This is a genomic window from Actinomycetota bacterium (assembly GCA_013152275.1).
Classification (GTDB): Bacteria; Actinomycetota; Acidimicrobiia; order Spongiisociales; family UBA4744; genus BMS3Bbin01.
Window position 1 is genome coordinate 44,029 of sequence record JAADGS010000026.1, and the last position, 56,987, is coordinate 101,015.

The following is a 56,987-nucleotide window of genomic DNA, read 5'->3' on the forward strand; positions in this document are numbered from 1 at the left end:
GGGTGTGGTCTCTGGTCCGGTGTCATCCGATATCGAACAGGGCTCTGCCGTTTCTGAGCTGGGCGACGGCAGCGGCGCTCGGCAGGTCGACTGGGCCGGCTCACCGTTCGTCGGACCTTCCGAGCAGCTCTCACCTGTCGCGTTCGCCTCTGTCACTTCCGCCTTGCCGTACGGTGCCGTCGATCCGGGTGCCATTCCTGGTCCGTATGTCATCTACCGGATGGGGGACCAGATAGCGTTCGTGGGTACCGACCCGATCGTGTGCGTCATCCAGTCCCCAACCGGCTCCGCAGCCACTCTTGGGTTGGATGCGTCCGACCCTACCTATCGTGACGCTGCCGGCCTCGGTACCGAGGTCTGGAACATCACGCATCCCGACGTCCACGTGTTCGACGACGAACTCACTATCACCATGCGAGGGCTCACCCCTGATGAAGACGTCTGAAGAAGCAAGCAAAACGTCATTTCCCAAAGGAGAGAATGAGATGGCTCGGGTTGGAGGACGGATGCGTCGTTTGACCGTCGTGATCGTGATGGCGGTGATCGCGACGAGCTGTGGCGGTTTCGGGTCGGGTCCCGGCACGTCTGCTCCGGCGGGTCCGTCGGCTGTTCGGGCCGTTTCGGATGCCGGTGGTGTGCCTCTCTGCGACCAGCTTGTTCGTAGCAGTGCGCCTGCCGGGTGGTATCGGGACGCGCCGATCTATGTGGCGAACGAGATGCCCGTCCAAGCAGTTCGGGCGTGGGCGGAGACCAAACCCGGGTTTGAGGCGATCTGGGTCGATCGGGAGCATCTGGGTTGGATCACGGTCGCGTTCAGTACCGACGCCGAGGCACGCCAACGTGAGCTGGAGCGGACGTTCCCCGATGTGGGGGCGGTCGTGGTTCCGGTCGGATGGACGATGGCGGGCTTGGAGGCGTTGCAGCGCAGAGTCATCGACGAGCTTGGCCCGCTGTTTCCTTCGTCTTCTTCGGGAATCTCGATCACCAAGGGTGTGGTCGATATCGGTGTCGGGGTGTTGACACAAGAGCGGCTCGATGCGATCGATGAGCGGTTCGCGGGGGAGCGGGTTTGTGTTTCCGGTGGCGATCCGGCCGACGCCCCGGTGGCCGGCCCTCAACCGTCTGGTGGGGACGGGTGGCGGCTGTTGGCCGACGAGGCCGGCGTCGGTGAGGTGTACCGGACGGGGATCGCTACCGACACGGAGTCCTACGAGCGGCTGTGGGATCAGGTCGGACTCTCCGGCGATGCCCCCACGGTCGACTTCACGTCCCAGGTCGTGATCTGGTTCGGGGCGGTGTTCGGTTCGAGCTGTCCGAACATCCGCCTCGATGATGTCGTCGTCGACCGCGACCGCGCGCTCGTCTACGCCAAGATCGTCCTGGTGGACTCGCCGGCGGCCTGCACCGCTGACGCCAACCCGCACGCCTACCTGGTGGCGGTCGACCGGTCGGTGCTGCCGGTGGGTCGCTTCGCGATCCAACTCGACGCGGACGGTCCACCGTCCGGGTTTCCTGGGGAGCGCACCATCGTCGATACCGACCTCTCGCAAGCGGGTGCGGTCGCTGCCCTCGGCCAGATCGGATCTGACCCTGCCCTCCCCGAACTGCGTTTCCTCGAGTCTGGGGGGATCATCGAACCGGGGATCGACACCGTGTACCGGTTCGACACCCGCTGCGGTGTGGCGTGGCTCGGTCGCCTCAACGACGTGTCCTGGCACACCGACAGCCCCGAAGCGGCCGGCGGTGTCATTCCCGCTGCGTGGCAAGACGCCATCGACGACGAGGGTTTCGTCGACGCGTCCGTCGTGTTGACCGTCACGCCGGAACCTAGGATCGCCGCCACCGTCAACGGCCAATCCGTCATCTACACGGCGACGGCCAAAGCCGTCCCGACCTGCCCATAGGGGACCCGGACCTTCGATCCGAGCGGGACCGCGAGAAGGCCCCCGAAGGGGCCCTCTCGATGGCGAGTCCGCCTGTAAGCCGGATTCTGTCCCGGGTCTCCCCGGGGACGGCCATCTATCTGGGACCGATGTTGCCACCGGCCTCGTGCGGCCTACCTGGAACATAACGGACGGGCAACCTCGTTCCTGCTTGGCCTTGCTCCGGGTGGGGTTTGCCGAGCCGCCCCGGTCACCCGGGACGCTGGTGGTCTCTTACACCACCGTTTCACCCTTACCTTTCGGCGGTCTGTTCTCTGTGGCACTTTCCGTCGGGTCACCCCGCCTGGGCGTTACCCAGCACCCTGCCCTGTGGAGTCCGGACTTTCCTCAGGTCGAAACCCGCGGCCGTCCGGCGAACTCACGACAAATCGTACCCGAGTGGAGGAGATTCCGCCGATCTGAAACCACCCAGGGGGAGTGTGAGTCAAAGCGTCCGAGAAACGAGCCATCAACATACGAGCGGTTCCTTCCTTCTCGTGGCCGTTGCTCGGTTGTGGGGAAGTCGTCGTCCCACAGCCCTCCAGAGACGTGGATGCCGGGATCATATCCCGGCATCCACGCGCGAAGAGGGGCCTCGTTGCATCCACGACAGGTGGGCCCGTTGTCGAACGAGGGGAGATGGCTTGGCTGCTGCATCGCCTGTTTCATGCCGAACGACCCGCAGCCCTGTGGTCGGGCGATCGAGGGCCGAAGTTCGTCACCGTCACTTCTTCAGAACAGCGGCTCCTCGACGTACTCTTCGAGGCCTGCGACCCAGCCCATCGGCAGCTTCCAGTACCGGCCACCGTCGACGACCAGGCGCATGTAATCACGGCACGGCGTGAGCTCACCGTTGGGGGCGCCCTTGTGAACATGGGTGACGACCGGATGACGATGCCCCTCGCGATCTACCGCCTTGAACGCCTCTGATCGCTCCCTCCCCTCGGACTTCTCCGATTCGTCGAGACTGGCGAGTGCCTCGACCGGGATCTCGAACACCGCGCCCCACACCGTGTTGCCGGGCTCGGGTTTCACCGATGGCAGACCGCCGTCCCACGTGCCGTTCTGGTGGGGGAAAACGAGGCGAGTTTCGGGAAGGTGGGCGATGAACCTGAACTGTGCTTCCGGGACGACGTCGAGGATGCGCCGTGGGGACAGAAGAGCGGCATAGGCAAAATACAGCGTTGTCTGCACTCGATCTCCTCACCGGTTACGGGGGTGTCAGCTTAGTGAATCGGAATCCCGCGGGTCTTTCCGAGGGGGAACTTCATCGCGTCTGAGGGCGTCAGAGGGATGAAGAAGACGGCCGAAGGCGTTATAAGTGATGAACATGCAGAATTGGATCGAAGACGAGAGACTTCCCTGGGAAAGCGAAGCGGCGTGCCGTGGCATGGAGCCGGCCCTGTTCTTCCCCACGGTAGAAGCGGAGGTCGCCGAGGCGCTGGCAGTGTGCCGGGTATGCCCGGTGCGACAAGAATGCCTCGAATGGGCGTTATCGACGCGAGAACGTCACGGGATCTGGGGAGGTACCACGGAACAGGAGCGCAGACGCCTCATGCGTCGCTCTGCGTGAACTGTGCCTGGTCGCCCTGGGCTCGTTAGGCTTTGCGCGTCTGCTGCACGATGCCGGCCGTGATATCTGCCGTGTGTTGCCCGGTGGACTCCTAACCCCCATAGGTCTTGGAGGAGACAGCATGAGCAGGGCCCCCGACCCACATGACTTCCTGGCAATCGATTCCCTCCTTTCGGATGAGGAGAGAATGATCAGGGACACAGTCCGGCAGTTTGTCGCCGATCAGGTGGTGACCGACGTCGCCGACTGGTTCGAAGCCGGGACGTTCCCGAGGGAGCTCGTGACCGGGATGGGAGAGCTTGGCCTGCTGGGCATGCATCTCGAAGGCTACGGGTGCGCGGGAACATCGGCAGTCGCATACGGCCTCGCCTGTCTCGAATTGGAGGCGGGCGATTCAGGCGTTCGTTCCTTCGTATCCGTCCAAGGATCTCTTGCCATGTTTCCCATCTGGAAGTATGGATCGGAGGAACAGAAACAGCAGTGGCTTCCCCGGATGGCTGCCGGCGAGGTCATCGGCTGCTTCGGCCTCACCGAACCCGACGCCGGAAGTGACCCGTCCGGCATGCGTACCAGAGCGCGAAGAGCCGGTAGCGACTGGGTGCTGAACGGAACCAAGATGTGGATCACGAACGGTGGCATCGCGGATGTGGCCATCGTGTGGGCCATGACCGACCAGGGAGTACGTGGGTTTATCGTCCCGACGGACACTCCCGGGTTCTCCACGAACAACATCCACAAGAAGCTGTCGCTACGAGCGTCCGTCACATCCGAACTGGTGCTCGACGATGTACGGCTACCCGCCGACGCGGTGCTCGCCGGGGTCACGGGTATGCGCGGGCCGCTGTCATGTCTGACCGAAGCCCGGTACGGGATTCTGTTCGGAGTCATGGGTGCCGCGCGTTCGTGCTACGAAGTGGCACTCGACTACTCGAAAGAGCGACACCAGTTCGGAGCGCCACTTGCCGCGTTTCAACTGACACAGAAGAAACTCGTGGACATGCTGGTGGCCGTCAACCGGGGAACGCTGCTCGCGCTGCACCTCGGCCGGCTCAAGGACGGCGGCGGACTCCGTCATGAGCAGGTTAGTTTCGGCAAGTTCGACAACGTTCGCAACGCGCTCGAAGTCGCCCGCACCGCCAGGGGGATCCTCGGTGCGAACGGCATCACGCTCGAATACCCCGTGATGCGCCACATGAACAATCTGGAGTCCGTCTATACATACGAGGGCACCAACGAGATCCAAATGCTGATCCTTGGCAGCACGATCACCGGTGTGTCGGCATTTCTGGCGCCCTGATGGAAGCCGAAGCACTGGTCCGTGACCTTCGTTCGGAGGGGCTGCGCATCACGGCGGCGCGCAGGGCGATGTGCGATGCACTGGCCGGGGGCCGAGGTGAGCATCTCAACGCCACCGAGATCCGTCAGCGGGCAGAGGAGGCGTCCGGTATCCGTATCGACCAGTCGACCGTGTATCGCACGATCGATGTTCTCGAACGGCTCGGTGTTCTGCATCACGTGCACCTTGGCCACGGCCCGGCCATCGTCCATCTGAGTGCAGAAACCGACCACCAGCATCTCGTCTGTGAACACTGTGGGAAGACGGTCGACATCCCGATCGACGAGGTCGTGGAGGCCTTCGAGACCGTCGCCCGGCGCCACTCGTTCACCAGCGTTCAAGGATCCCACTTCGCCATCGTCGGGACCTGTGAGGACTGCACAAACGGTTGACCCCCATTCGAGAGCCGCGGCGGGCCGTGTCTTTCGAGAGGTGAAGCCGATTCCGAGCGGGAGGAATGTACCGGCCGGCGTTGATCCTTTCGTGGATGCCGCTCAACCCGCAGCGCGGTTGCGGGGCGCGTATACTCGTTGTTGCAAGGCGCATGCAATAAGGACCCTTGGATGCACATTCCCGACGGTTTCATCAATGGGCCCACGTCCGTCGGTGCAGGTTTGGTCGCTGCCGGGGGCCTCGCAGCCGGGCTGAAGCAGGCAGGTCGTCGACTTGCCGATCGCCACGTACCCCTCGCCGGTCTTGCAGGCGCGTTCATCTTCGCCGCGCAGATGATCAACTTTCCTGTCGGAGTGGGGACATCCGGGCATCTGATCGGTGGTGGTCTCGCCGCGGTACTCCTCGGCCCGTGGCTCGCAACGGTCGTCCTGTCGGTGGTCCTCGGCGTGCAGGCCCTCATCTTTGCCGATGGGGGAGTCTCGGCACTCGGGCTGAACATCATCAACATGGCGATTCTCGCGCCGTGGTCCGCCTGGCTTCTCTTCAAGTTGATGCGTGCGTTCCTTCCGAGGACGCAGCGGGTGGTGGCCATATCGGCGGGCATCGCTGCGGCCTTGTCTGTGGTCGTCGCCTCCCTCGGATTCGTGGCGGAGTACGCCATCGGGGGGACCGGGGGGGCGCCTGTCACGACGGTCCTGATCGCAATGGGAGGCGTGCACGTCTTGATCGGCATCGGGGAGGGTCTGATCACGGCAGCGATCGTCGCTGCAGTCCTTGCCGCCAGACCGGACATCGTCGCGGGGGCGGACGATCTGCTGGACAGCTCACCGCCGGCCTCCCGCAAGATCGGACGGTTCGTCGCCGTAGGCCTCGGAGTGGCCCTGCTGGTCGCAGCGTTCCTCAGCCCCTTTGCGAGTAGCAGCCCGGACGGTCTGGAGCGGGTTGCCGCCGATCAGGGGTTCGCGGAAACGGCACTGCCCGGCGTCATCGGCGAACATTCTCCGTTCGCCGGATACGAGTTCGGATCCGAGGGTGGTCTCGCGACCGCGGCGGCCGGCGTTGTCGGCGTGGGGGTCACCTTCGGTGCCGGGTACCTGATCGTGCGTCTGAGGCGGCGAACCAAGGCATGAGCGGCTTCCACACCCATGCCCTGTACCGGCACGAGCACAGCGTGCTGCACGACCTCCCGGCACAGGTGAAGGTGACGGCGCTCGTGCTGTTCGTCGCCGCCGTCGTCGCAACGCCCCGCGAAGCCTTTTGGGCGTTTGGGTTCGAAGCGGCCTTGCTCGTGGGAGCGCTCGCCGTGGCACGCATTCCGTTCGGTTTCGTGGCGCGCCGTCTGCTCATCGAGGTTCCGTTCATGGTCTTCGCCATCCTCATGCCCTTCCTCGGTGTGGGCGACCGGACCTCCGTCCTCGGAGTATCCCTTTCGATCGCAGGCCTGTGGGGTGCCTGGACGATTCTGGCCAAGGGCACACTCGGGTTGGTGGCATCGGTCTTGATGGCCGCGACAACCGAAATCCCCGATATTCTCGATGGTCTCGAACGCCTGCGTGTGCCCCGGTTGGTGACCGCGATCGCGGGATTCATGGTTCGGTATCTCGACGTGATCGCCGGAGAACTTCGGCGGATGAGAGTGGCGATGATCGCACGAGGCTATGACCCGACCTGGGTCGGTCAGGCGGGTCCGATTGCAGCGTCGGCGGGCGCGTTGTTCGTGCGCTCCTACGAGCGGGGCGAGCGGGTTCACCAGGCCATGCTCGCAAGGGGCTATACGGGGGTCATGCCGCCTTCCGACACCACTGCGGCGACCCCGAAGGACTGGATGATCGGCTCCGCGATCCCGTTGCTCGCCTGGGTGTTCGCGATCACTGCGCTGATGGTGCGATGAGTACCCCTGCTCTGGAAGTTCGAGACCTCAGCTATTCCTATCCGGACGGACGCAGAGCGCTCGACAAAGCAGAGTTTCACATTCACCCGGGGGAACGTGTGGCCCTGTTGGGTCCGAACGGGGCAGGCAAGACCACGCTGGTGCTGCATCTCAACGGTATCTTGCGGCCGAGCTCCGGAACGGTCCGTGTCGCCGGACTCGAAGTGACCGAGGCGAATTTCATGGAGATCCGACGAAGGGTGGGTCTCGTCTTCCAAGACCCCGACGATCAGCTGTTCATGCCCACCGTTCGCAGAGACGTTGCGTTTGGACCTGCCAACTTCGGGGTGTCCGGAGAAGACCTGGATCGGCGCGTGCTCACCGCTTTGGCGTCGGTGGGTATGGAAGCGGAGATCGACCGCGTACCGCATCATCTGAGCCTGGGAGAACGGCGGCGCGTGGCGGTTGCGACCGTTCTCGCCATGAAGCCCGAGATTCTCGTCCTGGATGAGCCTTCGTCGAACCTCGACCCTGCCGGCCGCAAGGAGCTCGGCGTCATCCTGACGGATCTGGACGTCACCATGCTCATGGTTACGCACGATCTTCCGTATGCCCTCGAGTTGTGCGAACGAGCGCTTGTGATGAACGAGGGCAGGATCGTTGCAGACGGGCCGACGAGCCAAGTCCTCGCAGACCACGACCTCCTCTCGACACATCGCCTCGAGATGCCGTAGCGCCTCGACGGACAACGTTCGTGGCACTCTGCCCGGCACGGGGGGCTGCCAAGACGCTAGTGCCTCGGCCGGCAACCTTTGCGGCGTTCTGCCGGTCAGGAACACCGCTTGCTGCGTTCTCCACCTCGACGCACCTGTGCCGATGCGCCTTCGTTGTGCGGCCTTGCCATCGGCGTTCCTGCCTCGGCATCGACACCCCGAACGTTACTGGCCAAGACGCTAGAAGCGGTTGTGTCCCTCGACTCGGGATGACAAGAAATCAGCCGCCGGATTGCTTCTGGGTCTGACCCTCATTGAGATCTCCCGGCGTTCCACCCGCCAGCAGCGTGTCGATCGTGCTGCTGATCTCGAACGGCGAGAGGGGACCAGTCTTCTTGGCCATGATCGTCCCGTCGGGTGAGATGAAGAACGTTTCAGGGACGCCGAATACGCCGAAGTCGATCGCAACTCGCGATTCCGGGTCGATGACGTAGGCCGTCTTCTCCGCTCTGCCGAACTGGTCGAGAAACGCGATCGCCCGGCGTGGCTCATCTTGGTAGACGACTCCAACGAAACGCACGGGTTCGTCGGCGTATGCGGCGGCCGCCGCCTCCAGAACCGGATGTTCCTGCCGGCAGGGAAAGCACCAGGAGGCCCAGAAGTTCACCACGACGACGTTTCCTCGCAGGTCCGCGAGGCTGAGCACGCCATCCTGCTCGAGGTACGCCAACGAGTCCTCAGGGGCGGGCTTGCCGATGAGGGGGGAGGCGATCAGGCTCGGGTCCTTCCCGAACCCACTGCTGAACACAACGACCATCGCGATCACGATCGCGAGAATCGCAGCGAGACTCAGCCACATACCGATCCTTGGTCGCGTGGTCTCGCTCATGCCGGCTGTCCGGTCGTCGTCAGTTCTTCACGAGCGGGCTTACGCACCAGCCACGCCCACAGGCCGCCGACACTGACCAGGAACCCGCCGGCCCAGACCATCCAGAGCACGGGGAACCAGAACAGGTCGAGCGTGACCTGCCTCTCATCGATCGCCCGCAGTGACAGGTAGAGGTCGCCGGCCAGAGACCCGCGAACGTCGGGAGACGCCACGGACTCGCGACCGTTGGCGTACTGGTTGAGGCGTGGCTGCAACTCTGCGACGACGCGTCCGTTCTTGACGACTTGTATGAGTGCTCCGGTCACGAACCGGTTCGATTCGACCCTGTCGAACGTGTTCACATAGGTGAGGTCGAATCCGGCGAACCGAGTCGTGTCTCCAGGAGTGAGTTGTACCTGGTTGCGAAGTGAGAGGTTCGCGGAGAGTGCGATTCCGATCACCAGGATTGCCACCGCGACATGTGCGATCTGTCCGCCCCAGTATCCGGGATCGGAACGCATCGTGTACAGCGACGCCGCGGCGAGATTCTCCTGGCGACTCTCGGCGCGTCTGCGGCTCGTGTCCCAGAGTTGGCGGGCGACGACGGCGATGACGAACGTGCCGAGCAGAATCGCCAGGACGACCGAGAGGCTGCGTCTGCCGAACACGATTCCGACGGCGGTGACCGCGAGGGCAAACCGCAAGGGATTTCGGATACGGGCCCACACGACCGCTCCTCGCGCGGAGCGCCAAGGAGTGATCGGGCCGACCGCCATCGTCAGCAGCAAGAGGAAGCCGATGGGCACGGCGAGTCTATCGAAGAAGGGACGACCGACCCCGACTTCGGACCCGGTGATGGCGTCGATGATGAGTGGATACAACGTCCCGGTCAGGACGACGAAGGTGAACACTGCCAGGATGAGGTTGTTGGCGAGCATCATTCCTTCGCGGCTGGCGAGGGAATCGAGCCGAGGCGCGGAAGCCACCATGTGCGAGCGTGTGGCGAACAGTCCGAACGACAAGACAAGCGTCACCGCGAGGAACCACAACAATGCGGGACCGATCGGTGACTGCGTGAAGCTGTGCACCGAGTTGATGATCCCCGAACGTGTGATGAACGTTCCGAGGATGGTCAGTGAGAACGTCGAGATGACGAGGACGAAGTTCCAGCTCTGCAACATGCCGCGCCGCGACTGCACGGCGGCAGAATGCAGGAACGCGGTGGCGGCCAGCCACGGCATGAACGAGGCGTTCTCCACCGGGTCCCACGCCCAGAAGCCGCCCCAGCCGAGCACCTCATACGACCAGAGACCGCCGAGTACGATGCCGGCGGTCAGGAACACCCAGGCGACGAGGGTCCATGATCGGGTCCGCCTGAGCCAGTCCGTCCCGCCGGAACCGATCATGAGTGCGGACATGGCGAAGGCGAACGGTACCGACATTCCCACGTAGCCGATGTAGAGCATCGGCGGGTGGATTGCCATGAGCGGATGGTTCTGCAGCAGTGGGTTCGGTCCGAAACCTTCGAGGGCCGCTTGCGCGTGGACCCATGGGAATGGGCTTGTCGCCATGCAGCCCACTTGCGCCGCCTGCGTGCAGACCTCGAACGGATTCGAGATTGTCAACATCATTCCGAAGAAGAACGTCGAGATGATCCCCATGATCGCCAGCGCCCCCGCTCCGAGAGCATCAGGTTTGTGAAGGCGTTGTGACGCGAAGTACACGGTGGCGACAAAGACGGCCAGGATGAATCCCCACAGGACGATACTGCCTTCGAGCGCAGCCCATGCCGATGCCATCTTGTACAGAAGTGGGGTGCTCGACGTCGAGTTGTTCGCAACGTACGCGAGAGAGAAGTCGTTGCTCAGCAGTCCGATCTCGAGAGCGAGCATCGCCAGGATCCCACCGCCGAGGAGTCCGTACACCGGGTACTTCAGTCTGGTCACCGGTGTCTTCGTGGATGCAAACTGGACTTTGAACCCTTGAAAGGCGAGTGTGATCGAGGAGATCAGTGCAATCAGAACGCCAAGAATGCCGAGTGTCGCGGCCATTCGATCAGCCCCCCTTTGCCGGTACGAGCGTCTCGTGCTTGTCGTCTTTTGCGTTGTACTGCTCGTCGTGTTTGACGATCAGCACGTCAGAGACGAAGTGGGAACCCTGCCATGAACCCTCGACAACGGCGCCGGCTCCGCCCTGGAATAGCTGCGGCGGGGTACCTTCGTTGTCGACGTCGATCGTGCTCTGCCCATCGGTCACCTGAAAGCTGACGCCGGTGGGAGTTGTCTTGATGCTGCCTTCGACGACCAGTCCTCCGAGGCGGAACCGTTCACCGTCCGGGAAGTCGGCGCGCTGTTGCAGCGCCTCGGTGGGGGTGAGGTAGTAGACGAGGTTCTTGTTGAGGTTGCCGAACGCGAAGAAACCGACCGCGATCAACACCACGATGATGGCCGGAATGATGAACCAGCGATGTGTCATGGTCGGTCACCTCTCTTGAATCGTCTGGAGACGGAACGGAGGCGCACCACGAGGCTGATGGCGTAGATCGCTATGAACCCGTAGACGAGACAATAGGCAAAAACCACCCAACTTCCAGTGAACTCAGTCATCGGTGTCACCTCCCAGGATCGGGGCCGTTATGCCGGCTCCGGCGATCTCCACATTCTCGTTTGCTTCTCGTTGTTCGATGGCATCTGCCATCTGTGCGATCCACACCCGGGTCACCATGAACGCCAGATAGATCAGGGTGAAGGCGGCCAGATTCACCATCAGCGCCCGCAACATCAGAGGATCGATGGAGGGGTTGCCGGCACGCTCGAACGTCTGGGGGCGCAGCACCGTTGCCGTCTGATGCAGCGTGCGCCACCACGTCACGGAGAAGTGGACCAACGGGACCTGCACGAACGCGATGATGCCGAGCACTGCGGCGCGTTTCGCTCTCATATCCGGGTCCGCGATGCTGCGCCGCAAGGCGAGGTAGCCGAGATAGATGACGAGGGTCAACGCGGTGAGCACCAGCCTGGCGTCACCCCAGTCCCAGAACGTTCCCCAGACGGGCCGTCCCCACAGCATGCCGGTGACGAGTGCCGTGCCGGTGAAGAAGACGCCCATCTCCGCCGAGCTGGCGGCGACTCTGTCCCAGGAGTGCTTCTTGGTGACGAGATAGCCGATACCGGCGACCAGCACGACTCCAAAGGAGAGGTAGGCGAGCCATGCCGACGGGACGTGTACGTACATGATCTTTTGGAAGATTCCCTGGAACTCGTCGAGCGGTGCGGTGATGCCGAATGTCAATCCGACGGCAACACCGACGACCGCGAGTGCCGAGAGTATCTGGACGGAACGCTTCAACGGGATGTCTCCTCGAGTGGGCGGGCAGTGATTACACCGACGACGGTGAGGGCAAGGTTCATGGCAATAAGCAAAATGATCCAATTAAGGATACTGCGATCTAATCGAAGCGCTTCCACCACTTGTGACGAAGCGATGAGGAGCGGAACGGAAAGGGGGGCGACGAGCAGAGGGGCGAGCGTTGCGCGAGTTCGGAGGCCGGCTGTCACGCTTCCTGCCAGGGTGCCGATCAGGGCCAGGCCGATGGCGACGAAGAGGACGATCAGCACGAGCCAGCCCCAACCGCGAATCGGAGAAGGGTTGTACAGCACGATATCGAGGGGTGCGAGCACGAGTTCGAACCCGAGCAAGAGCAGGGCACTGGCAGCAGAGCGGCCTATGAACGTCGCAGCAGGGTCTATACCCAGCAACGTCAGGAGCTCTCGCTGTGCCGGTTCGTCGGTCGCCGACTGGCGGAAGGCGACCAACATGCCGAACAAGAGGGTGATGGCGAAGAACATGCCCGGTCCGATTCGCGCGAGCATCGCCTTTTCCGTCCCGATCGCCATAGGGATCAGGAGCAGTGCGACGGCGCCGAAGGGAACGGTGATCGACAGCACCTCTCCTGCCCGCCCTTCGATCTTGAGATCCTTTCGCATGATCTCGAACGCCTGACGCCAGAACTCACGTGCACTCATGTTGCGACCAGACCCTCGACCGCAGTCCCGCCGACGAGCTCATAGGTTCGTTCCACCAGAGGGAGCATTCGGTTCGGCTCATGGGAGACGAGCACGACACATCCGCCCCGTTGCTTCACCTCCGCGACGGTTGCCTCGACCAGCATGGCGGCCATCTTGTCGAGGCCTGCATGAGCTTCATCGAGGAGGAGCAGGTCGGGCCGCGTCATGAGCACGCGAGCGAACTCCACCCTTCGCAGCATCCCGTGAGATGAGTGATCGGCTCTGCGGTCCATGGCACCCCCCAACCCCACTTTCTCGAGGGAGCGCTTCACTCTCGCGTTCGCGATGCCGGCGAGGCGTGCAACGAATTCGAGGTTCTCTTCGAGAGTCAGTTCACCGTAGAGGGCGGGGAGATGCCCGAGGAGCGCCATACGGCGTCGAATCGCCGGCGACGGCTCGCGGCCGAGGGGTGCCCCCAGCACCGTTCCTTTGCCTTCCGTGGGGCGCAGCAGGGTGGCGAGAACTCTGAGAAGTGTCGACTTGCCGGAGCCGTTCGGACCAACGATGCCGATGCCTTCACCGGGATCGACGCGGAGGGAGACATCGCGCAGAACGGTGAGCCGGCCGAACCGCACGCCGATGCCATCGAGCTTGATCAACGGTACGTTCACGAGTCCGGAATGTTACGGGATCGCGCCGCGATGACTCGAATCGAGAAACTGATCAGACCCACCGCCACTCCGGTCATGTACCAGGGGCCTGGGTCGGCGCCGAGGCCAAGCCTCAACGGTTCCGTCATGAGTCGAACACCGCCGGCAATCACGAGACTCGCGGAGGCGATCACGCCGGGTGGGGCTTTCGTCCGGAGGGCAACGAGCGCGACAGCACCGCCAAGGAGCAGGATTGCCGCGTAGATCTCGACGGGATGGCGTTCGATGGTGCTTCCGGGAAGCGTGATCGCCCATGGCACAGACGTCGTCGTTCCGGCGCACGCCGAGCGGAGGAGACAGCCGGCCTGCCATCCGGCGAGGCCTGCGATGCCGGCAGGTGCGAGCAGATCCAGCGTCGGCCAGAAGTCATGTCGCGCCGTCCACGCCAGATAGGCCAGCGAACCCAACGCCGCGAAGCCTGTGTCGACACCCCCGCGGATGAAGAACAGATCGAGTGGGTGGGTGATGGGGTTCGTTCCCTGCAAGACCATGGCGGCGACTCTCCCGACCGCCAGGCCGGACCCCGTGGCCCCCAGTACGATGTCGATGAGGTCCTTTCGATCCGTCGTTCCTCGCACCCGCTCGATCCGCAGGGTTGCGAGCGCGGCGGCAATGCCCAAGAGAGCGGCTCCGAGCAGGGTGAACTCCACGCGACTACCTCAAGAGATCATCGATCTGGATCGCGAGCGTCTGCTCGTCGATCATTCCGTTGTGGGCGAAACGTAGTTCTCCGCCGGGAGCGAAGAAGAACGTGTGGGGTACACCCGTGGAGCGTAGGACCGCGGGGATCGCAGATCTCGGATCGAAGTACTGTTCGAAGTCGAGACCGTACCGAGCGATGAATCGTCGGGCGCCCGTCTGAGTGTCGTTCACATCGACACCGATGAACCGCACGCGGGATCCGAACTCCTCGTATGCCTGACGGAGGAGTGGCGCTTCGGATCGACATGGCCCGCACCAGGAAGCCCAGATATTGACAATGACCGGTTTGTCCGAAGCTCTCAAGAGTGCCAAGAACTCGTCTGAGGAAATCGTCGGTAGTGGTTCGGCGGATGTCTCCGGCGGTGTTGCCGTGCAGCCGCCGGCGAGGAGAACGATCACGAGCGCGGCAGGAAGAAGGCGTCGAAGATGCGACATGTGGGCCGCATGGTATCGAGGCTCAGAGAACGAACACTCCCTTCGCCCCGGCGTCGCCGTTCGCCGACGTTCCTCCGAGGCAACGGAAGAAAAGCTCCTTGTCTTGCTCGTGCCTTGGCCGGTAACGTTCGGGTGTCGATGTCGAGGCAGGAGCACCGATGGGAAGGCCGCACAACGAAGGCGCACCGGCAGGTGCGTCGAGGCGGAGAACGCGGCAAGCGGCGCTCCTGGCCGGCAGAACGCCGCAAAGGTTGCCGGCCGAGGCACTAGCGTGAGCGCATGATTCCCCGGGTCCTTGCCATCGTTCTTGCCGGAGGCGAGGGAAGCCGCCTCTTCCCCCTGACCCGTGATCGTGCGAAGCCCGCCGTACCGTTCGGTGGAGGGTACCGTCTCGTGGACTTCGTCCTGTCCAACCTCGTCAATGCCGGCTTTCGCAGAATCGTGGTCCTGACCCAGTACAAGAGTCACAGTCTCGACCGCCACCTTGCGCAGACGTGGAGGCTGTCCCCGCTCCTTGGCAGCTACGTCGCAGCCGTGCCCGCACAGATGCGCCGTGGGCCACAGTGGTTTGCCGGTTCCGCCGACGCGATCTACCAGAACCTGAACCTGATCGACGATGAGCATCCGGACCATGTGCTCGTGTTCGGTGCCGATCACATTTACCGGATGGATCCCCGACAGATGCTCGAGCAGCACATGGACACAGGGGCAGGGGTCACCGTCGCCGGCATCCCGGTACCGATCGAAGAAGCGAGTGCGTTCGGAATCATCGATGCGTCCGAAGATGCGAAGATTCGCAACTTTGTCGAGAAGCCGGAGCAGCCGCCGCCAATGCCCGGTGATCCCACTCGTTCGTTCGCTTCGATGGGCAACTACATCTTTCATACCAAGACGATGGTCAAGGCATTGCGGGAGGATGCGGAGGACCAGGACTCGCGACACGATCTGGGCGGCAACATCATCTCGAGCCTGACCGAGCATGGTGACGCGTACGTGTACGACTTCGCAGGCAACCGGGTTCCCGGTCAGACGGATCGAGAACGCGGCTACTGGCGAGATGTCGGTACGTTGGACGCCTACTACGAGGCCAGCATGGACCTCATCGCCGTCAACCCGGTGTTCGATATGTACAACGAACAGTGGCCGATTCTCACCTGGGATTTCCCCCGTCCTCCCGCGAAGTTCGTCCACAATGTCGAAGGTCGTCGTGGCAGGGCGTTGAACTCCCTTGTCGCCAACGGGACCATCGTTTCAGGCTCGGTGATCCGCCAGTCCGTGGTCTCTTCGAGAGTGCGTGTGCACTCGTATGCGACGGTCGAGCAGTCGGTTCTCTTCGAGGGAGTGAGTGTCGGTCGCGGTGCCGTCGTGAGAAGAGCGATCATCGACAAGAACGTCCAGGTACCGGACGGGTTCCAGCTGGGTGTGGATCCGGACAGAGATGCAGAACGGTTCACCGTGTCATCCGGAGGGGTCGTGGTGATCGGCAAGGGCGATTCGCTGCACTGAGCCGTCGGTTCTCGGTCTTCAGTCATCGGAAAGAGCCCCAGTCTTGCCCGGAGGTCGTGCAACGATGCCGGCTGCCGTACGAAGTACCTCTTGTAGGCGAACTCTGTTCGCCTAGAGAACCCTTCGGAAGACCCGATGGTTCTTGTGTGGTATCCCTCCGATGTTGATGAGGTCGCGACGCATCTGAACTGCCGTCTCGGCGACCTGAGTCAACTCATATCGGTCGAACCCGGCTCGCTGGAACACCTCGGCGAGTTCGCGGTACAGGAGGGCGTTGCCACCTCTACGCTGATACTCGGGGAGGATTCCGATGCCGTTGGCAACAACCCAGCTGGTGGTACGAAGCTCCCTGAGGAGTGACACGGCCGCGAGGGAGAAAAGCCGGCCTCCCATCTTCTGAAGAGAGCCGGACACGTCCGGGAACGTGAGCACGAATCCGACGGGTTCGTCGTCGCTGGTGACGATGAGCTTGAGCAGGTCCGGTCGAGCCACGGGGATGATCTGCTTGACGACGAAGCTGACTTCCGCGTCGGTGAGGGGCACGTACTCCCAGTTGTGGACGAACGAGTTGTTGTAGGTGCGTGCGATCCGTTCCGCCCAGCGGTAGATCTCCCAGCGGGAGCGGAAACGGTGGACTCGGAGCCCTGAACGGCGCGCCGCGCGCTCGGCGATTCTCGGGATACGAGGATCGAGGGAGAACGTCGACGGGTCGATGACGTGGGAGATGAAGTCGATTTCCTTGACGAAGCCGTTCTCCTTCGCCAGCCGGATGTAGTAGGGGAAGTTGTAGTTGAGCATCGACATCGTCTGGCGCTGCTCGTACCCGCGTTCGAGCATGCCGTAGCCATCGAACGGGCTCAATCCTTTGGGGCCGATGACCGCTTCCATGCCTCTTGCCGCGGCCCAGTCGAACGTCCGCTCGAACAGTGCTGCTGCCGCCTCGGAGTCATCCTCGACATCGAAGAAGTAGAACTCCGCCTCTCGACTGTCGTGGGTCGCGTTGAAGCGGGTGTTCTCGAGCGCGCCGATGCGGCCGACGTCTCGACCATCCCGTACGGCGATGAAGAAGTCCGCAACGGAGTGTTCATAGAACGGGTGCTTCTTCGGGTTGAGCATCGTGGCGATGTCCATCTTCAACGGAGGTACCCAGAACGGATCGTTTTTGTACAGCCGGTAGGGGAGGTCGATGAAACGCTTCACTTGCGCCCGGTTCGTGACGTCGACCTTCTCGATCGTGAGCATGTCAGTGCCTTCCTGTGTCCTCCACGGCGAGGTTTCGTGCTTCCCGGATCGCGGATACGACGAAGATCACGATCAGGACCGCGGCGAGAGCCCCAATCACCAGGTCATAGACCCCGACGGTACCAAACACGGTGCTGATGTAGGGAATCGGACCGAAGAAGAGCAGAGCGTTGAACCCGATGATGATGGCTCGCACTTCGGTGGGTCCGAACCGCCCGTAGGAGATCTGGAACACGCCGCGCACATACGTTGTCAGGTAGACGTAGATGGAAAGGAGCAGGTAGCCCACGAGAGCGACGGCGGCAACGTTGAACGAAACGTACGGAGAAAGCCCAAGACCGAACGCCACGAGCGTCTCGCTCACACCGTCGACGGCATGATCGACGAAGTAACCGTACTTTGGCCGTTCGATTCTCCGGTATCTGGCGATCGTTCCGTCGAGGGAATCCCCGAACCAGTTCACGACGAGACCGAAGCTGGCGAGCCAGAGAAACCACGGCGAAGCGTTACTGGCCCAGTAGCCGCCGAAGGTCATCAGTGATCCGACGATTCCGATCAGTGTGAGGGTGTCTGGTGTCATCCGCTCGGGCATATGCTTGGAGAGCCAGCGCAATGCGGGGCGTTCGAGAGGTCCGAGCAGGATGTCGTTGACTCGTTCGTGGGACGGGGACTCGCTCATTCGGCCTCCTCGGCATCGGGCCATACCGGGAAGAACATCAGCCACTGCTCGGGGTGGGCACGAATGATGCGCTCTACCTCGGCGAGCGTCTCACGCCACAGCGTGCCGGCGACGTCGTCCTCTTCTATCTCCAGTGGATCGATCTGACTTCCGATGTTCAGACGGTACCGATCGTCGGGGGTTCGTTCCACCGAGATGATCTGCAGCAGAGCATCGGTCGATGCCGCGAGCCTGGCAAACCCACTCCACAGGCGTGCGTCCTTGCCGAAGAACGTCGTTGTCTGCGCTCGTTTCCTTGGAGGAGGTGGCCGATCGACCGACGTGACCACGACGCCGCCGTTGCGCAGACGGGTTGCAGCTTCTCGCAGCGCATCGCCGGAGGACGGGGTGAGGATGAGTCCTTTGGTGGTCCGCAGGTCATTCATGAGTTCATAGCCGGATGGGGGGAGCGCGTAGGAAAGAACCTGGATGTCGTAGGTGCCTGCGTGGGGGGAGGCGGCCAAGCCGATCCCGGCGAGGTCCAGAGTGCTGACGTGTGGGGCCACGATGAGAATCCCCCGGCCGGGACGGTTGGCCGGATCGAGGATCTCCCAGAGTGCCTGCGGCATTTCGACCAGGCGCCGGTTCTCTTCGATGGTCCCCCCGAGGGCGCGAAAGAAGTCGTAGCTTCCGCTTGCCGCGTGGAACAGGACCTCGTGGACGTAGGAATCGAGTCGAGGGTCGTCAGGGGTGGTGTCGAGGACGACGGCCAGATTGGCTCGGATCGTTCGTGTGAGCGGCGTGTCGCGACGGGCGATCCAGCGTGTGATCCTTCTGAGCACGGCGTAGCCGAACCGGCGTGGAACGAGAGCGCTGAGACGCATCGCGAGTCGGGTACCGGTACCTGTGACGAGAAAGTGCTGAAGGTTCACGAACGATCGTGTGCAGCGTAGCCGTGTGGTGCTGCGGGAATCCAGGCAGCGTATGCGGGAGACGGAGGCGGACGTCGGCTTCGAGGCATCTCGGGCGGTGGTCCCACGGTTGTACGCTGGTGACTGCTGAAAGGATCACATGAGAGAACCGGCCACACATCTGCACATCGATCACCGGTTGTGTGGTCTGCCCGAGCTGCTCGAAGAAGGGCGGTCCGAAGTTCGGATGATCACCACCGAAGCGATGGCCGTCGATGACCGAGGGCTGGTGCACGGCGGGTTCATGTTCGGACTTGCCGACTACGCGGCCATGCTGGCGGTGAACGATCCGAATGTCGTGCTGGGAAGTGCCGATGTTCGCTTCAGGGCCCCGGTGCGGGTTGGTGATGAGGTCGTGGCGACGGCCAGGACGATGTCGGCCGATGGGCGGCGCCGAGAAGTCGAAGTGACCGTGGACCGTGAGGGAGAGACCGTGATGGGCGGTATCTTCACGTGCTTCGTCTTGGACCGTCATGTTTTGGAGGGTGACGACGATGCACGGCGGTGACCGCATCGCCCGGGTACTCGTCGGCCATCAGGTCGAAACATTGTTCACGCTGTGTGGGGGACACATCTCACCGATCCTTTCCGGCGCGAAGGCCGCCGGTATCCACGTCGTCGATACACGACACGAGGCCGCAGCGGTATTTGGCGCCGACGCCACGGCTCGATTGAGCGGTGTGGCCGGCGTCGCTGCGGTCACCGCCGGGCCCGGTGTCACCAACGCCTTGACAGCCGTCCAGAACGCCTACCTGGCCCAGTCCCCGGTGGTGGTGCTCGGCGGCGCCGTGGCGACGGCTCTGAAGGGCAGGGGGGCGCTGCAGGACATCGACCAAGCCTCGGTCGTCCGCCCGCATGTCAAGGAGCTGTTCAGGGCTCGTCGGGTGCGGGATCTCGAACCGATGTTGTCCGAGGCGTTCCGAGTGGCCGTGTCGGATGTGCCCGGGCCGGTATTCGTCGAGGTGCCCGTCGACCTGCTGTATGCCGAGCAGACGGTTCGCGGCCTGTACCTGTCGGGAGGCGCGCCGAAGAGTCTCGCCGGTCGGCTGACCCGCCGCTATCTGCAACGGCATGTCGACCGCCTGTTCTCCGACACCGACGGAGAGTTCGTAACCCGTCCGGCTCGGGTCCCTGTGCCCTCGAGGCTTGATGTGGAGCGGGCCGCAAGGTTGATTGCAGAGGCGAGCCGTCCGGTCCTGATCGTGGGCAGCGGTGCGATGCTGCTCCCCACAGAGGCTGCTGATGTTGCCGCAGCGGTGGAGGCTCTGGGCATGCCCACATGGCTGGCGGGAATGGCCCGGGGGCTTCTCGGGGTACGCCACCCGTCGCACCTGCGCCACCGACGTCGGGAGGCGCTGCGGGACGCCGATCTGGTGGTGCTCGCCGGTATGCCGATCGACTTTCGGCTCGACTACGGACGGGTGATCGGTCGCAACACGAACCTCGTCACGGCCGGCAGGGATGAACGTTCGCTGTCGAAGAACCGTGCACCGACGGTGGCGGTTCCCGGCGACGCGGGACGTTTTCTCCAAGAGCTCGCGCAGCTTTCCGGAGGACATCGGTTCGATGCCTGGTTGGAGCTGCTCCGGGGCCGCGATGTCGAGAGGGACGGCGAGATCGATCGGCAGGGCCGCGAACCCGTCGACCCGATCAACCCTCTCGGGCTTCTCCAACGCATCGACGCTGCGATGGCCGCCGACAGCGTCATCGTCGCCGACGGCGGCGACTTCGTTGCCTCTGCGGCGTACATCCTGTGGCCCCGCGGTCCGCTGCGGTGGCTGGACCCGGGTGTCTTCGGAACGCTCGGCGTCGGCGCCGGATTCGCGATGGCTGCGGCGTTGACGCATCCGGGCACGGAAGTGTGGTTGATGTACGGCGATGGTGCTGCAGGGTTCAGCCTCATGGAGTTCGATACGTTCGCTCGTCACGGATTGGGGGTCATCGCCGTGATAGGAAATGATGCCGGATGGACCCAGATCGCCCGCGATCAGGTGACAATCCTCGGCGACGATGTGGGCACCGTCCTGTCACCATCGGACTACCACCTCGTTGCCGAAGCTCTGGGCGGGGTGGGGTTTCTGCTCGACTCCCCGGCGGACATCGATGGTGTGCTCACCGAGGCGAAAGCGCTGGCCGCGTCGGGTCGCGCGGTACTGATCAACGCCCGCATCGGCAAGACGGAGTTTCGCAAAGGCTCGATGTCGATGTGATGTGAAGTGCCGGACCTCTCCCTTTCCGGGGATGTGGTGACGAGTGCGAGGGAGCTCGCCGACGGATACATGGCACGCATCTCGACGGCGATGCATCGCTCATCGACACAACTCACCCTGGCAGTGTCGTGGGATCGGACCGGCGTGATCTGCACCGACCCGTTACGTCTTCCGGCCGTTCGAAGCCGACGGCACCAGCCCTTAGGTTCGCCCCGCGCTCTTGCATCGAAAGTCGCGATACGAAATCCGGAACACCTGGTACCGGGTACCAGGGTCGGCATCAGGGTGTCGGTACCTGCAAGGTCACCGTGCCGTTCCAGGTGCCGGCCGTGACATCCTTGGCGTACGTGACCTGGATGGGTAGCTCATAGGTGCCGGGCGCGACTCCCGACACATCGAGACGGAACGCGGCGTAGTCGGATTCGCCGTCTTCGAGCCTGGCGTCATGGGCGAGGCTGGTGAAGGTTCTGCCCGCCGGGTAGGCCACGACGATGCCCGACGGTGGGTCGACGGTCATCTGGACGTCGTCGAGGCGAGGGGCTTTGCCGAGGAAGCCGATGTCGACCCAAGTGGCCGCTCCGTCGGCGGTGACGGTGGTGGTCACCTGTGCGAGGTCCGTTCCCGTGAACGACGTGACCGGAACTCTCACGGTGAAGTCCTTGGTGTGTGACCTGCGTCCAGAGGTGTAGGTTGCGGTCAGTCCGAGAGTCACACTCCCAGGAGTCTCGTAGGGGACCGTGATGTGGATGGCAGTGAAATCGATCTCTCCGTTGGAAAGGGTCGCGTCGGCCATCAGTGATGTGTAACTTCCGGTGTTCTCCGGATAGCGGATCTCCCAGCCCGGCTCCGGATTCTTGACCGTCACCTTGAAGTCCTTGGCATCGCCGCCCCTGGACTCCCAGAGGACCTGGATCCAAACCGAGTCACCGGCGACCACCGCGCCCGTTCTGGCCGTGAGTAGACGCACGGTCACGCCGTTGCCCATGCCCATGCCCGAGCGCCTTCCCATGGCGGTCGTGGTCTGCGCAGCGGCGGGCGACATGCCGGAGATGAGCAGGAGAGCAGCGACGGTGGTGACAAAACTCGCCTTCGCGAAGGCTATCCGTTGGTGGCGGCCGGCGGGGGTCAGGTGTTGCATCGTTGGTCGTAGGCCTCTTGCACCTTCTGGCGCAGATCGAATTGGCTGGTCAGATTGTCTTTGAAGTGCCGGTACTGCGCGACGGACACGCCGTTGCCGGCGAGGCGACCGTCCAACTCGGCTTGAATGTCCGCCTGCGTGTCGAACGTGAAGCGCTGGACGTCGCACATCCATCGTCCTTCGATGGACGCCAACAGGTCGGCATCGTAAGAGGGCGCACACCCGGCCACCAGGATGGCCACGATCACGGCGATGGCGACGGCGACAGTGACTCTTCGCATGAACTCGACATCGGCCGATACCCGCGGCGGCTTGAGGAAGAGATTGGGCCGGGAGATACGACGAGGGGTCATGCATGGAGAGCAGGGAGGCGTGCGCCGACAGGGCTTCGTCGGGATTGTGAGAAGACGTGCCCGATCGGCACGCGTATGCACGAGAGACCGTGGGTCATGTCGAGAATGAATGCCGCCATGAGGCGTGCGACAGGCTACGGGCGCACGTATCGACCCAGTGCACGATCCAGTTCCGGCCGGCCGACGACCAATTCGCTCTTGCCGTTCCGCAGCACCGTCAAGGCCGCTTCACGCAGCATCCCGGCAAGGTCGGCAAATGACAGGCCGTCGGTGCGCCGGGCCAGCTCATCCAGGTCCACATCGTCGGCAAAAGGTACATCCGACAAGCCCAGCAGGGCTCGGCGGGCATCAACTCCCGGCACGCCCAACTCCAGGTGCACCTCGAACCTTCCGGCTCGCAACAGCGCCGGGTCGATCAGATCCGGACGGTTCGTGGCTCCGATCACCGCCACGTTGCCACGTTCGGCAACGCCGTCCATCTCGGTGAGGAGCGCCGCTACCACCGAGTCGGTCACCGACGTGGTCGAACGTCCCCGCACCGGTGCCAGGGCGTCGAGCTCGTCGAAGAACAGGATCGCCGGCGAAGCCGCTCTCGCCCGGGCGAAGATCTCCCGAACGCCACGCTCGGACTCTCCGACGAACTTGTCCAGCAGCTCCGCACCCTTGATCGGAAAGAACGCCGCGCTGGACTCGTGTGCCAGCGCTCGCACGACGAAGGTCTTGCCCGTCCCTGGGGGCCCGTACAGCAGGACTCCTCGGGGTGGGTCGATGCCGAGCTGTTCAAATCGCCCGGGGCTGGTCACAGGCCAGATCACGGACTCCGTCAGCCGTTGTTTGACGTCTGACAGGTTCGCCACCTTCTCGAACCCGTACGACGGCACTTCGCCCATGGCCGTCGAACCCAGCGACGGTACGGTCGACTCGACCGCCTCGAGGAGCAGGGCGGTCGTCAACTCCCCACCTCGGCGAGTTGCCAAAGCGGACGCGTGGACGACCGCCGCGGTGATGTCCGCACCGGAGAACCCGGCCGACCGGGCTGCCAACAGATCGAAGTCGAGATCCCTCGACGGTATCCGCTCCGTTGCCGCTTCGAACAGAAGCCGGCGCCGTTGCAGATCTGGTGGTGGGACGGTCAGTGTGCGGGGGAGCAGTGCCGACCCTGCCAGGATGTCATCCAGCGTCGCCGCCGACGTCACTCCCAGAACGCACGCCACACCGGAACGCTCCGCTATGGCGTCGAGGAACCAGCGCAAGATCGCAGCCACCTGGGTGCGAAACGGTGCCAAGCCCTCTTCGCCGGCGACCGTCTCTACGCGGTCGACGAACAGCACCGCCGGTGCGGTGACCTGTTTCACGGCCTTCTCCAACACCGTCAACAGCCGGTCCGGTTTGAAGACCAGGTTGAGGTTCACCTCGGTCATCGCGGCGCCGGCCGCAGCTGCGGCAGCACCCACCAGTTCGGACTTGCCGCACCCGGTCGGTCCTTCGAGCTGCACACCGGCGACCTTCGGTAGGCCCCAGGCCGAGGGCAGGTCGTCGGGCGATGTCAGGAGCGTCAGCCATGCGGTGAGTGTCTCCAACTCCTCGTCGAGCCCGGCGAGGGCCGCCAGGTCGCGGGTACGACGCGGCGGCGCCACCGATGCGGCCGGAACAACGATCGACTCGGGCACGAACCGGGTGGCGGCGGTCACCATCCCTGCAGGGCCGGGGAAGACCGTCACGATCCGCAGAGGTACCGGACGATCGCCGCCGTCCGTGTAGGAAGGGTCTACCGCGAGCACATCACCCGGAGTGACAGGCCGACCCTGCAACGCGTGCACGAGTGTGCGGGCGTCGAGCGGAAGGTTGTCACCGGTGATCGTGACCATCTCTGCAGTGGGCAGTATGGCTCGTCGTACCTCGACCACCTGGCCGGTCGTGACACCCGCGTTCGTGATCGCCTCGGGACCGAGTCGCAACGCGTTGATCTCGGACAGGTCGGCGGGATGAACGATCGTATGGGTCGCACCGACCCGGATCACACCGCCGCCGGGCAGACCCATCGCCGAGAGCAGCGTCGCGTCGGCACCCGCAGTCGGGTCGGTGCCGGGGCGGACGGTGAAACGCATCGAAGCAATCGTAGGTCGTGGTGGGAGTCGTAGGAAACGTCGGTTCTCGGAGGCGGCAGACTCCGGTACGAGGCACAACGCGCCCGGTGTCGTGATCCGTGGCCGTTTCACGGCCCATCGTCGCATCGGGACGGTCGTGAGCCTGGTTTCGGGCAAGGCCTCCGTGGCGTGTCGCTCGACACGACGACATCAACGACGAGAGTCGACGTTCGCCAAAGAGAGCTCCGGGATCGGTCTACACGGCAGTGCCAGTGGTCCTGAGGCGTCCAGGAGACGAACGCGGCTACCGGCGAGCCATTGCCATATGAGATGAGCCTCTTCGGCGACCTGGACCGATGGCGGCGTCGGCGGCCACTCGTCTTCCAGGGTGGCGGTCGTGGAAGTGAGGGCCGGACCGGTCGACCCATTCCACGAGAGGACGAGACGGCCCCGTTCGATGAGGGCACCGTCGCCGCCATCGGATTCAACCCGGAGCAGTCCGGCCCGGTTGAGGGCATGCCACTCACGGCGGCGCAGCAATGCCCTCGCCAGGGCACGATATCGGTCACGAGCCCACGTGGCCTCCTCAAAACGCCGGAGTGCCGCCATGTGCGACATCTTTGCTGCAAGCGGATCGAGGAGCAGGGAAGGATCCGCGGCGATGCCTCGACGGAGGAGATCCACGATCGACGCGTATGCCGTCTCGGAGAGGCTCCCATCGCACGGGCACATCGACACGCCAAGTTGGGCGGCGGCACACCGTCCGTTGCGTTCACCCGGTCGGACGGTGCAGCGTCGAATCGGCAGAGCATCCCAGATGGCGGTCATCACGAGTTCGGCACTTCGTCGGCTTCGGAACGGCCCCAGGTAGGCCAGACCGTCCTCCCGCTGGGTGCGTACGAGGGACAACCGTGGAAAGGCTTCCTTGGTCAGCTTGACCCAATGCGACGACTTCGGCGGCTTCGAGCGGCGATTGTGACGAGGTCGGTAGGCGTGGATCAGTCGCAACTCGGTGACTTCGGCCTCGAGTTCGGTCGCGCAGACACGATGCTCGATCCTGTCGAGTTCCTGCAACATCGTCGTGACGGTCCGGCGATGGTCGCCATAGAAGTAGCTGCGGACCCTCGTTCTCAGGTTCTTGGCCTTGCCTACGTAGAACACGGTGTCGTTGCGATCGTGGAACAGGTAGACGCCCGGCCGGCGGGGTAGTGCATCGGTCAGATGGATCTTCGCATAGTGTTCGGACCCGCGTGCCGTCGGAAGTTGGAGAAGATCCTCGAGGGCGGTCACTCCGAGCGTTCCTGCCCGCTCGAGCAGACGATGCAGGATCCAGGCAGTGGCCCGCGCATCTTCGAGTGCGCGATGGGTGGGTTTGATCGGTGCACGAAAATGTGCAGCAAGCGTCGCCAACTTGAAGTTGCGAACCTCCTTGCGTACGAGGCGGCGCGCCAGACCCAGTGTGTCCACCCACCGGTTGCCGAGCTTCCCGTATCCGAGATCGAGCGCTGCCGCGTTGAGGAACGACAGGTCGAAGCGAACGTTGTGGCCAACGATCACCGCACCGCCGAGGAACTCGAGGAATGCGGGGAACACCTCGGCGATCTTGGGGGCGTTGATCACCATCGCGTGCGTGATTCCCGTCAGGATCGTGATGAACGGAGGGATCTCGCATCCTGGGTCGACGAGGGTCTGGAACGATCCGATCTCCTCGCCGCCTCGATACAGGACGGCGCCGATCTCGGTGATCGCGCAGTTCGGCGGCGTGGTGCCGGTGGTTTCGAGGTCGAGGACACAGAATGGTACGTCGCACAACGGTGCGCCCATCTCGTCAAAACTGCGCTGCACCGCGAGTGTCACGGTTCCCGTCTTCCGAACATGTGTTCGATGCTAGTGCCTCGACCGGCGACCTTCGCGGTGTTCTGCCGGCCAGGAACGCCGCTCGCTGCGTTCTCCGCCCCGACGCACCTGCCTCGGCATCGACACCCCGAACGTTACCGGCCAAGGCACGTGTCGGGATGAGTGACAGGAACGGCTACCGGTTGTCGGCTGTCGCTTGTCGACGGGTTGAGCGTTGACGGACGGCCTCGTACAGCATCACACCCGCGGCCATCGCCGCGTTGAGGCTGTCCGCGTCACCGAGCATCGGGATGCGGACCAGCTCATCGGCAGATCTCATCCACATCTCGGACAGGCCGTATTGCTCCGAGCCGATCGCGAGCGCACTCGGTCCCCGGTAGTCGGCTTCCCAGTGGAGGCGTTCGGCGGCCGGGGTGGCGGCAAAGGTCTTGACATCGCGCGCCGCGAGCCATGCCAACGTCTCGGTGCTCGATGCGATGGCCAGCGGCACGAGGAACAGGCATCCCAACGACGCCCGCACGGCGTTCGGATTGAAAGGGTCGGTCGTCGGGTCGGAGACGATCACCGCATCGACCCCGGCGGCGTCGGCGGTCCTCAGCATGGTGCCGAGGTTCCCAGGCTTCTCGATCGACTCGACGACCAGCACGAGCGGGTTCTCTTTCAGCACGATGCGGTCCAGTTCCGTCGGAAACTGTCGGGCAAGACCGATGAGACCTTCCGGTCGGTCCCGGTAGCTGATCTTGCGGAAAGGGTCTTCGGCGAACTCGATGAGGCGAGCGCCGGCGGCTCCGGCGGCCTCGAGGAGAGAGTGCTCGTTGGGGCCAAGGAACAGCGGAGGGCAGTAGGCGACTTCTTCGAGTTGGATGTGGGAGGCGATCGCCCGGGTGAGTTCTCGATACCCCTCGATCATGAAGAGACCCTCGGCATCGCGATGACGCCGGTTACGGAGCCGCACGAGACGCTTGACACGCGGATTCTGAGTCGAGGTGATGCGAGATTCGGTCACGACTTCGGCTCCAGGCGGGTCTCCTCGAGAGGCTTCGCCGTCAGATTCGTGCGAACGTCGGGCGCCGCAGCGCCGATACGCTCGTACGCCGGCAACATTCCCACGCCATCACCCCCGCCTTCGCCGGGACGGGCACCCGTGGTGACGCCATTGCCGCCGGAGTGAAGGTCGCGGATCGGTTTCATCTCACCATTCACATCCCGGGCCCCCTGCGTTGTGGAGGCCCTGGTCACACTTGGTCCACATACAGGCTCTGGAGGGAACGCCCAAGAGGGCCCTGCTCATCGTACAGGGACGACTGGGCCAGGCCGACACCGTGCGGTTGGAGGATGGTGTTCGCATGCATCAACACCCACTCTCCGGCGGGCTCGCGATGCAGATAGACGGTCAGATCCGGGTTGATATAGAGGAATTGCCGCCAATGCACCATCGAGGAGATTCCATTCCCGCAGTCTGCGGCGGCGAGCACGCGTTGCAGCGGCGTGGGGGGCTGCTCATCCACGACATTGGGCATCAGGCGGATCCACGCCGTTGCCGAACCGATCTGCGTCATGGATCCTTCGACGAAACGAACATCGAGGGCATCGGTGACGAAACTCACCGAATCCCAGGAGAAACCGACACCGGACGTGCACTCGTCGGGCAGGCGCCACGGTACGACGGCTGGGACCGGCGGCAGATCGAGACCCTCATGGCGACGGATCCTGAGCGCGCGTGCCGCCGCCACCGGAGTGCCATCGACAGCCAGCGACGCGGTGACGATCTCGACACGTTTGCCGGATCGGACGACCGCCGCCGTTGCCTCGATCTCCGCGATGGGTACCGGGCGCAGGAACTCTGCCGTGAAGCGTGACGTGAACATCGCCGGTGTGCCGACGCTCTCCATCGCGTGGGCCATGAGCGCCGCGGGTGGCCCTCCATGCTGGGCATCCGGGCTCCAGGGCCCAGTGGTCAGTTCGGTCGAGCGGAACGTGGTGGCGTCGATCCGCTCGTAGAGGGGTCTCACCATCGCTCCCGGTGGAAGATCTCGTCCATCGGCCGTCGCCCTCGTCCGAGAGAGCCGGAGCGTCGGTCGGGAGCCGGGTGACCGATCGTCACGACACCGATCGGGAAGACCGACTCGGGTATGCCGAGCAGATCGCGAAGACCCGGAACGGAATGCACTCCGAGGAATCCCGCAGCGAGCCCCTCATCGACGGCTGCGAGTAACAGCAGCATCATCGACGCTCCCGCATCAACCCACCAATACGGCACGGGCCACTCGATCTCCCTGCCACCGGGGACCGCCTTGTCCGGCTCCGCGTACCGGCGGCGGTATGCCTCCTCGGACACACAAACGACGACATGTACCGGTGCTCGGCCGATCCAGGGGTCGAAGCCCTTGTCGACATACCCGGATTCCCCGGCAAGGTTCGCGATCGTCTGCCGGGTCGTGCGGTCGGTGACCGCAATGAACGACTGCCCTTGCGTGAATCCGGCACTGGGCGCCCTTGCCGCACAAGAGACGATCCGGTCGATCGTTCGAGGGTCGACCGGATCGTTGGTGTAGTTGCGCACCATGCGGCGGTGCCGTACCACGTCGGAGAACTCCAACGCCCTACAGCTCCTTCACGGCGGCGATGATGTCGCTCATGGCTTTCTTCGCATCGGAGAAGAACATCAGCGTGTTGTCCTTGTAGAAGAGGGGGTTGTCGATGCCGGCGAAACCGGGAGAGAGGCTCCGTTTGATCACGATCGCGTGTTTCGCGAGGTCGACATTGAGAATCGGCATTCCGTAGATCGGACTGGAATCGTCATCACGAGCCGAAGGGTTCACGACGTCGTTCGCACCGACGACGAGAGCAACGCTGGTTTGAGGGAAGTCGTCCTCGATCTCGTCGAGCGCGAACAGCTTCTCGTAGGGGACATCGGCTTCTGCGAGCAGCACATTCATGTGTCCCGGCATGCGCCCTGCAACAGGATGGATGGCATAGCGAACTTCGACGCCGCGCTCTTCGAGCAGATCGGCCAGCTCACGCAGGTTGTGTTGTGCCTGAGCGACGGCCAAGCCGTATCCGGGCACAACGATGACCGAGTCGGCGTACCCCAGGGTGATCGCGACATCCTCGGCCGAGGCACTGTGCACGGGCTTCTCCTCGTCACCTGCCGGGCCGGCGCCCTCGTCGCCACCGAAGGCGGCGAAGAGAACGTGGCCGAGCGTACGGTTCATGGCCTTGACCATGATGTTGGTGAGGATCAGCCCGGAAGCTCCGACCAGCGCGCCAGAGATGATCAGAGCGTTCTCGCCGATCACGAACCCTGCCAGCGCCGCGGCAATTCCAGAGAACGCGTTCAAGAAGGAGATGACGACCGGCATGTCCGCGCCGCCGATCGGAATCACACGAACGATGCCGAGCAGGAGTGACAACGCGAGCAGGATCCACATGACCAGCGAACTCCCGCCGACGATCAGCCACACGACAAGGGCGACGACGACGATCGCAAGGAGGGCATCGCCGACCTTCTGACCCGGATATCCGAACGGCCGTCCCGGGACGAGGCCCTGGAGTTTCGCGTAGGCGACAAAGCTTCCCGAAAGGGTGACTCCACCGACCAGGATGGTCAGAGCAACGGTGATCGCTGCGCGGAGATCGAATGTGGGACTTCCGGACTTCTCGATGAATTCGGCCGCTGCCACCAGGGCGGATGCTCCACCGCCAAAGCCGTTGAACGCGGCGACGAGCTGTGGCATCGCCGTCATCTCGACCGTCTTGGCGAGGACGAGTCCGATGCCGCCACCGACGACGAGGCCGGCGACGATCACCCACGGATTGAGGATCTGGTACCGAACCAGGGTGACGATGATCGCCAGGAGCATGCCGAGCGCACCGATCTGGTTGCCGCGCCGTGCCGTGGCCGGGCTCTGCAATCGTTTCATACCGACGATGAACAACACCGCCGCGATGAGGTACAGATAGCCTGCGAGAACCTGGCTCATGACCGGTCCTTGCTCTTGAACATCTCCAGCATCCGGTCCGTGACCATGAATCCGCCTACGACGTTGATCGTCGCGAACGAAACGGCCAGAAAGCCGAGAATGATGCCTGCCATACCGCCGTAGCGACCGGCGACGACCAGGGCACCGATGATCGTGATGCCCGAGATCGCGTTCGATCCGGACATCAGCGGCGTATGCAACGTTGGCGGCACTTTCGTGATGACTTCGAACCCCACGTACGCCGCGAGAACGAAGACGGTAATGGAGATCAGCAGGTCCATCAGTTCGTCCCTCCTTCCAGCAAGGATCGCACACGTTCATTGACGACCTTGCCACCATGGGTGATGCAGGCGCCCGCGGTGATCTCTTCCTCGAGATCGATGCGCAGCCCTTCCTCGTGTACGAGATACGTGAGGAGGTTCAATGTGTTGCGTGCAAACATCTGGCTCGTGTTTGTCGCAACGCCGCTCACGAGGTCGGTGGGGGCGAGGATCTTGACACCGTGGTGCACGACGACCTCGTCGGCCCTGCTGAGTTCACAGTTGCCTCCGGTTGCGACGGCCAGGTCGACGATGACCGAACCAGGATGCATCGCCTCGACCATCTCACGGGTGATGAGCAGCGGGGCCCTCTTTCCGGGGATGGCCGCCGTCGAGATCACGACATCGTTGCGAGCAACATGCTCGCCGAGCTGCATGAGGAGGCGTTTCTGTGCGTCCTCTTCCAGCTCGCGGGCGTAGCCGCCGGCCACCGCATCTTCTTGCTGCGCGACCTCGAGTCGCACGAATCGGGCACCGAGGCTCTCCACCTGTTCTGCAGCGGCTGCACGAACGTCGTATGCGGAGACCACGGCTCCAAGACGTCGGGCCGTGGCGATTGCCTGGAGTCCCGCGACGCCCGCGCCGAGGACGAGCACCTTGGCCGGCGCGATGGTCCCCGCCGCCGTGGTGAGCATCGGGAAGAACTTTGTGATCGTGGTGGCTGCTTCGAGCACCGCCTGGTATCCGGCTGCGGTTGCCTGGGAGGACAACACATCCATCGATTGTGCCTTGGTCGTGCGCGGGACCGTTTCGAACGCCAAGGCGGTGACATTCGCAGCGGCGAGCTTCGCGACGGTCTCCGGCTCGTCGAGAGGCTGCAGCAGGCCGATGAGCACGGCCCCGGAGCCGAGCATGGCGATCTGCTCGTCGCTCGGCGGTCGCACCGTGATGACGACATCGCTGCCCCACGCGAGAGACGCCTCCGGTACGACGGAAGCGCCCACAGCCTCATACTCTTTGTCCAGGAAACCGGCGGCATCGCCGGCTCCTCTCTCCACCATCACCTGAAACTTCTGTTTGACGAGCCTGGCTGCGACGTCCGGGGTGATGGCGACTCGTCGCTCTCTTGGAGCGGTCTGATTGGGCACACCTATCTTCATTATCGTCCACCTCGAGGATGCACTTCTCGAAGCTGCAATCTATTGGAACCGGTGCCGATTCCCAAGTTGGGTCCGAGGCACCCCCAGGGGGTACTCATCGGCCTGACGTTGGAGCCCGTCGAACGCTGCATGACACGTCTGGACGGCGCCGAGGATCTCGGCCGGGAGGCCGGCTTCGAGCAGCGGGTCACCGACGGGCCGTCGTCGACAAGAATCGCGATGCCCGCCCCACGGTCCTGGGGCCGGAACGGTCGCGATATGAAGGTACGAAATGCCAAGCGCCGGGTGTGAGGCATCCGGTACCCGCATCACGCCGGCTCGGGTAACTTGGAGCAATGGATACCAAGTACTACCGGGACCTCGTTCGGCCGCTTGTCGAAGGGCGCAAGTTCATCCTCGCCGGAGAACCTCTGGCCGGCTATCCGAGACTCGTGAAGCAGCTTCGTTCTCTCGGCGCCGACCGGCTCTTTCTCATTGCTTCCGGTCGAGGAACCGGCGATCTCCCATCGGAGGAGGACGCCGAGTGGGTGATGCTCGACGTGTCCGCCAGCGACATCATGGAGGAGATTCGGGTGACGGCGGCCGCACTGAGACGTCCGCCGCCGAGGGTCGAGGCCGCGTTGGATGCCTGGGATCCGGAAGGATCGGCGAACGTGCTCGGTCATCCGTTCTATGCGGACGCCCACATCGCCGGTCGACGGGTGTGGGGTAGGCGCCGTCCAGAGTGGGAGGCACTCGAGGACAAAGTGTGCGCCGACGCCGTGTGGGACGCGGCGGGGATCCCCAGGGCGCCGTCAGAGGTCGTTGCCGCCGTCCGCGATGACCTCCTCTCCGGACACCGCCGACTGGACCGGGGCCTTGGCACCGCCTGGGCGGGTGACACGATGGAGGGTTTCAACGGGGGAGCGGTCTATGTGCGTCGGGTTCGAAACGATGCGGACGCCCGTGAGGCCTGTGGGTTCTTCGCCAAGCACTGTGATCGCGTTCGGGTGATGCCGTTCCTCGAAGGCATTCCGTGCTCGATCCACGGCATGGTGTTTCCCGATGAAACGATCTCGTTCCGGCCGTGCGAGATGATCACATTGCGCCCCGAATCGGGTGGCAAGCTCCACTATGGAGGCGCAGCGACGTTCTGGGATCCGTCCGCCGCCGATCGGACGGAGATGCGGGCGGCGGCCGAGGCCGTGGGCAGTGTCCTACGTGAGTCGGTCGACTATCGAGGCGCGTTCACGATCGATGGTGTTATGACGGAGGACGGCTTTCGTCCGACAGAGTTGAACACACGCTTCGGTGCATCGATCCGTGGGTTGCTGGCCGGTGTTCCGGACCTTCCGTTCAGAGTCATCCAGGCCGCCCTGATCGAAGGTGAACCGCTCGAATACCGTTCACGTGAGTTGGAGCGACTCATCGTCGATTCGGCGGACGAGCATCGCGGCGGCGGTGCCCTGGCAACAGTCGACCGACGGCAGGCGGAGACGGACACGAGGCATCTGGTTGCCGACGGCGCAGGTTATCGGGAGGCGCGAGGCGGTGAAGAAGCGGACGCGACGTTGCAGTTCGGCCCCGGTGGCCTCGGAGGGCTCGTGTTCTTCCGTCCCGATCCGGAGCGAACGCCGGTCGGCCCGTCACTGGCGCCGCTCGCCGCGGCCGCACTGGGCCTGGCCGATGAGATGTGGAATCTTGGTATCGGATCTCTCGCGCCGGCTCGTTCGGTGCGGTGATCCCGTCCCGGGGAGCTTCTTCGTTTGGCGGCAGTGGACGGCAACTGGCAAAATGCGCCAAACTGAGGTGAAGATGCTGAGTCTCGTCGACCTGCACAAACGCTATGGGAAGGTGGTCGCTCTCGATGGAGTGAGTTTCGACGTCGTCCCGGGGAGGATCGTCGGTTTTCTCGGGCCAAACGGCGCCGGCAAGACGACCGCCATGCGATGCATCTTTGGCCTGGTTCGCCCTGACGCCGGGGAGGTCCGATGGAACGGGGCACCGGTCGGAGACCGCGACTATCTGCGCTTCGGGTATATGCCGGAAGAGCGCGGGCTGTATCCGAAGATGAAGATCCGAGAGCAACTCGTCTACTTTGCTCGACTGTCCGGAGTGAGCGCCTCGCACGCGGCGATCTCGGCCGATCGGTGGCTCGACCGTCTCGGGCTTGCCGACCGTGCCCAGTCGAAACTCGAAGAGCTTTCTCACGGGAATCAACAACGGGTGCAACTGGCCGTTTCGCTTGTGCACGACCCGATGGTCGCAGTCCTGGATGAGCCGTTCTCGGGTCTCGATCCGATCGGGGTCGAAGCCATGGCGCGCACGCTGCGCGATCTCGCAGAGGCGGGCGCAGGAATCGTGTTCTCGAGTCATCAACTCGATCTCGTTCAGGACGTATGTCAGGACGTCGTGATCATCAACGAGGGCAGAGTGGTCCTGTCCGGCGAACTCGCCGAACTGCGTGACGGTTCCGAGCAGCGCCATCTGGCGGTCACCGTCGAGGGCAAGCCCTGGGCTCCCGATCTTCCCGGTGTCGAATCGGTCGGTTCGAACGGCGACCGATACCTCATTCGGGCGGAGACCGACATCGGTGCGCTCTTGGAGCAGGCGCGGCGAGATGGAGAGGTTACGAGTTTCACCTTCGAGCCACCGAGCTTGTCTGACCTGTTCAGAGGGGCCGTGCGGCAATGAGTGCGCTGCGGCAAGTGCTGCTGGTTGCATGGCGAGACTTCTTTCAGCGCGTCCGCAGCAAGGCTTTCCTGGTGTCCATGCTCATCATCGTTGCGCTGGTGGCAGGCGTCGGACCGCTCATGACGCTCGAGGGCAAGACACCACAGCCGTACACGATCGGTGTGGTTGGTGCGGTTCCCAACGATCTGGAGCTGGCGCTCGATACGGCTGCCTCGGCGTTTGATCGGAAGGCGAAGATCGTGACTTTCGACAGCGTGGATGCCGGTGATGTCGCTCTGACCGACGGTCACGCCGATGTCGTGCTGGTGAACGGCACCGAGCTCGTGTGGAAAGAGGCGCCGAGGCCGCAACTGGAAGCCATCGTCACTTCCGCGGTCCAGGGTTTGGAGCGGCAGCGGACGGTTGCCGAACTCGGTCTCAGTGACGAGGAAGCCGCACGACTCCTCCATCCCACTCCGCTGCAGACACGCTCTTTGACCGAACCCGATCCGAGTGCGGGACCGCGAAGGATCGCCGGCTACGTCGGGTCGATCCTGCTGTACATCTCGATCCTCATGTTCGGACAATTCGTGATGCTCGGCGTGATGGAAGAGAAGCAGTCGAGGGTCGTCGAGGTCGTGTTGTCACGGACACGCCCAAGCCGGCTGCTGGCAGGCAAGGTGCTGGGGATCGGCACACTGGGTTTCCTGCAGCTGGTCGTGCTGGGCGGCGCCGCGCTGCTCACGCTGAGTGCGACGCACGCCGTCAACGTCGATCTGGGCGGGATCGGGTTGCGAATCGCCGGCGCCGTGCTGTTCTGGTACTTGCTCGGCTACACGTTGTTCGCCGTTGTCTACGCCGCCCTCGGGGCGACGATCTCACGTCAGGAAGACGCACAGGGAGTCGGCATGATTCCGATGCTCGGCATTCTGCCCGGATTCATCCTCTCGATTGTCGCCCTCGACGATCCGAACGGAATGCTGCCTCACCTCGGTTCGATCATTCCGCCGTTTTCTCCGTTCGTGATGCCGATCCGCATGACCGTCACGTCGGTTCCTCTCTGGGAGGTCGCGTTGTCGATAGCGCTCATCCTCGCGGCGACCTATTGGGTGCTGCGCCTGGGTGCGCGTGTCTACGAGGGATCGATCCTGCGGATCGGGGCGAAGACGCGACTGCGCGATGCGCTGAAGGCCGATTCCGAAGCCTAGAACCTCTGAACCCAGGGCTCGTAGGGGTCGCCACGACCCCTACGAGCCCTGGGTTCAACGAGGTCTACTGTTGGGACGACAAAGGAGGCGCCTGTGAGCGAGAAGGTCGGGTTCATCGGAATGGGAATCATGGGCGCGGGGATGGCCCGCAACCTCATCGAGAAGGGCTTCGACGTCACCGTCTGGAACCGGACGTCGAGTCGGATGGAACCACTGATAGACGCGGGAGCATCTTCCGCGGAATCTCCAGCGGACGTTGCCCGACGATGTGAAACCGTCGTGATCTGCGTCTCCGACACGCCCGACGTGCAGGAGGTCGTCCTCGGCGAACGGGGCGTGCTCGAGGGGGTTCGGCCGGGATCTCTGGTGATCGACCACTCGACGATCAGCCCCTCCGCAACCGTGGAACTCGCCAAGGCGGTCGAGGAACGGCAGGCGCATTGGCTCGATGCACCGATCAGCGGAGGAAGCGAGGGGGCGGCGCGTGGGACCCTCGCGATCATGATCGGGGGCGACGATGCCCAGGTGGAGCGCGCTCGTCACCTCATGGAAGCGTATGCAACGACGATCACGCATGTGGGTGGTCAGGGTGCAGGCCAGATGGTCAAACTCGTCAACCAGATTCTCGTCGTGATCAACGGGTTGGCCGTCGGGGAGGCGCTGCTGTTCGCACAGGCCGCGGGTCTGGACCTGACCAGGACGCTGAAGGCGGTCGAGGGAGGCAGCGCCGGCTCGTGGATGCTGTCGAACCGGGGCCCACAAATGATCGACCGGGACTGGCGTCCCGGTTTCACGATCGATCTGCAACAGAAGGATCTGCGTCTGGTTCTGGAAACTGCCGACGAGATCGGTGTCCCGGCGCCCACGACCGCACTCGTGTTCCAGATGTATCGGGCGTTGCAGCATCGGGGTCTCGGCGCCGAAGGGAATCACGCACTCGTCAAGGCACTCGAGCAGATGGCCGGGATCGCCGTCGGAGACGTCTGAGCCCGTTCTCGTCGATGCCGGCCACAACAGGTGCTGCCGGCATTGACGAGACGTCTCCGGGCGAGCTCCGGGCAGCCTCGTCACCGGTCCGGGCTCCGACCACCGAGACTCATGAGCGGTCGGTGGGCGCAATCCGCCAGGGTCGGCTCAGCGCAGGGCGTTCGGTAGCATCGGAAACGTTCGAGTGAGGAGACCGCATGGCGACCGCGTCCGGCTACTACCGACATCCGACCATCCACGGTGAACGCATCGTCTTCGTCAGTGAAGACGACCTGTGGGTCGTGGGAGACGACGGCGGCATCGCCCGGAGGCTTACGGCGAGCCCTGGAACGATCACGTTTCCCAGGTTCTCACAGGATGGTGTACAGGTGGCGTTCACCGCGCGAGACGAAGGCCACCCCGAGGCGTACGTCATGGACGCGGATGGTGGGCCGCTGCGTCGACTCACGTGGATGGGTTGCCTCACGCAGGTTGTCGGCTGGACTGCCGACGGTGAGAGGGTCATCGTCGCCTCGGACTTCCAGCAGCCATTCACCGGTGCCATGCAACTGCACACGGTTCCCTTGGACGGCCGGGCGACCAAGCCGATGAATGTGGGGGTGGCTCGCGCCATCGACTTTCAGCCGGGTGGCCCTGGTGTCGTGCTCGGGCGAAACACCTACGATCCGGCTCGCTGGAAACGGTACCGGGGTGGGACGGCGGGCACGTTGTGGGTCGACCGGCACGGTGACGGGACGTTCGTCAAGTTGATCGACCTTGCCGGGAACGTGGCATCACCGATGTGGGTCGGAAGCCGCATCTACTTCATCTCCGATCATGAAGGCGTGGGCAACCTGTACTCGTGTACGCCGACTGGACGGAATCTGCAGCGTCACACGGATCATGAGGACTTCTATGCGCGATTCGCGTCGACGGACGGACGGCGGATCGTCTACCACGCCGGAGCCGACCTTTGGCTCCATGACCTGCGCTCTGGCGACAACCGGCGTCTCGATGTCGACATCCCGGGTTCACGCAGCCACAGGAATCGCAAGTTCATTTCCCCAGGCGGCTACCTGGAGCGCATCGATTTGCATCCCAAAGGGCATTCTCTCGTGGCAACGGCCAGGGGCGCGGTGGCGTCCATGCCGTTGTGGGAAGGGGTGCCCGTGCGACACGGGACGACCTCGGCAGTCCGCTACCGGCTCGCTTCGTGGCTCCCGGACGGTGATCGTATCGTCGCCACGACCGATGAGCACGGCGACGAGGAACTGATCGTCTTCTCCGGCGCTGCATCGGCCGAAGTGCTGAAGATCGATGTGGGACGGCCGGACTCGTTGCTCGTCGCACCTGCAGGCGACGATCGGGCCGTGGTCACCAACCAACGCCAGGAAGTGCTCATTGTGGATCTCGCCTCCGGTGACGTCACGAACGTCTACCACAGCCCGTACGAGCGGATTCAGGGGACCGCGTGGTCGCCCGACGGGCGCTGGCTGGCATTCTCGGCTTTCGTGAGCAGTCGGGCCGCTTCGTTGTTCCTGTACGACACAGAGGAGGGAAAGCTCACGCAGGTCACGCGTCCGGATTTCGTGGACGTGCGTCCTTCGTTCGACCCGAACGGCAAGTTCCTGTACTTCATTTCCCTGCGTGTGTACGACCCGGTCTACGACAGCCTGTACTTCGATCTCGGCTTTCCGAAGGGGATGCGCCCCCACCTGATCACCCTGTCCGCATCGGACGTCTCGCCGTTCTCGGCAGCGACGAGACCGCCGCGCGCCCCCGGAGAGGCCAACGGGGCCGAAACTCCCAAGGGCGCCAAGCCCGACAAGGAGGCGGGCCCGGTGTCGGTGACGGTCGATCTGCCCGGGATCGAAGATCGCGTGGTCGCCTTTCCGGTACCCGAAGGCCGGTATCAACGTGTCCACGGTGCCGAACAGAAGGTCATGTTCTCTTCCCGTCCCATCGAGGGCAGTCTCGATTCCCGCTGGAGCGACACGGAGGAGGAGCCCAAGAGCAAGCTCGAGGCCTACGACTTCAAACAGGACAAGGTCGAGACGGTGATGGAAGGAATCTCCGACTTCTCGGTCTCGGCCGATGGAAAGGTGTTGGGTATCCGGGTGGCCAGGAAGCTGCGGGTCGTTCCCGTGTCGTTCAAAGATGCCGATGCAAAGTCTGCCGAACCGGGTAGAGAGTCCGGGTGGGTGAACTTGGACCGGATTCGTCTCGAGGTCGTGCCAGGCGACGAGTGGCAGCAGATGTTCCGAGAGGCGTGGCGTCTCCAGCGAGACCAGTTCTGGCGTCCCAACATGTCGGGAGTCGACTGGGAGGCCGTTGCGAGGAGGTATCTGCCGCTGGTCGACCGGGTGGGCTCTCGGGCCGAGTTCTCCGACCTCATGTGGGAGATGCAGGGCGAGTTGGGGACGTCGCACGCCTACGAGCTTGGAGGCGACTACAAGCCGGAGCCGCGGTGGCTCCAGGGTTTCCTCGGTGCAGACCTCAGTTTCGATGGAAGAGCATGGAAGGTCGAGCGAATACCGCGCGGCGACTCCTGGCGGTCCGATGCCGCTTCGCCCCTGTCTGCTCCCGGCCTCGACATCAAGGTGGGCGATCGGCTCGTCGCCATCGAAGGCACGACGGTCGGCACTCGAACGTCGCCGTACGCTGCGCTGGTGGATCGGGCGGGCAGGCCCGTCGCGTTGACGGTTCGCCGTGGGCGCCGCAAGCCTCGTACGGTGATCGTCGAGACGTTGCAGGACGAATTCGGGCTGCGATACCGCGACTGGGTCGAAGCCAATCGGGAGAGGATCCACGCCGAGACGGATGGACGAGTCGGCTATGTCCACATCCCGGACATGGGGCCGCGTGGCTACGCGGAATTCCACCGGTACTACGGCATCGAGGTCGACCATGAGGGGCTGATCATCGACGTACGGAACAACCGAGGAGGTCATGTCTCACAACTGCTCCTGGAGAAGTTGCGCCGTCGCCGGATCGGGTATGACTTCACGCGGTATGGGCGACCGGAGTCCTACCCGGTGGATGCGCCGATGGGGCCGATGGTTGCGCTCACCGACGAGCATTCCGGATCGGACGGCGACATCTTCAGTCACTCCTTCAAACTCTTCGGTCTGGGACCGCTGATCGGGAAACGAACGTGGGGTGGGGTCGTCGGCATCTTTCCCAGGCACGCGCTCGTCGACGGGACGATCACGACGCAGCCCGAGTTCTCCTTCTGGTTTGAAGACGTGGGCTGGGGTGTCGAGAACTACGGAACCGATCCGGACATCGAGGTGGAGATCACGCCGCAGGATCACGCCGCAGGAAGAGATCCACAACTCGATCGTGCGATCGAAGAGATCCTCGAGATCATCGAGGAGCAGCAACCAGGCTTGCCTGTGGTTCCCGAGCCACCATCCCGACGCACGTCTGGGCTACCACACTGAACATGGACGAATACGACCCTCGTGTGCTGGGAGCGGCGATCCGGGCGGCTCGCAAGGCGTTGAGAGACCTCGACGAGGATCAGATCCTCCCTTCACTGCGCCGGGTCGCTGCGTCCACCGCCCGTCTGTTGCCACCGCCACTCGCCCGATCGTTGCTTCGGGACCTCGACAGGTTCGCGTGGCTACGGGACAAGGCCGTCGGGGCATGGCCGAAGATCGAAGAGGCGGCAGACGAGGATGCCGCCTCTGCCGCGTTTCTGTTGCGACCCGAAGGATGGGAGCAGGTCGTCGAGGCTGCTGTCGCGGCGCGGTCTCACCGGGATCTCGTCGGCTGTGTCGAGCGCCTCGAGGCGCGGACGCGTGACCTGGAGCAGCAGCTCGGCGTGGAACGTGAGCGGGCGGACAAGGCTCGCGCCGGCGCGGCGGAGGCCGAGCGGCGTGCGAGGCGTCGAAGTCACGAGATCTCCGAACGGGTGCAAGAGGCCCGACAGGCGGAACGGCTCGAGAGACTGGCGGCGGAGTCGCGGGTGGCTGCATTGGAGCGAGATATCGAGCAGGCGATCGGGGATCTGGCCGAGGCCGATGGCAGAGTGGCGTTCTTGCGCGACGAGCTGCGGCGTGCACGGCGGGCTTCGAGTGCCTCGATTGCCACGCGCGCTCCTGACGTGTGGTCGATACGGGACCCGGTCGCGTTGGCTTCGTTGCTCGATCAGATCGTGGCTTCGGCTCGGGCCGATCCGGCTCCGATGCAGGCGCCCGAGGTTGGCCCTTCGCCGCCTCTGACGCTGCCTGCGGGTGTCCGGCCGGACGACGGAGTGGCGATCGAGTGGTTGTTGGGTCAACAGGAACCGTTCGTGATGATCGTGGACGGGTACAACCTGTCGCATCAGTGGCCTGAACCGCTGACTCGTGAGGACATCAACCACCGTCTCGCCCGCGTGCGCCGGCTGGCCGTGGCACCGGTGAGGCTGCTGGTCATCTACGATTCGACGCTGTCGGGCGGTGAGGAGAGTGGGCTCGGTCCCGGAGGGATCGAGGTTCGCTTCACCGACGAAGGAACGATCGCCGACGACGAGATCATGTGGCTGAGCGGGACGGTCGACGGGAACGTGGTGGTCGTGAGCTCGGACAGAGAAGTCAGAGAGGGCTGTCCGCGGGCGCTTTGTCTGTGGAGCCAGGCCCTGAAGGAGTGGCTCTCCCCGCCCACATAGCCGACGGCTCGACCCTTCTTGCATGCGTTGGTCGGTGATGCTGCGGTGCACGCGCGTGAACGGATGATGGGTTGCCTGGTTCGCCGTCAGAGACGTGTCGACCCGTCCCCGTTTTCTGTCACACCCGGTTCGTATGCTGATCACAGATGGACTGGAGGTATCGAAGCCATGAAGATCAGTTGTGATGAATGCACGATGCAGCACTCGACGGCATGTGCCGACTGTGTGGTGACCTACCTGCTGCGCGAGGCGGCAGGACCGTTGGAACTGGGTGGGGACGAGGCGGAAGCCCTTGGGCAGATGGCGTCGGTGGGGCTGCTTCCTCCGCTTCGCCTGGTACGTCGCGAAGGGACCTGCCGAATGATCCCGTCGGGGGCGTCGACGTCGGTCGAAGGCCGCGCGGTACTCGCCGACTGAGACTTGCGTGATCCGGGAGATCCGTTCGGCGGGCGGATCGCCCTCTGGCGGTCGGCATCGAGCCACCGGCAAGAGCCGTGACGCTCGTACCCGGGGGGCCGGGGCAGGTTGCGATGGTGAATGCGAAGTGCCCCGTGCCAAGTGCCCGGCACGAGATGCGCCGACCGAAGCGAGGTTCCTATGCTCAGAGGATGACCGATCGGGTGGCCCAGGACCTGCGAGCCATCGCCGTGGCCAAAGGGTTGAGCGGGTTCGGCATCTGCACGGCCGAGCCGTTCGAAGACGTGCGTTGTTCCATCGAAGCGCGTAAGGCCGATGGAATGGCCGGACGGTTGACATTTACGTTCGTCAACCCGGAACGGTCCACAGACGTACGATTCAGTTTTCCGTGGGCGCAGCGGCTCGTCGTCGGTGCTGCTGCCTATGTGGCCGAAAGTGGAAGCCCTCCCCCGCGAAGGGCACGCGAAGGCAGGATTGCGCGCTTCGCCACGCGAGACGCCTACGCGCCGCTTCGGCAGGCCCTCGGCGGCATCGCAGAGCATCTGAGGGCAGAGGGGCATGAGGCCGAAGTCCTTGTGGACGACAACCGTCTCGTGGACCGTGCCCCGGTGGTACGGGCCGGCGTCGGTTGGTGGGGCAAGAACACGATGGTGCTCGCTCCCGGTGTGGGCCCATGGCTCTTGCTCGGGACGGTGGTGACCGACGCTCCGCTGGAAACGACAGAAGGGGAGTTCAGGACCTGCGGGAGTTGCAGTGCGTGTCTGTCGGCGTGTCCGACAGGTGCGCTCTCGAGCCCGGGCGTGCTCGACGCACGCCGCTGTCTGGCTGCGATCCTTCAGGCACCCGGCGTGATCCCGAGAGATCTCCGGAAACCGATGGGGGATCGTATCTACGGCTGCGACGATTGCTCGGAGGCATGCCCGCCCGGTCGCAGGCATCTGCGCGATGCGGGTGTATCGCGGGCGGGAATCGTCGACCTCCCGGCCATCTTGAGAAGCTCCGATCGCACGATCCTGGATCGATACGGACACTTCTACATTCCGCGCCGTCAGGCTCGCTATCTTCGGCGCAACGCTCTCGTTGCCATCGGCAACACCGGGGACGCATCTTTCGTGAACCTGCTGGCAGGCTATGTGGCACATCCGGATTGGATTCTTCGCCTCCACAGCGCCTGGGCACTCGGTCGAATCGGAGGTCCGTTCGCGATCGCCGTGTTGAGAGCGGCTCAGCAACAGGAGGTTCATGGCAAGGTCCAGGAGGAGATCGTGCTCAGTCTCCGAGACCTGGGTGGGCGCGACCAGGTACGCTGAACTGGATGCCCAGACACGTGATCTGTCCGAACTGCGGAGCTCGCAACACCGTGGGAGCGTTGTGGTGCGGACAGTGCTACCGGCCGTTCGCTCAGGAGACCGAGGGAGCGGATGCGGAGCACCCCGAACCTGACATCATCGCGACCGCGCAAGGGCAGATCGCGATGGACCTGCCCCTTCCCGAGACGCCGCGCCTCGGTGGGGGAGCGTGGACATGTCCGGTGTGCGGAGTCGGCAACCCGCTCGCCGACTCGTACTGCGCGGCGTGCGGAAGTTCGATCTTTGAAGCGTTCAAGACAGAGGAACAACAATCGGTGGACGCTCGCGGCGCCGTGTTGCGCGGCCTTTTGCTTCCGGGGCTGGGACACGCGTATGCCGGCCAGGCTCTCCTCGGTGTGTCGGTGGGAGCGCTCGTCGCGATGAGCCTCCTCTTGGGCGTAATGCTCATCACTCACGACGTCCTCTTCGCCGGGATCCTGTTCGTTGTCGTCGGGGTGGGGGTGTGGGGGATCGGTGTGCTCGATGCCTTTCGGTGGGCCCGGGGCGAGACCCACGGAATCATGCTTCGGCCGCGTGTGCTCACCGCGCTCGTCGGCGCCGTGCTGCTGGTGCTCATCATCGTGATGGTCTCGGCACAAGGGACGCAGCGATGAGATCGGCGTACGGTGTCGCTCTCATAGTGGGGCTGATCGCACTGATTGCATGGGTGATCGCGGTTGCTGCGTCTCGGACCGACGCCGGCAATCCGGAGCAGCGATTCGGCTTGTTGGGCCGGCGCGTTGTCGGTGCGCTGATCGCGTTCGGGATGGGGGGTCTGTCGGCGGCCTACGGGGGTTGGCCTGCATGGGCGGCGATCGTTGCTGCGTTCGTCGCGGCAGGAGCGGCGATCTGGTACGTCGGAACGGTGTGATGTTGCTCGTGTCCGATGTCCATGGGGCCTTCTCGGCGCTCGCGCGTGTGGCGCGGAGTGGCGAGCCCCTGCTCGTTCTCGGTGACTTCATCAACTTCATCGACTACCGCACCAACGAGGGGATTCTCGCCGATGTACTCGGAACGGCCTTCGTCCAGCAGGTGTCTCGGTACAGGGCGGACGGTGACTATGCGGCGTCGAGGCGTTTGTGGAAGGAACGGTTCGGGGGAGATGCAACGCAGGTTCGTGAAGCGATTACGCGAGCAGTCGACGTTCAGTATGCGGCGGTCAGGGCCGCCCTGGAGGGTACCGAAGCCTATGCGACCTACGGCAACGTCGACTGGCCGGGGCTGCTTCGGCGCTCGCTTCCCGACGGTGTGCAGTTCGTAGATGGTGAAGCGATCGAGATCGAGGGTGTCACGGTCGGTATGGTCGGTGGTGGGTCTCCGACGCCGCTGGGTGTGCCAGGAGAGGTGTCCGAGGGCGAGTTGGCTCGCAAGCTGGACGGACTCGGTCCGGTCGACGTGCTGTGCACACACCTTCCGCCGGCCATTCCCTCCTTGCATCGTGACGTTATCACCGGTCGGCTGGAAGGTGGTTCACGGGCGGTGCTCGACTATCTGCGCACCAGTCGGCCGACACATCATTACTTCGGTGACATCCATCAGCCGCAGGCGGCGCGCTGGAGGGTCGGCGGTACGATTTGCGTGAACGTCGGGTATTTCCGAGCGACGCGACGTCCGGTGCGACACGACGTTTCGTGAGCCCGACGGTGGGCTACCCTTGGATAACGAAGAGGAGCGAGAATGAGCGAAGGTACGGTCCAGAGCATCGAGATTCCTGCGCCTGCCGGGGAGATCTTCGACGTGCTCGCCGACCTCGAGCGTTATCCCGAATGGATCACCGCGATGCGGTCGGTGGTCGTCCTCGAGCGAGATCCCGACGGCCTTCCCGCTCGAGCGGAGTTCGAGGTCGACGCGATGGTCAAAGTCATTACCTATGTGCTCAACTACACCTTCGAGCGTCCCCACGTGATGTCCTGGGTGGCCGAGCCGGGTGACGACATTCGGGAAATGGTCGGTTCGTACGAACTCAACGACATCGAGGGGGGCGGGACGGACGTGATCTATGCGTTGCGTGTCGATTACGGTTTCCCACTTCCAGGTTTTCTCCGGCGTCAGGCCGAAAAGCAGCTTGTTTCGACAGCGCTGCGCGGGTTGCGAAAGCGGGTGCGGCAAGTCGGGGAGGACTGATGCGGATCCTCCTCGTGACCGGTAAGGGTGGCGTCGGCAAGACAACGATCTCGGCGGCGACCGCCCTGAAGGCAACCGACCTGGGGTACCGGTCGCTGGTGGTCTCCACGGATCCGGCGCACAGCCTCTCCGACGCGTTTGCGCTTCCTCTTGGAGATGAACCGCGCGAAATCGTCCCCGGCCTCCACGCCCAGCAGATCGACACACAGAAGCGGCTCGAATCCTATTGGGGGGAGATTCGCAATCAGCTGATGGCCATCCTCGACTGGGGCGGTGTGCGCGGTATCGAGGCCGAGGAATTCCTCGTGTTCCCCGGTATGGATGAGCTGTTTGCACTCATCGAGGTTCGGGCCCAGGCGATCTCCGGACGGTATGACCTCGTCGTCGTCGACTGTGCGCCGACGGCCGAGACCCTGCGACTGCTGTCCCTTCCGGAGGTCCTGTCCTGGTACTTCGACAAGATCTTCTTCACCCAACGCCGGCTCATGCGGGCTGCAAGGCCCGTCCTGAGCCGTGTGACCGACCTTCCGCTGCCAGGCGAGAAAGTCTACGACGCGGCAGAGAATGTGTTCACGAGTATCGAGAAGGCACGAACATTGCTGCTCGACCCGAAGGTCACGACTGCGAGGTTGGTGGTGAACCCGGAGCGTATGGTCGTGAACGAGGCTCGGAGGACCTATACATACCTGACCCTGTTCGGCTACGCGGTCGATGGGGTCGTGGTCAACAGGGTTCTTCCCGACGCCGTGAACGATCCGTACTTCGAACGGTGGCGAGAGATTCAGGCCGAACATCTCGAGCGAATCGACGAGTCGTTCGCGGACGTGCCGGTGCTCCGACTTCGACTCTTCGACGACGAGATGGTGGGGGAGGAGCGCCTGCGGGCACTCGGGGAGGAACTGTACGGGGACACGGACCCGATCACATCGTACGTGGGAAACCGTCCGTTCCGTGTGGTCGAGCACGAAAAGGAAGTGCGTCTCGAGCTCTCTTTGCCCTTCGCGACGAGCGAGGACATCGACGTCATGCGTGACGGTCACGAGGTGTACGTGACCGTCGGCCCGTACCGGCGCTCGTTTGTCCTCCCCGATTCGCTCCAGCGTCGGGAGATCGCCGGGGCCAAGCTCTCCCAAGGTGTCCTGACGATCGAGTTCGTGGAGCGCTAGGAGACGGCTGAGCACTCCATCGGACACATCTCGACGGCCGTGCATCTTTGACCGACGCAGACCAACCTGATCGTGTCATCGAATCGGCCCGGCGGGAGCCGTATCGACCCGAGGTTGTGATACGAAGTACCGGGCAGGGCGAGCGAGGCAAGCCAAGACGCGGCGATGGCCCGACGAGTGCCGGGCCATCGGTGTGCTGTCGCCGTGTCAGTCTGCGATGTCGACCTTGACCTTCTTGGGGAGAACTTCCGGGCGCTTGGGAATGGAGATCTCCAAGATGCCGTCGCGGTAGGCGGCACTGATCTTGTCGGCGTCGTACTCGTCCGGCAGGTAGATGGCCCGTTGGAACTCACCGTGAGCAATCTCCCTGCGATGATATCCCTTGCCCTCTTCCTCCTGGTCGAAAGAGCGGGAACCGGAAATCACCAACTCGGAGTTCTCGATGGTGACGTCGATATCTTCGGAGCGCATTCCGGGCAGCTCGGTTCGGACGATGAGAGCGTCTTCGCGATCGAAGACGTCGACTCGGGGAATCCACGGCCGGTCGACCGGTGTGCCGAATCCCTCGAAGAACTGGTCCAGGTCCCTTGCGACGCTGAACGGATCATAACGGAGCAGAGCACGCATGACGTTTCTCCTCTCTGTAGGTGCTCAGTAAATCTAACAACAGAATAGTCAGATTCCATTCCAAGTGCAACTAGAGATATGTCTTGGCGGCAAGGCATCCTGCTCGTGTGTGGGCCATCGGTAGGATAGATTCATGGCGGTAATCGGTATCGACCTGGGCGGCACGAAGATGTCGGGCGGTGTCGTCTCGGCGGATGGAAGCGTGGCGCACAGGGTCGAACGTTCGCGGCCTCGGGACTCCGCGGGAATGGTCGAGGATCCCAAAGCACTCGTGCGGCAATTGATCACGCCAGAGATCCGTGGGATCGGCCTGGGGGTTGCCGGGCTCGTGACGGCGGATGGGATCATGGAATGGGGTCCGAACGTTGTCGGCAGACGCATCGCGTTTCGGAGGATCCTGCACGAGGAGTTCTCTCTTCCTGTCATCGTCGACAACGACGCCAATTTCGCCGCGCTCGCGGAGGCGACGCTCGGAGCCGGAGTGGGCCATCGCTCGGTTCTGATGGCGACGCTCGGAACGGGGATGGGTGGAGGATTGGTCATCGATGGCGAGGTGTATCGCGGCAGAGGGTTCGCCGGTGAGATCGGCCATGTCGTCGTGGACGTCGGTGGGCCACTGTGCACGTGCGGTCGGCAGGGTTGCTGGGAGACGTTTGCCTCCGGGCGGCGACTCGATCAAATGGCACGAGATGCCGTCGCAGCGGATCCCCACGGAAGAATCGGCAAGCTTGCCGCGGGGGCGATACCCGACGGGCGCCACCTCACCCAGGCTGCGATCGACGGGGATGCGGAGGCGCGTGGGCTCGTTGCAGAAGTCGGCGGATGGCTTGGCGTGGGGCTCGCCAATCTGATCGCCGTGCTCGATCCCGACGTGGTTGTGGTGGGCGGCGGTGTTTCGCGTCTCGGAGAGATCCTCCTCCGGCCCGCACAGCGTGCCATTGCTGCAACACTGGAAGGGTACGATGTACGCGCGCCGACTCCGGTCGTGGCGGCTGCTTTCGGCGAGGATTCGGCACTGGTGGGCGCAGGCCTGGCGGCCGCGAAGGAGTCCGATGTCTGACACTCTGTATCCCGACGAGGTCATCGGGCCCGACGGTGCCCGATCCGGTGGCGCTCACCGCCCGCTCAAGGAGGCGATGCTGGCGCTTCCGAACATGGTCAAGCTCGTCGGCCGGCTGGTTCGTGACCCGAGGGTCCCCGCTCGGAGCAAGGCGTTCGCCATTCTCGCCGCGGGGTACGTACTGTCGCCCATTGATCTGGTACCCGACTTCATTCCGTTTCTCGGCCAGTCCGACGATGCTCTTGTCGTGATTCTGGCTCTACACCGGCTGATTCGTTCGGCGGGAGAAGACATCGTACTGGAACACTGGGATGGCTCCCAGGACGTGCTTGCCATCGTCGAGAACGTCGTGGACCTTGCTGCGGGCCTGGTTCCGGCGAGGCTGTCCTGGTTGGCACGGCGGCTCGGTTGAGGATCCCGGTCTCCGTCACGCTTCCACAATTCACGGGTGACCCGGATACGGTGCCGGCGGCTGCGGTGCGCGCCGAATCGCTCGGGTTCGACGGGGTCTTCCTCTTCGACCACCTCTTTCCCCTCGACGACAGGGATCGACCGATAGTCGAGTCGTTCGTTGTGCTTGGATCGGTGGTCGCGGCGACACATGAAATCCGGGTCGGCACCCTGGTCCTGCGCGCTCCGATGAGGAATCCGGAGGCTGCCGCTCGAGCGGTCCTGACGGCCCAGGCACTCGGTGGAGGAAGAGTCACGTGCGGTCTCGGCACCGGTGATTCTCTTTCTCGTCCCGAGTTCGATGCGTACGGGATCACTTTTGGAAGTGTCGAAGAGCGTCTTTCCATGGTGAGCGAGACGATCGAAGCGATTCGTCGGCGTGAGCTGCCGGTCTCGGATCGGGTGCCGATCTGGGTTGGGGGCACGTCACGAGCCGTTCAGGACCTTGCCGCTCGATCGGCCGACGGCTGGAACGTGTGGGCGGCGGAAGCCGATTGGCTCGCCAGGCGCCGTCACGATGCGCCGGTTGCGGGAACGATCAGTTGGGGCGGTCAGGTTCTGCTTGCCCGCGACGATGCGGATCTCGCGGATGCCGTCGCTCGGCGTGGATCGACCAGGGGAGTGATGACCGGAACGGTTGCATCCCTTCCCGGGAAGCTTCGGCGACTTGCCGATGCAGGGATCGACGAGTTCGTGCTCTCCCTCCTTGGCAACACGTGGGATCTGTTTGCGGCCGAAGTACTCCCTCTCCTCTGAGTCGCGAGTTGCCTCACCGGTAACCCCCGTACCGGGTACGTGTCAACTACCCTGCCGGAAACGGAGGTCAAGGTGCAGTTCCGGCGTATTGAGAATCTACCGCCCTATGTGTTCGCAGAGGTCGATGCCGCGAAGCGGGAAGCGCGTCGCGCCGGTGTGGATGTCATCGACCTCGGATTCGGGAATCCGGACATTCCATCGCCACCGATCGCCGTCGCCAAGCTGGTCGAAGCGGCCCAGAACCCGAGGAATCACCGGTACTCCGCATCACGCGGCATTCCCAACCTGCGCAAGGCGGTCGCAGCCCGATACCGGCGGCGATTCGACGTCGAGATCGATCCCGAAACCGAGGTCATCACGACTATCGGTGCGAAGGAGGGTCTGGCCCACCTCATGTGGGCGCTCGTGCAGCCGGGAGATGTGGCCCTCGTGCCCGAGCCCAGCTATCCGATTCACATCTACGCAGCCGTGCTGGCAGGTGCAGATGTGCGACGTGTCCCGCTGGGACTGGGGGAGGACTTCTTCGGCCGTCTCGCCACCGTCTTCTCCGACAGCTGGCCCCGACCGCGGGTCATCCTCACCTCGTTCCCCCACAACCCGACGACCTCCTGCGTAGATCTGAGCTTCTTCGAGCGACTCGTCGCCTTCGCCAAAGAGAATGAAGTGATGCTCGTCCACGACTTCGCATATGCAGATATCTCGTTCGATGGATACGTGCCTCCGAGTCTCCTCGAGGTGCCGGGTGCCAAAGACGTCGGCGTGGAGCTCTACACGATGACGAAGGGACATTCGATGGCGGGATGGCGTATCGGCTTCGCCGTCGGCAACAGGGAGATGATTGCTGCGCTGGCGAAGCTCAAGTCGTATCTCGACTACGGCACGTTTCAGCCGATCCAGATCGCATCGATCGTCGCTCTCAACGAAGGCGACAGCTATGTAGCCGAGGTGCGCGACATCTACCGGACACGCAGGGACGCGTTGATCGACGGACTTGCGAGGGCTGGATGGGAGATTCCCCGCCCTCAGGGGACGATGTTTGCCTGGGCCCCCCTTCCGTCCGGATTCGAAGACCTGGGATCGCTCGCGTTCGCCTTCGAACTGCTCGAGGAGGCGAAGGTGGCGGTCAGCCCCGGTGTGGGGTTTGGGCCCCACGGCGAGGGTTTCGTACGTTTCGCCCTCGTCGAGAACGAGCATCGCATCCGCCAGGCGGTGCGGGGGATCAAGCGGTTTCTGGAGCGATAGCGCTTCACCTGCCATCACCTGCGGTATCGCCGGCTGATGCACGGCCCGGATCTCGAAAGTGCCGAGGGTTTCGGTTGACGTGCCGCCTGCCGGCTCCCGGTTGCCCACCGGAACCGCGACGCTCGCCCTGCGGTACCGGGGTCCAGGTGAGGCCGGGGCGCCGGGTACCGAACACCAAGTCCGTGAGAGCCTTGTGGCAGGGCTAGTGCTGCCTGCTCAGCGGAAGATAGGCGTTGGTCGCATACTCCTTGACCATGCGGTCCGACGAGAAGGCGACCACGGTGGAACGTATCGCTTCTCGCATCATGGCGACCCAGCCGTGAGGGATCCCATCGTCTTGCCGGTCGTAGTACTTGGGGACGACTTCGTCCTGCAACGTCCGATAGAGGGCGATGGCGTCTTCGTTGTCCTGGGCGGCGTGATCACCGTTACCCCACTCGAGGCCGAACGCCCAACCGTTCTTCCCGTTGTGGCCTTCCAACCACCAGCCATCGAGGATGGAGAGGTTCAGTCCTCCGTTGATCGCTGATTTCATCCCGGACGTGCCGGAGGCCTCGAGCGGCGGTCGGGGGTTGTTCAGCCAGACATCGACTCCTTGAACGAGGTATCTGGCCATTCGCATGTTGTAGTTCTCGAGGAAGTGCACGTGGCCGCCCAGTTCGGGAGTTCGCGACAATTCGACGATGCGGCGAATCAGTCCTTGACCGTTCTGGTCGGCCGGGTGTGCCTTGCCGGCAAAGAGGATTTGTACCGGCCGGTCGGGGTTCGTGAGAATCGCCTGGAGCCAGGGCATGTTGTGGAACAGGAGCAGGGCTCTCTTGTACGTGGCAAACCTCCGGGCGAAACCGATGGTGAGGCGGTCCGGAGCGAGGATATTCGCGACGGCGCGCAAGGCGTCCGGGGACGCTCCCTGCCGCGCCTGCTGCTCCAAGATCCTGCCTCGAGCGAATCGAGAGAGGAGACGCTTCTCGCCGGCATGGATCTCCCACAGCCGTTGATCGGAGATCTCGTCGAGTCTGCTGATCGCCGAGGGATCGTCGATCAATGTGCGGTGCCACTGCGGGCCATAGATCTCGGTGAGGAGTCGCTGGTAGCCACGGCTGAGCCATGTGCTCGGATGGATTCCGTTGGTGATTGCTGCGGCACGTCCGGGAAGGAGGTGGGCCCAGTCACGCGAAACGATTTCGGCGTGACGTCGGCTCACGCCGTTGATGAACGAGGCGGACCGTATCGCAAGAGCCGTCATGTTGAAATGCTGCTCGTCACCCTCATGCGCGGCGCCCATTCCGGCGAGTTGTCCCATGTGGATGGACAGGCGGCGGGGCATGTCGCTCAAGTACTTCTCGACCAACGGGAAGTCGAAGACTTCGTTTCCTGCGGGCACCGGTGTGTGCAGAGTGAAGGACGTCGTCGCCTTGACCTTCTGCCGAGCCTGTTCCGGCGTGCTGCCGTCGGCGATCAGGCGGGCTGTTCGCTCCAGCACGCTGAGGGCGGCGTGACCCTCGTTGACATGCCATGTGGTTGGTTCGATTCCGAGCGCAGCCAGTGCCCGCACGGAGCCGATGCCCAGGATGTACTCCTGCACAAACCGCATCTCGCGGCCCCGAATGTACAGCGTGTGGGTGATCGGCCGATCTGCATCGTCGTTCTCTTGCAGGTCGGTGTCGAGCAACAGGATCGGTACGCGACCGACCTGGACCTTCCACACGCCGACCCTGATCTGTCGCCCAGGCAGATCGACATCGACTTTGAGCTGGCCTCCGGTCGGTCCGGCAACTTGCTGTGTCGGTAGGCGCACCGGGTCTACCACGGGATAGGTGTGCTGTTGGTCTCCGACGGCGTCGACTTCCTGGCGGAAGTACCCTCGCCGATAGAGGAGACCGCAGGCAACGAGCGGAACGCCGAGATCCGAGGCGGATTTCGTGTGGTCACCCGCCAGCACGCCCAGTCCACCCGAGTACGTGGGGAGCAGGTTGTCGACTCCGTATTCGGCACAGAGGTAGGCGATGGGTCCCGCCGAGCCAGGTTCCATCGAAGCCCACCACGTGTTCTCCGGACGCATGTACGCGTCGAAGCGGCGGATCAGCTCTTCATAGAGGTCCTGAAAGTCACTGCTTTCCTCCAGGTTTCGCCACGTGGAGCGGTCGACGGCTCCGAGAAGCTCGACCGGGTTCCGGTAGCGAGTCCACAGATCTGCGTCGATCATTCGCCAGAGGCGGCTGCCGCCCGACCATGTCCACCACATGTTGTATGCGAGGTCATAGAGTCGTGAAAACGCCGAGGGCAGCGGCAGTTCACCATCGGGCAGTACGGGGATCTGTACATTCGTCACAGCCCAGAGAGGATAGTCCTCTACGGCGCCGGAGTCTTCACAAGATGCCCGTCGCAGTCTGAGAGCCTGCCGAGCAGTGCACGGCGTGCCTCTTGGAGCCGGCGGCGGGGGATTGCCTGGCGAAATCACGGGCTCAAGTCCCGTCTTCGCTTCATCAGATTCTCCGCGTCGATGAGGCCTGCCGGTCGACGCGAGGTGTTACGTCCGGGCTCCGATGGCCGCCCCGCGGTTTGACATCAAAAGTCCATCGCGACACGAAACAGGAAGTACGCAGTAGGAAGCACGCGAGCGAAGCGGGCCGCCGATGTGCGCACCGCCGCCACCCGGCGGGTGTACTGTGCACCGCGAAACGGGAGGTTGGATGGCGTTTGTAGAGGGCATCGCGGATTTCCGATCCGATACGGTGACCAGGCCGACTGCGGAGATGCGTAGAGCGATGGCCGAGGCCGAGGTCGGAGACGACGTCTACGGAGAAGATCCGACCGTGAATGCGCTCGAGCAGGAAGCTGCAGCCGCAGTCGGGAAAGCGGCAGCGGTATTCACCCCGACGGGCAGTATGGCAAATCAATTGGCTTTGAACACACTCGTCCGGCCAGGGGACGAAGCACTCTGTGTGGCGAGCGCACACGTGCGCCAGTACGAAGTCGGGGCTGCTGCAGCCATCTCGGGGGTTCAGTTCAGAACGGTGGAGTCCTGTGACGGGGGCATTCTGCCCGAAGATGTCGAGGCCGCCGTTGCGGGCGCCGGCTACCACCTGCCTCGCGTGAGCCTCCTCGTCTGGGAGAACCCACTGACCTCGACGGGGGGTACCGTCGTTGCACTCGAGACCATGCGAGCGACCACCGCTACGGCGAGACGTCTCGGAATCCCCGTGCATCTGGACGGAGCGAGGATCTTCAATGCGGCGCTGGCGCTCGGTGTGGAAGCCACATCGATTGCCGCCGAGGCCGATACGGTGATGTTTTGCTTTTCCAAAGGGCTCGGCGCTCCCATCGGGTCGGTGCTCTGTGGTTCCGAGGATGTCATCGAAGAGGCGAGGTTTCGCCGTAAGCGTCTCGGTGGCGGTATGCGGCAGGTCGGCGTCATCGCAGCCGCAGCTCGGGTCGCGCTGCGTGACCGGGACCATCTCGAGGCCGATCACAGGCTGGCTCGTCGCCTCGGTGAGGAGATCGCAGAGCGGTTTCCCTCTTCGGTGAGAATGGAGCAGATCCAGACGAACATGGTGATCGTCGACAGTGAGGGCTTGCCGGTCGATGTCGACGCGCTGATCGGCAGCCTCGCCGACGTCGGTGTCCTTGTGGGAGAGATGTCTCCTGGGATCCTGCGTTTCGCGACACACCGGGATGTGGACGATCGAGATGTCGACCGGGTGCTCGGGGTGCTCGAAACCTTGCCTACGGAGTCCGGGTAACCGGAGTCCGTGCTGTCGGGTCTGAATCCCCGTGCGTTTCGCGATCCTCTTTCCGGGACAAGGCAGTCAGCGCGTCGGCATGGGCGCCGACCTGTTCGATGCGCGCCCCGACCTGCTCGGTGAAGCCGCCGATGAGATCCTTGGATGGTCGCTGAGAGATGTGTGCCTGAACGGCCCGGAAGAGGCCTTGACGAGAACCGATCGCGCCCAGGCGGCCCTGTTCGCTCTCGGCTATGCAATGTGGGCCGAGTTCTCGGCATGCCTCGACACCGCACCTGTGGCCGCTGCTGGGCACTCCCTGGGCGAATACACGGCACTCGCGGCCGCAGGAGCGTTCGACTATCGAACTGCGCTCCGCCTCGTCTCGATTCGCGGAGAGGCGATGGCCGCGGCTGCAGATCGGGAGCCGTCCGGGATGGCTGCGCTGATCGGCGTGGACGAAGAGAAGGCCGAAGCCATCAGTGCGGGTCGGAGAGCCGACGGTGGCCGGATGTGGGTCGCGAACATCAACGCTCCCGGTCAGATCGTTGTCGCAGGGGGTCGAGCGGACATCGACTGGATCGTGGCGAGGGGGCGGGATCTCGGTGTGCGGCGCGTCATTCCACTCAACGTCGCCGGTGCCTTCCACTCACCGTTCATGGCCACTGCCGCTTCTCGAGTGGGCGAAGCGTTGCGTGACGTCGCGATGGGACCGTTTTCGTTCCCGGTGTACGCAAATGTCACGGGACATCCCTACCCTGAGCGCCAAGTCGCCGATCTCCTTGAACGCCAGGTCGTCGAACCGGTGCGATTTGCCGAAGTGCTCAAGAACATGGATGTGGATGCCTTCGTTCATGTTGGACCGGGCGACGTAACCGCCGGGATGGCCAGGAAGACGGTGAAGGACGCCGTCGTGATGGTTGCCGGGGATACGACGAGCCTTGTAGCAATCGCACAACGACTGAGCGAGGAGCGATGACGAACGCCACGATCACCGGATGGGGAAGATGCGCCCCCCCGACCGTCCTTTCCAACAAAGATCTCGAGAAGCTCACCGACACGTCGGGCGAGTGGGTTATGACCCGCACCGGTATCGAAGAACGCAGGATCTCCCATGTTGGGACCTCCGATCTGGCGGCGGTTGCCTCATTTCGCGCTCTCGCTGCAGCAGGCCTTGAGCCGTCAGATCTGGATCTCATCGTCTTGGCCACATGCACGGGCGATTCGGTCATCCCCAGTCCGGCAACCCTGCTGCAGGCGAAGCTCAAGGCCGTCAACGCCGCGGCATTCGACCTGAATGCAGCATGCTCGGGTTGGATCTACGGCCTCGATGTCGCCACACAGATGATCCGGGGTGGAGGGCATCGCCGGGTGCTGCTCGTTGCCGCCGAGCGTCTGTCTCACTATCTCGACTTTACGAATCGCAGCACGGCCGTTCTCTTCGGTGACGGGGCAGGTGCCGTCATCCTGGAGCCGACCGAGGGTGAAGACGGCGTCCGCTCCGTCACCATCGGTTCGGACGGCGAAGCCGCAGGGTTGCTCTGTGTTCCAAACGTCGGGACATCGGGCGATCGCTACCAGGGGCCGGACAGGTCCGCCTACGGAGTCGTGATGGACGGTCCGGAGGTGTTCAAGCGAGCCGTCAAAGCGATGGGCGCCGCCGCGATCAAGGTCGTGAATGACGCAGGCCTCGATCTGGCGGATATCGATCTTCTCATCCCTCATCAGGCGAACATTCGGATCATCGACGCCACCGCCCGGCGGCTGAGACTCAAGCCCGGCCAGGTGTTCGTGAACATACAACGCTACGGCAACACATCCGCCGCGACGATTCCGATGGCGTTGACCGAGGCACTCGAGGGGGGCAACGTTCATCCGGGAGACAACCTGGTGTTTGCGGCTTTCGGTGCGGGACTGACCTGGGCGGCGGCGCTCGTCCGGTGGGGCGAACGTACGACGCCGCTCGGAACGAGCGACGCAGAGTTGCCACCGACCGATGCGGATGTCTTCTCACTGCTGGAGGGGAACGTTCGGTTTTTCGGAAATGGGGTCAGATCGTGAGCAGAGTCGCATTGGTCACCGGTGGATCTCGCGGCATCGGCCGAGCCATCGCCCTGCTACTCGCCGAGCGCGGGCATCGTGTTGCGGTCAATTACTCGAAGGGTGCCGAGGCTGCAGAGGGAGTCGTTGGCACCATCATCGAGCGTGGTGGAGACGCGTTGGCGGTACAGGCAGACGTGGGGTCCAACGACGCCGTCACTTCGATGTTCCAGCGCGTCGCCGATCGGCTGGGCCCGGTCGACGTGCTCGTCAACAACGCAGGCATAACCCGTGACGCGCTATTGCTCAGAATGAACGTCGACACGTGGGATGAGGTCATCCGGACCAACCTGACATCGGTGTACCTCTGCACCAAACATGCCCTCCGTTCCATGGTGCGAGCCCGGTGGGGTCGCGTCATCACGATCGGCTCGGTGGCGGGTCTTGCGGGGAACCCGGGCCAGGCCAACTACGCGGCCACAAAGGCGGCGATCGTCGGGTTCACGAAGTCTGTGGCCAAGGAGGTCGGATCCAGGGGGATCACGGTCAATGTGATCGCTCCGGGATTCGTGGAGACCGATCTGACTGCCGGTCTGCCGG

General features: G+C 63.8%; 56 protein-coding genes and 1 other RNA gene (1 of these 57 running past the window's edge). 31 read left to right on the forward strand and 26 right to left on the reverse strand.

Annotated features, from left to right (window positions below):
• The first annotated feature begins 19 nt into the window (after positions 1-19).
• Together GXP34_03115 and GXP34_03120 are read left to right on the forward strand one after the other, a co-directional pair.
• Positions 20-445: a hypothetical protein gene (locus GXP34_03115; protein NOY54955.1), complete on the forward strand. Its 426-nt coding sequence runs from the start codon at positions 20-22 to the stop codon at positions 443-445.
• Positions 446-485: 40 nt separating this feature from the next.
• Positions 486-1,904, forward strand: coding sequence for a hypothetical protein (locus GXP34_03120; GenBank protein ID NOY54956.1), 1,419 nt, complete (start codon positions 486-488; stop codon positions 1,902-1,904).
• 59 nt (positions 1,905-1,963) lie between these two features.
• Here GXP34_03120 and rnpB read toward each other — a convergent pair.
• Together rnpB and GXP34_03130 are read right to left on the reverse strand one after the other, a co-directional pair.
• Positions 1,964-2,304, reverse strand: an RNA gene (rnpB, locus tag GXP34_03125) — RNase P RNA component class A.
• 350 nt (positions 2,305-2,654) lie between these two features.
• On the reverse strand, positions 2,655-3,116 hold the full coding sequence (locus GXP34_03130) for a gamma-glutamylcyclotransferase (GenBank protein ID NOY54957.1): 462 nt from the start codon (positions 3,114-3,116) through the stop codon (positions 2,655-2,657).
• 136 nt (positions 3,117-3,252) lie between these two features.
• Between GXP34_03130 and GXP34_03135 the strand changes: the two genes are divergently transcribed.
• From GXP34_03135 to GXP34_03160, 6 genes are all read left to right on the forward strand, one after another.
• Positions 3,253-3,495, forward strand: a complete 243-nt coding sequence (locus GXP34_03135; protein ID NOY54958.1) for a WhiB family transcriptional regulator — start codon at positions 3,253-3,255, stop codon at positions 3,493-3,495.
• 121 nt (positions 3,496-3,616) lie between these two features.
• Positions 3,617-4,792, forward strand: a complete 1,176-nt coding sequence (locus GXP34_03140; protein NOY54959.1) for an acyl-CoA dehydrogenase — start codon at positions 3,617-3,619, stop codon at positions 4,790-4,792.
• Positions 4,792-5,223: a transcriptional repressor gene (locus GXP34_03145; GenBank protein ID NOY54960.1), complete on the forward strand. Its 432-nt coding sequence runs from the start codon at positions 4,792-4,794 to the stop codon at positions 5,221-5,223. The genes GXP34_03140 and GXP34_03145 overlap by 1 nt, the downstream gene beginning before the upstream one ends.
• Before the next feature lie 171 nt (positions 5,224-5,394).
• Positions 5,395-6,354 (forward strand): cobalt ABC transporter permease, encoded by a 960-nt coding sequence (locus GXP34_03150; protein ID NOY54961.1) that lies wholly within the window; start codon positions 5,395-5,397, stop codon positions 6,352-6,354.
• Complete coding sequence (gene cbiQ, locus GXP34_03155; GenBank protein ID NOY54962.1) at positions 6,351-7,115, forward strand: cobalt ECF transporter T component CbiQ; 765 nt, start codon at positions 6,351-6,353, stop codon at positions 7,113-7,115. The genes GXP34_03150 and cbiQ overlap by 4 nt, the downstream gene beginning before the upstream one ends.
• Positions 7,112-7,828, forward strand: coding sequence for an ABC transporter ATP-binding protein (locus GXP34_03160; GenBank protein NOY54963.1), 717 nt, complete (start codon positions 7,112-7,114; stop codon positions 7,826-7,828). The genes cbiQ and GXP34_03160 overlap by 4 nt, the downstream gene beginning before the upstream one ends.
• Before the next feature lie 259 nt (positions 7,829-8,087).
• Here GXP34_03160 and GXP34_03165 read toward each other — a convergent pair whose 3' ends face one another.
• From GXP34_03165 to GXP34_03200, 8 genes are all read right to left on the reverse strand, one after another.
• Positions 8,088-8,696, reverse strand: a complete 609-nt coding sequence (locus tag GXP34_03165) for a redoxin domain-containing protein (GenBank protein ID NOY54964.1) — start codon at positions 8,694-8,696, stop codon at positions 8,088-8,090.
• Positions 8,693-10,726, reverse strand: a complete 2,034-nt coding sequence (locus GXP34_03170; protein NOY54965.1) for a heme lyase CcmF/NrfE family subunit — start codon at positions 10,724-10,726, stop codon at positions 8,693-8,695. The genes GXP34_03165 and GXP34_03170 overlap by 4 nt, the downstream gene beginning before the upstream one ends.
• A 4-nt stretch (positions 10,727-10,730) precedes the next feature.
• Positions 10,731-11,150 (reverse strand): cytochrome c maturation protein CcmE, encoded by a 420-nt coding sequence (locus GXP34_03175; GenBank protein NOY54966.1) that lies wholly within the window; start codon positions 11,148-11,150, stop codon positions 10,731-10,733.
• 123 nt (positions 11,151-11,273) lie between these two features.
• Positions 11,274-12,005 (reverse strand): cytochrome c biogenesis protein CcsA, encoded by a 732-nt coding sequence (gene ccsA, locus GXP34_03180; protein ID NOY54967.1) that lies wholly within the window; start codon positions 12,003-12,005, stop codon positions 11,274-11,276.
• A gap of 14 nt (positions 12,006-12,019) precedes the next feature.
• Positions 12,020-12,700 (reverse strand): ABC transporter permease, encoded by a 681-nt coding sequence (locus tag GXP34_03185; protein ID NOY54968.1) that lies wholly within the window; start codon positions 12,698-12,700, stop codon positions 12,020-12,022.
• Positions 12,697-13,341, reverse strand: a complete 645-nt coding sequence (gene ccmA, locus GXP34_03190; GenBank protein NOY54969.1) for a heme ABC exporter ATP-binding protein CcmA — start codon at positions 13,339-13,341, stop codon at positions 12,697-12,699. Before ccmA ends, GXP34_03185 begins: the two co-directional genes overlap by 4 nt.
• 8 nt (positions 13,342-13,349) lie before the next feature.
• Complete coding sequence (locus GXP34_03195; protein ID NOY54970.1) at positions 13,350-14,042, reverse strand: hypothetical protein; 693 nt, start codon at positions 14,040-14,042, stop codon at positions 13,350-13,352.
• Positions 14,043-14,046: 4 nt separating this feature from the next.
• On the reverse strand, positions 14,047-14,529 hold the full coding sequence (locus GXP34_03200; protein ID NOY54971.1) for a TlpA family protein disulfide reductase: 483 nt from the start codon (positions 14,527-14,529) through the stop codon (positions 14,047-14,049).
• A 279-nt stretch (positions 14,530-14,808) separates the two neighbouring features.
• Between GXP34_03200 and glgC the strand changes: the two genes are divergently transcribed.
• A complete protein-coding gene (gene glgC / locus GXP34_03205; GenBank protein NOY54972.1) occupies positions 14,809-16,035 on the forward strand; it encodes a glucose-1-phosphate adenylyltransferase in 1,227 nt (408 codons plus the stop codon).
• 111 nt (positions 16,036-16,146) lie between these two features.
• Here glgC and GXP34_03210 read toward each other — a convergent pair whose 3' ends face one another.
• The 3 genes from GXP34_03210 to GXP34_03220 are packed head-to-tail and all read right to left on the reverse strand — an operon-like array spanning position 16,147 to position 18,867.
• Positions 16,147-17,277, reverse strand: a complete 1,131-nt coding sequence (locus tag GXP34_03210; protein NOY54973.1) for a hypothetical protein — start codon at positions 17,275-17,277, stop codon at positions 16,147-16,149.
• Position 17,278: 1 nt separating this feature from the next.
• Positions 17,279-17,956 (reverse strand): CDP-alcohol phosphatidyltransferase family protein, encoded by a 678-nt coding sequence (locus GXP34_03215; protein NOY54974.1) that lies wholly within the window; start codon positions 17,954-17,956, stop codon positions 17,279-17,281.
• The gene (locus GXP34_03220) at positions 17,953-18,867 is read right to left on the reverse strand and encodes a hypothetical protein (GenBank protein NOY54975.1); all 915 of its coding nucleotides are present in this window, start codon (positions 18,865-18,867) and stop codon (positions 17,953-17,955) included. The genes GXP34_03215 and GXP34_03220 overlap by 4 nt, the downstream gene beginning before the upstream one ends.
• A 139-nt stretch (positions 18,868-19,006) precedes the next feature.
• On the opposite strand from GXP34_03220, the gene GXP34_03225 reads away from it, so the two are divergent.
• Positions 19,007-19,414: a PaaI family thioesterase gene (locus tag GXP34_03225; GenBank protein NOY54976.1), complete on the forward strand. Its 408-nt coding sequence runs from the start codon at positions 19,007-19,009 to the stop codon at positions 19,412-19,414.
• Complete coding sequence (locus GXP34_03230) at positions 19,401-21,116, forward strand: thiamine pyrophosphate-binding protein (protein ID NOY54977.1); 1,716 nt, start codon at positions 19,401-19,403, stop codon at positions 21,114-21,116. Before GXP34_03225 ends, GXP34_03230 begins: the two co-directional genes overlap by 14 nt.
• A gap of 280 nt (positions 21,117-21,396) precedes the next feature.
• Here GXP34_03230 and GXP34_03235 read toward each other — a convergent pair whose 3' ends face one another.
• From GXP34_03235 to GXP34_03285, 11 genes are all read right to left on the reverse strand, one after another.
• The gene (locus GXP34_03235) at positions 21,397-22,254 is read right to left on the reverse strand and encodes a hypothetical protein (protein ID NOY54978.1); all 858 of its coding nucleotides are present in this window, start codon (positions 22,252-22,254) and stop codon (positions 21,397-21,399) included.
• On the reverse strand, positions 22,242-22,607 hold the full coding sequence (locus tag GXP34_03240) for a hypothetical protein (protein ID NOY54979.1): 366 nt from the start codon (positions 22,605-22,607) through the stop codon (positions 22,242-22,244). The genes GXP34_03235 and GXP34_03240 overlap by 13 nt, the downstream gene beginning before the upstream one ends.
• 134 nt (positions 22,608-22,741) lie before the next feature.
• On the reverse strand, positions 22,742-24,715 hold the full coding sequence (locus GXP34_03245) for an AAA family ATPase (protein ID NOY54980.1): 1,974 nt from the start codon (positions 24,713-24,715) through the stop codon (positions 22,742-22,744).
• A 189-nt stretch (positions 24,716-24,904) separates the two neighbouring features.
• Complete coding sequence (locus GXP34_03250; GenBank protein ID NOY54981.1) at positions 24,905-26,539, reverse strand: DEDD exonuclease domain-containing protein; 1,635 nt, start codon at positions 26,537-26,539, stop codon at positions 24,905-24,907.
• 187 nt (positions 26,540-26,726) lie between these two features.
• On the reverse strand, positions 26,727-27,461 hold the full coding sequence (locus GXP34_03255) for an RNA methyltransferase (protein NOY54982.1): 735 nt from the start codon (positions 27,459-27,461) through the stop codon (positions 26,727-26,729).
• Between the two features lie 92 nt (positions 27,462-27,553).
• Positions 27,554-27,742, reverse strand: a complete 189-nt coding sequence (locus GXP34_03260; protein NOY54983.1) for a hypothetical protein — start codon at positions 27,740-27,742, stop codon at positions 27,554-27,556.
• A 44-nt stretch (positions 27,743-27,786) separates the two neighbouring features.
• Complete coding sequence (locus GXP34_03265; protein ID NOY54984.1) at positions 27,787-28,566, reverse strand: thioesterase family protein; 780 nt, start codon at positions 28,564-28,566, stop codon at positions 27,787-27,789.
• Positions 28,560-29,150 (reverse strand): hypothetical protein, encoded by a 591-nt coding sequence (locus GXP34_03270; protein NOY54985.1) that lies wholly within the window; start codon positions 29,148-29,150, stop codon positions 28,560-28,562. Before GXP34_03270 ends, GXP34_03265 begins: the two co-directional genes overlap by 7 nt.
• 4 nt (positions 29,151-29,154) lie before the next feature.
• Complete coding sequence (locus GXP34_03275) at positions 29,155-30,534, reverse strand: NAD(P)(+) transhydrogenase (Re/Si-specific) subunit beta (protein ID NOY54986.1); 1,380 nt, start codon at positions 30,532-30,534, stop codon at positions 29,155-29,157.
• Entirely contained in the window at positions 30,531-30,815 is a 285-nt protein-coding gene (locus tag GXP34_03280; GenBank protein NOY54987.1) for an NAD(P) transhydrogenase subunit alpha, read from the reverse strand. Before GXP34_03280 ends, GXP34_03275 begins: the two co-directional genes overlap by 4 nt.
• Positions 30,815-31,954 (reverse strand): Re/Si-specific NAD(P)(+) transhydrogenase subunit alpha, encoded by a 1,140-nt coding sequence (locus GXP34_03285; protein NOY54988.1) that lies wholly within the window; start codon positions 31,952-31,954, stop codon positions 30,815-30,817. The genes GXP34_03280 and GXP34_03285 overlap by 1 nt, the downstream gene beginning before the upstream one ends.
• 335 nt (positions 31,955-32,289) lie before the next feature.
• On the opposite strand from GXP34_03285, the gene GXP34_03290 reads away from it, so the two are divergent.
• The 12 genes from GXP34_03290 to GXP34_03345 all read left to right on the forward strand — a co-directional run bounded on the left by GXP34_03290 (position 32,290) and on the right by GXP34_03345 (position 46,490).
• On the forward strand, positions 32,290-33,675 hold the full coding sequence (locus tag GXP34_03290) for a hypothetical protein (GenBank protein ID NOY54989.1): 1,386 nt from the start codon (positions 32,290-32,292) through the stop codon (positions 33,673-33,675).
• Between the two features lie 73 nt (positions 33,676-33,748).
• Positions 33,749-34,627: an ABC transporter ATP-binding protein gene (locus tag GXP34_03295; GenBank protein NOY54990.1), complete on the forward strand. Its 879-nt coding sequence runs from the start codon at positions 33,749-33,751 to the stop codon at positions 34,625-34,627.
• Positions 34,624-35,814, forward strand: coding sequence for an ABC transporter permease (locus GXP34_03300; protein NOY54991.1), 1,191 nt, complete (start codon positions 34,624-34,626; stop codon positions 35,812-35,814). The genes GXP34_03295 and GXP34_03300 overlap by 4 nt, the downstream gene beginning before the upstream one ends.
• 93 nt (positions 35,815-35,907) lie before the next feature.
• Entirely contained in the window at positions 35,908-36,801 is an 894-nt protein-coding gene (locus GXP34_03305; protein ID NOY54992.1) for an NAD(P)-dependent oxidoreductase, read from the forward strand.
• Positions 36,802-36,998: 197 nt separating this feature from the next.
• A complete protein-coding gene (locus GXP34_03310) occupies positions 36,999-40,223 on the forward strand; it encodes a peptidase (GenBank protein ID NOY54993.1) in 3,225 nt (1,074 codons plus the stop codon).
• Between the two features lie 2 nt (positions 40,224-40,225).
• Positions 40,226-41,434 carry a hypothetical protein gene (locus GXP34_03315; protein NOY54994.1) on the forward strand — a complete coding sequence of 403 codons (1,209 nt, stop codon included), beginning with the start codon at positions 40,226-40,228 and terminating at the stop codon, positions 41,432-41,434.
• Between the two features lie 608 nt (positions 41,435-42,042).
• A complete protein-coding gene (gene queG / locus GXP34_03320; protein NOY54995.1) occupies positions 42,043-43,161 on the forward strand; it encodes a tRNA epoxyqueuosine(34) reductase QueG in 1,119 nt (372 codons plus the stop codon).
• A gap of 5 nt (positions 43,162-43,166) precedes the next feature.
• Positions 43,167-43,814 (forward strand): hypothetical protein, encoded by a 648-nt coding sequence (locus GXP34_03325; protein ID NOY54996.1) that lies wholly within the window; start codon positions 43,167-43,169, stop codon positions 43,812-43,814.
• Positions 43,811-44,071 (forward strand): hypothetical protein, encoded by a 261-nt coding sequence (locus GXP34_03330; GenBank protein ID NOY54997.1) that lies wholly within the window; start codon positions 43,811-43,813, stop codon positions 44,069-44,071. The genes GXP34_03325 and GXP34_03330 overlap by 4 nt, the downstream gene beginning before the upstream one ends.
• The gene (locus tag GXP34_03335) at positions 44,071-44,835 is read left to right on the forward strand and encodes a metallophosphoesterase (protein NOY54998.1); all 765 of its coding nucleotides are present in this window, start codon (positions 44,071-44,073) and stop codon (positions 44,833-44,835) included. The genes GXP34_03330 and GXP34_03335 overlap by 1 nt, the downstream gene beginning before the upstream one ends.
• A 42-nt stretch (positions 44,836-44,877) precedes the next feature.
• Complete coding sequence (locus GXP34_03340) at positions 44,878-45,324, forward strand: SRPBCC family protein (GenBank protein NOY54999.1); 447 nt, start codon at positions 44,878-44,880, stop codon at positions 45,322-45,324.
• On the forward strand, positions 45,324-46,490 hold the full coding sequence (locus tag GXP34_03345; protein ID NOY55000.1) for a TRC40/GET3/ArsA family transport-energizing ATPase: 1,167 nt from the start codon (positions 45,324-45,326) through the stop codon (positions 46,488-46,490). Before GXP34_03340 ends, GXP34_03345 begins: the two co-directional genes overlap by 1 nt.
• 207 nt (positions 46,491-46,697) lie before the next feature.
• Here the strand turns inward: GXP34_03345 and GXP34_03350 are convergent, their stop codons facing one another.
• A complete protein-coding gene (locus GXP34_03350; protein ID NOY55001.1) occupies positions 46,698-47,117 on the reverse strand; it encodes an Hsp20/alpha crystallin family protein in 420 nt (139 codons plus the stop codon).
• A 133-nt stretch (positions 47,118-47,250) separates the two neighbouring features.
• Between GXP34_03350 and GXP34_03355 the strand changes: the two genes are divergently transcribed.
• From GXP34_03355 to GXP34_03370, 4 genes are all read left to right on the forward strand, one after another.
• Positions 47,251-48,177, forward strand: a complete 927-nt coding sequence (locus tag GXP34_03355) for an ROK family protein (GenBank protein ID NOY55002.1) — start codon at positions 47,251-47,253, stop codon at positions 48,175-48,177.
• On the forward strand, positions 48,170-48,589 hold the full coding sequence (locus GXP34_03360) for a DUF1232 domain-containing protein (GenBank protein NOY55003.1): 420 nt from the start codon (positions 48,170-48,172) through the stop codon (positions 48,587-48,589). Before GXP34_03355 ends, GXP34_03360 begins: the two co-directional genes overlap by 8 nt.
• Complete coding sequence (locus GXP34_03365) at positions 48,586-49,383, forward strand: LLM class flavin-dependent oxidoreductase (protein ID NOY55004.1); 798 nt, start codon at positions 48,586-48,588, stop codon at positions 49,381-49,383. The genes GXP34_03360 and GXP34_03365 overlap by 4 nt, the downstream gene beginning before the upstream one ends.
• Positions 49,384-49,455: 72 nt before the next feature.
• Positions 49,456-50,625 carry an aminotransferase class I/II-fold pyridoxal phosphate-dependent enzyme gene (locus tag GXP34_03370; protein NOY55005.1) on the forward strand — a complete coding sequence of 390 codons (1,170 nt, stop codon included), beginning with the start codon at positions 49,456-49,458 and terminating at the stop codon, positions 50,623-50,625.
• Positions 50,626-50,827: 202 nt separating this feature from the next.
• Here GXP34_03370 and GXP34_03375 read toward each other — a convergent pair whose 3' ends face one another.
• Positions 50,828-52,957, reverse strand: coding sequence for a glycosyltransferase family 1 protein (locus GXP34_03375; GenBank protein NOY55006.1), 2,130 nt, complete (start codon positions 52,955-52,957; stop codon positions 50,828-50,830).
• Positions 52,958-53,318: 361 nt separating this feature from the next.
• Here GXP34_03375 and GXP34_03380 point away from each other — a divergent pair, with 361 nt between their 5' ends.
• The 4 genes in view from GXP34_03380 to fabG are tightly spaced (at most 31 nt apart) and all read left to right on the forward strand, a layout consistent with a single transcriptional unit that may run on beyond the window.
• The gene (locus GXP34_03380; protein NOY55007.1) at positions 53,319-54,368 is read left to right on the forward strand and encodes a low specificity L-threonine aldolase; all 1,050 of its coding nucleotides are present in this window, start codon (positions 53,319-53,321) and stop codon (positions 54,366-54,368) included.
• A 31-nt stretch (positions 54,369-54,399) separates the two neighbouring features.
• The gene (locus tag GXP34_03385) at positions 54,400-55,326 is read left to right on the forward strand and encodes an ACP S-malonyltransferase (GenBank protein NOY55008.1); all 927 of its coding nucleotides are present in this window, start codon (positions 54,400-54,402) and stop codon (positions 55,324-55,326) included.
• Positions 55,323-56,408, forward strand: coding sequence for a ketoacyl-ACP synthase III (locus GXP34_03390; GenBank protein ID NOY55009.1), 1,086 nt, complete (start codon positions 55,323-55,325; stop codon positions 56,406-56,408). Before GXP34_03385 ends, GXP34_03390 begins: the two co-directional genes overlap by 4 nt.
• Positions 56,402-56,987, forward strand: partial view of a 3-oxoacyl-[acyl-carrier-protein] reductase gene (gene fabG / locus GXP34_03395; GenBank protein ID NOY55010.1) — the 5' portion only. The gene runs 152 nt beyond the window's last position; only the first 586 of its 738 coding nucleotides appear in the window; its start codon is at positions 56,402-56,404; the stop codon falls past the right edge of the window. The genes GXP34_03390 and fabG overlap by 7 nt, the downstream gene beginning before the upstream one ends.

What these genes read in the sequence shown, in the direction of transcription:
- GXP34_03120 (NOY54956.1), top strand. Translation starts at nt 486, where the DNA reads ATGGCTCGGGTTGGAGGACGGATGCGTCGTTTGACCGTCGTGATCGTG.
- GXP34_03135 (NOY54958.1), top strand. Translation starts at nt 3,253, where the DNA reads ATGCAGAATTGGATCGAAGACGAGAGACTTCCCTGGGAAAGCGAAGCG.
- GXP34_03140 (NOY54959.1), top strand. Translation starts at nt 3,617, where the DNA reads ATGAGCAGGGCCCCCGACCCACATGACTTCCTGGCAATCGATTCCCTC.
- GXP34_03145 (NOY54960.1), top strand. Translation starts at nt 4,792, where the DNA reads ATGGAAGCCGAAGCACTGGTCCGTGACCTTCGTTCGGAGGGGCTGCGC.
- GXP34_03150 (NOY54961.1), top strand. Translation starts at nt 5,395, where the DNA reads ATGCACATTCCCGACGGTTTCATCAATGGGCCCACGTCCGTCGGTGCA.
- cbiQ (NOY54962.1), top strand. Translation starts at nt 6,351, where the DNA reads ATGAGCGGCTTCCACACCCATGCCCTGTACCGGCACGAGCACAGCGTG.
- GXP34_03160 (NOY54963.1), top strand. Translation starts at nt 7,112, where the DNA reads ATGAGTACCCCTGCTCTGGAAGTTCGAGACCTCAGCTATTCCTATCCG.
- GXP34_03165 (NOY54964.1), bottom strand. Translation starts at nt 8,696, where the DNA reads ATGAGCGAGACCACGCGACCAAGGATCGGTATGTGGCTGAGTCTCGCT.
- GXP34_03170 (NOY54965.1), bottom strand. Translation starts at nt 10,726, where the DNA reads ATGGCCGCGACACTCGGCATTCTTGGCGTTCTGATTGCACTGATCTCC.
- GXP34_03175 (NOY54966.1), bottom strand. Translation starts at nt 11,150, where the DNA reads ATGACACATCGCTGGTTCATCATTCCGGCCATCATCGTGGTGTTGATC.
- GXP34_03185 (NOY54968.1), bottom strand. Translation starts at nt 12,700, where the DNA reads ATGAGTGCACGTGAGTTCTGGCGTCAGGCGTTCGAGATCATGCGAAAG.
- GXP34_03200 (NOY54971.1), bottom strand. Translation starts at nt 14,529, where the DNA reads ATGTCGCATCTTCGACGCCTTCTTCCTGCCGCGCTCGTGATCGTTCTC.
- glgC (NOY54972.1), top strand. Translation starts at nt 14,809, where the DNA reads ATGATTCCCCGGGTCCTTGCCATCGTTCTTGCCGGAGGCGAGGGAAGC.
- GXP34_03210 (NOY54973.1), bottom strand. Translation starts at nt 17,277, where the DNA reads ATGCTCACGATCGAGAAGGTCGACGTCACGAACCGGGCGCAAGTGAAG.
- GXP34_03215 (NOY54974.1), bottom strand. Translation starts at nt 17,956, where the DNA reads ATGAGCGAGTCCCCGTCCCACGAACGAGTCAACGACATCCTGCTCGGA.
- GXP34_03225 (NOY54976.1), top strand. Translation starts at nt 19,007, where the DNA reads ATGAGAGAACCGGCCACACATCTGCACATCGATCACCGGTTGTGTGGT.
- GXP34_03230 (NOY54977.1), top strand. Translation starts at nt 19,401, where the DNA reads ATGCACGGCGGTGACCGCATCGCCCGGGTACTCGTCGGCCATCAGGTC.
- GXP34_03235 (NOY54978.1), bottom strand. Translation starts at nt 22,254, where the DNA reads ATGCAACACCTGACCCCCGCCGGCCGCCACCAACGGATAGCCTTCGCG.
- GXP34_03240 (NOY54979.1), bottom strand. Translation starts at nt 22,607, where the DNA reads ATGACCCCTCGTCGTATCTCCCGGCCCAATCTCTTCCTCAAGCCGCCG.
- GXP34_03245 (NOY54980.1), bottom strand. Translation starts at nt 24,715, where the DNA reads ATGCGTTTCACCGTCCGCCCCGGCACCGACCCGACTGCGGGTGCCGAC.
- GXP34_03255 (NOY54982.1), bottom strand. Translation starts at nt 27,461, where the DNA reads ATGATCGAGGGGTATCGAGAACTCACCCGGGCGATCGCCTCCCACATC.
- GXP34_03260 (NOY54983.1), bottom strand. Translation starts at nt 27,742, where the DNA reads ATGAAACCGATCCGCGACCTTCACTCCGGCGGCAATGGCGTCACCACG.
- GXP34_03265 (NOY54984.1), bottom strand. Translation starts at nt 28,566, where the DNA reads ATGGTGAGACCCCTCTACGAGCGGATCGACGCCACCACGTTCCGCTCG.
- GXP34_03275 (NOY54986.1), bottom strand. Translation starts at nt 30,534, where the DNA reads ATGAGCCAGGTTCTCGCAGGCTATCTGTACCTCATCGCGGCGGTGTTG.
- GXP34_03280 (NOY54987.1), bottom strand. Translation starts at nt 30,815, where the DNA reads ATGGACCTGCTGATCTCCATTACCGTCTTCGTTCTCGCGGCGTACGTG.
- GXP34_03285 (NOY54988.1), bottom strand. Translation starts at nt 31,954, where the DNA reads ATGAAGATAGGTGTGCCCAATCAGACCGCTCCAAGAGAGCGACGAGTC.
- GXP34_03290 (NOY54989.1), top strand. Translation starts at nt 32,290, where the DNA reads ATGGATACCAAGTACTACCGGGACCTCGTTCGGCCGCTTGTCGAAGGG.
- GXP34_03295 (NOY54990.1), top strand. Translation starts at nt 33,749, where the DNA reads ATGCTGAGTCTCGTCGACCTGCACAAACGCTATGGGAAGGTGGTCGCT.
- GXP34_03300 (NOY54991.1), top strand. Translation starts at nt 34,624, where the DNA reads ATGAGTGCGCTGCGGCAAGTGCTGCTGGTTGCATGGCGAGACTTCTTT.
- GXP34_03310 (NOY54993.1), top strand. Translation starts at nt 36,999, where the DNA reads ATGGCGACCGCGTCCGGCTACTACCGACATCCGACCATCCACGGTGAA.
- GXP34_03315 (NOY54994.1), top strand. Translation starts at nt 40,226, where the DNA reads ATGGACGAATACGACCCTCGTGTGCTGGGAGCGGCGATCCGGGCGGCT.
- queG (NOY54995.1), top strand. Translation starts at nt 42,043, where the DNA reads ATGACCGATCGGGTGGCCCAGGACCTGCGAGCCATCGCCGTGGCCAAA.
- GXP34_03325 (NOY54996.1), top strand. Translation starts at nt 43,167, where the DNA reads ATGCCCAGACACGTGATCTGTCCGAACTGCGGAGCTCGCAACACCGTG.
- GXP34_03330 (NOY54997.1), top strand. Translation starts at nt 43,811, where the DNA reads ATGAGATCGGCGTACGGTGTCGCTCTCATAGTGGGGCTGATCGCACTG.
- GXP34_03335 (NOY54998.1), top strand. Translation starts at nt 44,071, where the DNA reads ATGTTGCTCGTGTCCGATGTCCATGGGGCCTTCTCGGCGCTCGCGCGT.
- GXP34_03340 (NOY54999.1), top strand. Translation starts at nt 44,878, where the DNA reads ATGAGCGAAGGTACGGTCCAGAGCATCGAGATTCCTGCGCCTGCCGGG.
- GXP34_03345 (NOY55000.1), top strand. Translation starts at nt 45,324, where the DNA reads ATGCGGATCCTCCTCGTGACCGGTAAGGGTGGCGTCGGCAAGACAACG.
- GXP34_03350 (NOY55001.1), bottom strand. Translation starts at nt 47,117, where the DNA reads ATGCGTGCTCTGCTCCGTTATGATCCGTTCAGCGTCGCAAGGGACCTG.
- GXP34_03355 (NOY55002.1), top strand. Translation starts at nt 47,251, where the DNA reads ATGGCGGTAATCGGTATCGACCTGGGCGGCACGAAGATGTCGGGCGGT.
- GXP34_03360 (NOY55003.1), top strand. Translation starts at nt 48,170, where the DNA reads ATGTCTGACACTCTGTATCCCGACGAGGTCATCGGGCCCGACGGTGCC.
- GXP34_03380 (NOY55007.1), top strand. Translation starts at nt 53,319, where the DNA reads ATGGCGTTTGTAGAGGGCATCGCGGATTTCCGATCCGATACGGTGACC.
- GXP34_03390 (NOY55009.1), top strand. Translation starts at nt 55,323, where the DNA reads ATGACGAACGCCACGATCACCGGATGGGGAAGATGCGCCCCCCCGACC.